This is a genomic window from Salinibacterium xinjiangense (assembly GCF_014645015.1).
GTDB classification, from domain to species: Bacteria; Actinomycetota; Actinomycetes; order Actinomycetales; family Microbacteriaceae; genus Rhodoglobus; species Rhodoglobus xinjiangensis.
The window spans coordinates 230,687-288,357 of sequence record NZ_BMLC01000002.1 but is presented as its reverse complement, the minus strand read 5'-3'; the positions used below and the strand labels follow the sequence as shown (position 1 = coordinate 288,357).

The window sequence follows — 57,671 nt, the reverse complement described above, 5'->3', positions numbered from 1 at the left end:
GATACGGGTGTCGCGGTTTCGTGACGATTGTGAAGATCTCACCCGGTCTACCGCCCTGCGGTGAGCCATCGTGAGAATCCAGGTTGCTGCTGCTCCTTTATTCGGATCAAACCGCGTTGCGGTTTGCCAGATTTCCAGGAAAACCTCCTGGGTCACCTCTTCCGACTGGGAGTGGTCGCGCAGGAGCCGTTTGATGAGGCCGAAGACTCGAGGCGAGATGTGGTCGTACAGTTCGCTGAACGCCAACTGGTCACCGTTCGCGACTCGCTCGAGAAGATCCTGCTGGCTGGCAGCAGCGGCACGCCCTGCGTTGGGTCCGGCCGAAACATCATTCTCCTGAGACATGGTCTCCAGCATGACACTTAACCTCCCCTGCTGCATCGGATCACAGGGTATTCGTGGCCGTTGCTGAAGCAGTTTGGTCTCAACCGGGGCGAGAGAGAGGTAAGTCGCCTGACGAGGTTGGTGCCGAGCCGCAGAACACCTCTCGGCGCGAGGCCGCTCGAAGCGGCTATTAGTGGAGCCCGGGGTTACCGCGGCCCGGCTCCGTCACTTTAGCAACGTTCGCTGAGTGCCGCCCGCAGTGGCGAAGGCCCCTACTCCAGGTTCCCGGCGCGATACAAGCGCGCACATCCTGCGAACTCATCCGCCGTCTGCGCGAGACGGTCGGCCCGGGTCGTCAGCTCGGTAGCCCGCTCGGGGTTGGTCGGATCCGCGTCATCCGCAGCGCTGGTGCACCCTGCGGCCAGAATGCGGCTGAACGAGGCCGCGCGGTCGAGAGCGATGGCGAAGTCCCCCCGGAAGAGACCGCGCAGGATCTGGTCGGCGAGTGCCGTGATCTCGTCGGGACCCGTGGGCATCGGCGCTCCGGCAACGAGCGCGTCGATGGTCGGCAGCATGTCGAGGCCGCGCTGGAACAGGAAACTGGTGCCCGTGGCATCCTGTCGGATGAGCACCCGGATGAGGTAGATGCGCCACAGCGCGCCGGGCAGGCTGCGCGGGCTGGAGCGTGCCCAGAGTTCGGCGAGCGCATCGATTCCGTTGGCGTCGGTGTAAGCCACGAGTCGTTCGATGACCTCGGCGTCGTCGGTCGCCCTGGCGCGGCTGAGCAGCGCATTCGCCGTGTCGTGCGCCACCCGCATGATCTGTGCAGGATCTTCCCCACCCTCGAACGTGTCGAACTTATCGCCCGAGTATTGGGTGGGCTTGTGGAAATCGTCGGCCATAACTCCACGGTACGCTGGTCGGGTAGGGCCTGTAGCTCAGTTGGTAGAGCATCGGACTTTTAATCCGTTGGTCGTGGGTTCGAGCCCCACCGGGCCCACACTGAGCTGACCGGGCTGAGCAGACCGGGCCATCGTCGAACCTTGGGCTTTGCCGAGACCCATCCGCGACGTGCCGCATTCCACCGCGACGGTGCAGGATGGAGTTATGCAGAAACCTTCAGTTCTCATCGTCGGCGCCGGCATTGCCGGTATCGCCTGCGCCCAGGCGCTGCACCGCGCGGGAGTCTCGGCACGCGTGATCGATCGCGGCCACAAGCCCGGCGGGCGGATGGCGAGCCGCACGGTCAACGGTCGCACGGTCGACCTCGGTGCGGCATACTTCACCGCCGAGCCCGGCTCCGGATTCGCCGACGTCGTGGCGGGGTGGGTCGGGCACGAGCTCGCGCGCCCGTGGACTGACACCATCGCGGTGGCCGGGCCCGACGGCATCCAGCGTTCCAGCACCGGCCCGATGCGGTATGCCGCGCCGGGCGGACTGCGGGGGCTCGTCGTAGACCTCGCTCGCGGCATCGACGTCGAGCAGGGCGTCACAGTCGAGCAGGTTGCCGCTGGCGAAGTCGACGGCCAGCGCTATGACACCGTCGTGCTTGCGATGCCAGACCCGCAGGCACGTCGGCTGCTCGACGCGGCATCCACGCTGCGGGAGAAGCTGGATGACGGCTCCGGCTGGGGCCCCAGCATCGCGATCGTACTGGAGTGGGCAAGCCGGGAGTGGGCGCCGTTCCATGCGGCGTTCGTCAACGACTCGCCCGATCTGTCGTCGCTGGCCGACGACGGGGACCGGCGTGGCGATGCGGCCCCCGTCCTCGTCGCCCACACGTCTGCCGCCCTCGCCCTCAAGCACCTCGACGACCCGGATGGCGCGATCGTGCCGGTGGTCGACGCGGTCAGGCGCCTGCTTTCCCTCAAGGATGCACCGGTGCAGTCATTCGCGTACCGGTGGACGTTCGCGCGGCCGACGGCGCAGCATGCTGAACCGTTCCTTCTCGACGACGGAATCGCGGTGTGCGGAGACGCCTGGGGTGAACGTTCGTCGGTGGCGACGGCGTGGGCCTCCGGGGACGCGCTAGGCCAGGCGATCGCGGCTCGATAGCCATAATTCGACGGTGACAGCGGCTTCTCTGGCAGAATGATCTGGTAGTTAGTTAGGACTCCTGACAAACTACGAGGTGGCCACGCAGATTGGACCGACATGACGACAGTCATCCCCGCTCCCGTAAGCCGGATCGACGGCTGCGGGTCGTTCACTCTCACGAGCGCAGCGACGGTAGGCGGCGAAACCGTCGTCGCGGGTTACGCCGCCGACGTGCTGGGGCTCGCGATCTCGAACGATCCAACGATCGAGTTCGCCCTGGGGGCCTCGCCCGCGCCCGGCGGCTACTCGCTCGAGATCACGAGCAGCGGCATCCGGGCCGAAGCCGAATCTGCCACCGGGCTCTTCCTCGCCGTGCAGTCGTTGCGGCAGCTGCTGGCGGCCGACCAGGCCTCCGGCATCACGAACGCCGAGCTGCCGATCACCCGCATCGACGACCATCCGCGTTTCGACTACCGCGGTGCCATGCTCGACGTGGCCCGCCATTTCTTCTCCGTGAATGACGTCAAGAAGTACATCGACGACATCGCTCTGCTAAAACTCAATCACCTGCACCTGCACCTCACGGATGACCAGGGCTGGCGCATCCAGATCGACTCGTGGCCCGAGCTCACGAAAGCCGGAGCGACCACCGAGATCGGCGGGCGGGGCGGAGGCTTCTATACGAAGGACGAGTATCGCGAGATCGTGCGGTACGCGGCATCCAGGTTCATCACGATCGTGCCGGAGGTCGACCTGCCCGGCCACACCAATGCCGCGAGCGTGGCCTACCCCGAGCTCAGTGACATCCCGGTAGAGCCGTACGAGGGAATCGAGGTGGGATTTAGCTCGCTCGCGATCCGCAGCGAAGAAACGTACCGGTTCGTCGACGATGTGGTTCGCGAGATCGCCGACCTCACACCGGGCCCGTACCTGCACCTCGGGGGCGACGAGTCGTTGTCGACGACAGACGACGACTTCCTCCACTTCATCCAGCGGGCGACCGCGATCGCGGCACGCCACGGCAAGAAGCTCATCGGCTGGCACGAGATGGGCAAGAGCGAGGCACTGCCGGCCGGCACGATCGGACAGTACTGGGGCTTCATCACCCCGCAGGAGGGCGCAGCCGAGCACACGCTCTCGTTCGTGAAACAGGGCGGCTCGATCATCATGTCGCCAGCCGACGTGGCCTACCTCGACATCAAGTACGACGCCGGGACGGAGTTGGGGCTCATCTGGGCGAACGGGCCGACCTCGATCGCCGAGTCGTACGATTGGGATCCCGCCACCATCATCCCGGGCATCGGTGACGAGCAGTTGCTCGGGATAGAAGCGCCGCTGTGGAGCGAGACGACGGCGACGATCCGCGACGTCGAGTACCTCGCCTTCCCGCGACTCGCCTCGATTGCAGAGATCGCGTGGTCACCGGCAGCAACGCGCGATGGCGGCGATTTCCGCCATCGCCTCGAACGATTCGTCACATTGCTCGATGCCCTCGGCATCGACCATGGCGAAGTAGCCTGAGCACCATGGCCGTCCTCTTCCACTCCGCGCGCAAACTCGACGCGCACGGGCAGGTCGACGACTTCTGGATGCTCGTCGACGGCGACACCATCTCGTCGACCGGGAGCGGACCCGAGCATCCCGACGCTGCCGAAACCGTCGACGTGGACGGGCACTGGCTCGTTCCGGGGTTCCTCGACATGCACGGCCATGGCGGCGGCGGCTTCAGCTACGACAATGGAGCGGATGCCCTCGCCTCCGCCCTCGCCATGCACCGTTCCCACGGCACCACCCGTTCGGTCATCAGCCTCGTCGCGAGCCCGCTCGACGAACTCCTCGCGAACCTCGAGTTGATCGCTGCTGTCGCGGCGCGTGAACCACTCGTGCTCGGCTCCCACCTCGAGGGCCCGTTCCTCGCACCGGGCAATCGCGGCGCCCACGGCCTCGAGCACCTGCTCGAACCCTCGCCAGCGATCATCGACCAGTTGCTCAACGCCGCTCACAGCACCTTGCGGCAGCTGACGATCGCTCCCGAGCTCCCCCACGCATTCGAGGCGATCGACGTGTTGGTCGAGGCTGGTGTCGCGGTCGCGGTCGGGCACACCCTGGCCGACGACGCACTCGCGCACCGGGCCTTCGACGCCGGTGCGCGCATCCTCACCCATGCGTTCAACGCGATGCCGGGCATCCACCACCGGGCTCCCGGGCCAGTGGTTGCCGCGTTCGACGACGAGCGGGTGACCCTCGAGCTGATCGCCGACGGGATGCACGTGCATCCGAGCATCACGCGCCTCGCTTTCGGTTCAGCGCCGGGCCGCATCGCCCTGGTGACCGATGCGATGGCCGCGGCCGGCTCGGTCGATGGGGACTACATACTCGGGTCGCTCGACGTCTCGGTCTGCGACGGGCTCGCGACGATCCGCGGCACGACAACGATCGCGGGATCGACCCTCACGCAGGATGCAGCGCTCAGGAACGCGATAGCGGATGCCCGCATCCCCCCGGTCGACGCGGTTACTGCGCTGACCCTCACCCCGGCACGAGCACTCGGACTCGACCACCGCCACGGACTGCTCGCCCCTGGATTTGCGGCAGACGCCGTCATGCTCAACCACACGTGGCACGTGACCGGTGTCTGGGCGGACGGCGCGCGCATCTGATCACGCCGATGATCGACCCCGCAGCAGCGTACCGACTACTGCGTGATGCAGTGCATCGACTCGACGATGGCCATCTCCGCCCTTAGACGGTCTCTGCCGTCACCCCATCCCCGCCATCAGGCCACGCCCACCAGCGCGGCACCGACGGCCGCCGCCGGGAAGTCGACGGGAACGATCGCGATGCGGTCGCTGAGTCGGGTGGAGGCGAGGAAGCCCGACGCCGCCTCCCATGAGGCGAGCACGGCTCGAACCTCGTCGAGGAGGATCGGCCCCAGCGACGACAGCCCGCCCCCGATCACGACGCTGTCGACGTCGACAGTCAGCACGAGGATGCGGACCGCGGCCGCGACGTTCTCGACGAATCGGGACTTGACCTCCATGGCCAGCGGGTCGCCCTCGGCGGCGGCAGCGAACAGGGCCCGCGCGGGCTTGGGATCGTCAGTCGGCCACTGCCTCGCGATAGCGGACCCCGACGCGAGCATCTCGAGGCAGCCGCGCTGGCCGCACGGGCATTGCGGGCCCCGAGGGTCGACCGGGATGTGACCGATCTCCCCCGCGGTGCCACGTGAACCCCGCCACACCCGGCCATCGATGACGATTCCGGCGGCGAGACCCGTGCCGAGGTTGAGGTATGCCATCGAGAAGCTCTCGTGCTTTTCGAGCAGGTGGAACGCGCCGAGCGCAGCGGCGTTCACGTCGTTGTCGATGCGCACGGGACGACCGAGCCTGCGGGTGAGTTCCACCCCGAACTCGAGCCCCTCGAGGCCGAGGTTGACGGCATGGGTAACCCGGCCCGTGCCATTGTCGACGGCGCCGGGGATCCCGACACCGATGGAGGCGAAGCTGGTGATCCCGGTCTGCGCGAGTTCCGCGAGCTGGGTGACGGCAGCGACCGCGGTCTCGAGCACGGCATCCGGTCCGAAGCCGGTGGCAAGCCTGAGTCGCTGCACGATCGTCCCGGTCGAGTCGATGACGACAGCATCGGTCTTGGTGCCGCCGATGTCGATTCCGACGCGCAGCGTGCTGCTGGCGGCGAGCGCCGGATCGGCGTGTAGTCGGGTGTCGGTCATCCCTTCACCGCCCCACTGACGAGACCCGACGTGAGTCGACCCTGCACGATGAGGAAGAAGATGATGACGGGCACGGCAACCAGTGTCGACGCCGCCATGACCTGGCCCCAGTCGGTCTCCCGGGTCGCGGAGGCCTGCACGAAACCGCGCAGCCAGAGCGGCAGGGTCTGCGCAGCCTCAGAGGGAAGCAGCACCAGGGCCACGGTGAACTCATTCCAGGCCTGAAGGAACGCATAGACACCTGATGCCACGAGCCCGGGAGCGAGCAACGGGAATGTGATCCGCATGAAGGCTCCGAACCGGCTGAGCCCGTCGACCATCGCAGCCTCCTCGAGATCGACGGGGACGCCCGCGACGAAACCTCGCAGCATCCAGATTGTGAAGGGCACGACGGCAGCGATGTAGATCACGCTGACGCCGATGACACTGTCAAGCAGGTGCACACTCGAGACCATCTTGTACTGGGCGATGAAGAGCCCTTCCGCCGGAAGCATCTGCACGATGAGTACGGCGATAACGAAGCTGCGGCGACCGCGGAACCGGAACCGGCTGATCGCCACCGCGGCGAGGAACGCGAAGATTATGCAGAACAGCACGACCGTGAGCGTGATGGCAACACTCATACCGAGGGCGCTGAAGAACGAGCCGTCGGCGATCGCCCCGGCGTAGTTGCTCACGGTTCCGTTGACGGGGAAGAAGGTCGGGATGAACGACTGCAGGATCGCGGTGGGGATGAACGACGAGCTCACCATCCAATAAACCGGAAACGCCCAGAACAGTGCGATGACGATGGCGAGGGCGCTCAGGAGCCCCTTCGCAAGACGGCGGTTCACGCTGCGTCCTCCTTCAGCAGGCTGCGGATGTAGAACCAGCTCATCGCGATCGTGATCCCGAGCACGAGAATCGATACGGCCGACGCCATCCCGAAGTCCTGCGCGCTCGTGCCGAGCTTGTAGATATAGGTGCCGAGCAGGTCGTAGTCGCCCGACTTGGAGCCGGCATCCTGCAGCAGCTTGATCTGTGTGAACACCCGCAGGTCCCAGATGAGTTGCAGCAGCAGCACGATCGAGATGACCGGGCGGATCATCGGGAGGATGATCCCCCAGAACCGCTGCGAGCCCGTCGCGCCATCGAGCTGCGCCGCTTCCAGGATCTCGTCCGAGACCTGGGTGAGACCGGCGTAGACGGAGAAGGAGACGAAGGGCACGCTCATCCAGACCACGATGATCGACGCGACGAGCAGGAAAGTCAACGGTGTGGACAGCCAATCGAACCGGTTCATCTCGATGCCGGGGACCATGTCGAGCAGATAGTTGATGGCGCCCCTGCGGCGGTCGAAAAGCCAGATCCACACGGTCATGGCGGAGACGACGGGCATCGACCAGGCGAGCAGGAGGGCGACCTGCAGCACGAGCCGCGCAGTCTTCGTCACCGTGGACATGAGCAGGGCGAGCAGCGTTCCGATGCCGAGCGTGACGAAGGCGGTGATGAGGCAGAAGGCGAGGGATTTACCCACGACGACCCACAACTGCGGATCGGTGGCGAGGGCGATGTAGTTGTCGAGCCCGACGAAGGGCGCTGCCTGGCCGAACTGCTGCTTCAGGCCGTACTGCTGGAACGACGTGACGATCTGCCAGATAACCGGGTATCCCATGCCGAGCACGAGGATCGCTATCGATGGGATGAGCAGCAGGAGCGGTGCGCGTATGCCGCGGCGGTTGTTCGAGCGCGTGAGAGTGTCGGCAGACATGGCTGGTCCTCCTTTCGGCAGGGTAAAGCAGTCGGGCTTTCGGCAGGGCAGGGCAGGGCGTTCGGGCTTTCAGCAGGGCAGTCGAGGGTGCAGGCTGGGCGACGCTGGCACGTCGCCCAGCCGGAGTGCGGATCGTCAGCCGTTGATCAGCTCGTCGATCTTGGCGTCGTACTCCTTGGCGAGCGCCGGGATGTCGCCGCCGCCGTTGACCTTGCCGAAGAACTCCTCGAGAAGGCCGGATCCCTCGACCGCTGCCCAGCCAGGAGCGGCGGGGGTGAGCTTCGAGTTGGCCGCGGATTCCGAGAGGGCGGTGGCGAACTGGTCGTCACCGAGCGATGACACGTAGTCCAGGTTGGCCGGGCCGAGCCCGTTGGCGCCCAGCAGGTTCTGGTACTCCTCCGAGAAGATGATCTTCATCAGCTCGCGGGAGCCCGCCTGGTTCTTGCTGGCGGCCGAGACCGCGATATTGGAGCCACCAGCGAACACCGGGGCAGCGCCGCCGTCCACACCCGGAAGCACGAAGTTGCCGAAGATCGCGTCGTTCCACGTCGCGACAGTCTTCGTGTCGTCCTTCGGGTCGGGGGTGAGGTCACCGATCGACCAATGCGCCCATCCTGGAGCAATGATGGTCGCTGCCTCAGGCGCTCCGGTCGCCGCATTATTGTTCAAATTGACCCACGGGGTGCTGTCTGCTTCGGTGACCGGGGCGAGTGAAGACTCCGTGTACAGCGTCTGCAGCTGGGTGAGGCCCTCGACTGTCCTGGGGTCTGACAGCGTCGAGGTCCAGGTGTCGCCGTCTTTCTTCGCGAGCTCCCCGCCGTTCGCGAAGACCCACGAGATGCCGTTGCGCCAGTCTTCTCCTCCGATGTAGAAACCTGACTGCGTATCGGTCTTCAGCTTTGCGGCACCCTCATTGAACTGCGCGAGGGTAGTCGGAACCTCGAGGCCAGCCGCGGCCCAGACGTCTTTGCGCATGAAGATATAGCGCGAACCGAAGTAGTAGGGCAGGGCGTAATTCGCACCGTCGACCGCACCGACCTCGACGAACGAGGGAAGCAGTTTGTCGCCGCCGACCTCGTCGTACATGTCGCTGATGTCGCTGAATGCGCCAACCGTCGTGAATGTCGGCGACCAAGTGTTGCCGATCTCCGTCACGTCGGGCGTATTCTCGGTATCGGGCAGCGCTGTCGTCAGCTTCGAAAGGGCGTCCGACCAGTCCTGTTGCTCAATAGTGAGGGTGCCCCCGGTTGCGTCTGCGTACTCTGTCTTAAGGAAGTCACGCAGCGTATCCGGGGTGTCACCCCCCATGAGCCAGAGGGTGATGTTCTGGCCGTCGGCCGATTCGTCGGCGGGGGCCGGAGTGGAGCACCCGGCAAGAACGACGACTGCGGCCGTCGCTGCTGCGAGCAATCCGATTTTTCGCTTCATTGTGTCTTCCTTTTGTGGATGGGGTGGTGCGGGCGGTGGTGCGAAGGGTCAGGAGACCCCGAGCTGCGCGGAGAGGACCATGACGGCTGCGCCGCGCATGACGATGTCTTCTCCGAGCGTTGTCATCCGCAGCGTCAGGTCGCCGTGGAATTCGGCCATCGTTCTGCTGCGGAGGGTCTCGATGGTCGCCAGGGCAAGCGGACCATCAAGCAGTTCCGTCGGACCGCTCAACACGACCTCGGCGAGGTTGAGCGCTCCGACGACGGGGGCAAGTGCGATGCCGAGGCGCTGCCCCGCCTCCGTAAGAATCTCAGTTCTCGACTCCGGCGTGGCCGCGATGGCCTTCTCCAGTCGAGGGGTGGCGAGCCAGGTCTCGAGGCAGCCGTGCTTGCCGCACACGCACTCGAGGCCGCCATCCGTCCCCACGACGACGTGGCCTATCTCCCCGGCGGCGAACCGGCTGCCGAAAAGAGGGGTTCCGTCGAGGAGGAGACCCGCTCCGACACCGTGGCCGACCTTGACGAGCATCATGTCGCTGTCGGCATCGCCGAAACTGTGCTCGGCGAGCGCTGCGGCATTCGCGTCGTTCGCCACCACGACCGGCAGCCCGAACCGCGTGGACAGGATGCCCTGCAGATCTTCCCCCAGCCAGCCCAGATTGGGCGCGGAGAGCACGACTCCGGCAAGATCGACGACACCGGGGGATCCGACGCCGAGCCCGAGGATCGGCAGGGTGGCTTGCGCGACGAGCGACTCTGCCAGCCGAATCACCAAGGCCGTGGCATCCGCTCCGGTGGCACGACCGAGGGGGACTTCTGCGCGGTGCACGATGTGGCCGTCGAGGTCGAGCACGGCCCCGCGAAAGATCGCGTATTCGCTGAGGTCGATACCGATGATCTGGAACGCTGTGCGGTCTAGCTCGAGAAGTGTTGCGGGCTTGCCTGGTCGAGCATCCTCGCGCTGGCCGGTCTCGATGACGAGCCCCTCGGCTATGAGTTCGGCGACGAGGTCTGACACCGTCACCCGGGTCAGACCGGTCTCTCGGGCGATGTCTGCCCGGCTCTGCTGGCCGACGCGATAGACGGTCTGCAGCACGAGAGAGCGGTTGTGCCCGCGAGTGTGCTCGGGAAGCAGTTTTGTGGTGGGTCGCAGTGCTCGCCCGGTGCCAAACCTCGTCGTCATGTTTGTTAGTAAACCTTACGAACTAATTATTCGCAAGAGGCAGTTGCCGTAGGTGAAGCCAAACGAGCACGATCTGCGACGCCCCCCTTACTGGGCGGTGCCCTTCGGGCCAAACCCTGTAAATATTGAGGCGAACTCCGAGACCGACGAGGTGCGCTGCAATGACCACTGTCGACCCGCGCACGTTGTTAGCCGAGTCGTTCAGCGAACTCGACTCCCGCGTGCTCAGCGACGTGCTCAGCTACGTGTTCGTCGGTCGCGACGTCAAATTCCCGTCCCGGCTGCGCGAGAAGCACAGGCTGGCCATTGCTGCGATCAGGCCACAGACACGCGCCTCGTTCTACCTGCACCTCGATTCCATTGATCGCGCAGATGACCAGGTGATCGTGCGGCTCGGTCGACTTCTGGTCGCCACTAAGCCGTCGTGGTACCCGTGGCCTCAACATGTGCCCGCATCCATCTGGGCAGTGCTCCATGACGCACAAGATTCCGCATTCGGCCCGGCGAACGACAGCCCCACTTTCACGTCGATCACTATCGACAGGATCACGGCACTCCTCGCGCTCGAGGGGGTGCTACCGGACGCAATCCCTGCCCTGCTGGTGCAACTGCTCGTGGGCACATCACAACGATCGGCCGATTATAAGGTGAGGGGCCTGCAGACGATACCGGGAATCGTCGAGTTCGTGGCCGCGCATCCGGAAGCCTTGAGGTCACAGGCCGAAAGATTCAACGAGGATGCCCTCCTGGAGGTCGCGAGGCTGGCGTCCATCGAACCATCGATTGCCGCAGCGCAAGCCGACGTGCTCGCCTATTGCGCCATTAGGTTCGACACGCCTTTAGGAAGGGCTGCGCTGGCAGTTGTCGGTTCGCTTCCGATCGACACCCAGGTTGCGGTGCTGGAACCTTTGATTGCGGCGACGACGGAGCCCCACCGCGGCAGGGTCATCACTGCCATCGAAAGGATCCCCGACCGGGCAGCCGCGATCGGCATCCTCGAGCGTGCGCTCTCGCGTGGCGGCCTCGGGTCAGTTGCGATCGACCGGGCCATCCAGCGACTTGCGATCTATGAGCTGTCTGGCACCCCCGAGGTCGCTACTGCATCGACGATGGTGCCCTGGGAGGAACATTCATTGGACGCCGCATCCGTCGACTCGATGCGCGTTGCCCTGGTCTCCTTCCGGGAGACGCAGGAGCGGGTGCTCGCGAGCATGAAGAGCGCTACGGACGAATCGATCACTCACTTTCCAGGCTCGTACTCCAACAGTGTGATCAACGTGCATGGACGGTGGATCACGGATATCGACGCCACGCTTGCGGCCATGCCCACGATTGTGGACTACCTCTCGGGGAAAGCTCCCCACCCGGGCAGCAACCTTCTGGAGCCACTCAGCCGCCAGGGCGTGCGAGAGCGAATCATCGGACTGCAGCCCATCAATCGCGTGCGAATATCGGCAAGGCCCGACCGAGTCGCAGTCTTGCACGGGGCGTGGGTCGAACGGGGAACGTCGGATGTGCGCCCGGCCGCTGACGCTCTTGTGCGGTCTGGCCACACTGAGGAGGAGGCCCACGATGTCATTGTCCGACTCGCGCTGACCAATTGCTGGGGTGCGCCAGCGCTCGCGCCGGTTCAGTTCGTCGACTACATGGCCCAATACCCCGACGTGTTCGATGTGATCCTCGGGTTGAAGCTGGGCATGCGACCGGTATCATGGGCCGATCTGCGAGACGATGTGCTCGCGATTCTCGAAGAATCGCCGGTGTTGGCGACGCGATACCTGCCGGTTGTCACCGAGCTCGCGATCGGGCACAAGAAAACCCACCGGGCTCGCGCACAACGTGTGCTCGAGAAGCACGGCCTTGCCGAACGGATAGCGGAGGAGTCGCTGCGAGCGACGAGCACGGCCGCTCGAATCGCCGCTGCGCTGTGGGTGGAGCAGCTCGGGGGCGCCGGGGCGGTCGAGGCGTTGTCTCGCCAGTTCGACAGGGAACGCACACCCGCAGTTAGCGCGACGCTACTGGGGGCGCTCGAGCGACTGGGCCAGAACATCGGTGCGTATCTGCAACCGGCGACACTGGAAGCCGAAGCCATTGCCGGGCTTGCCAGGGCCACGCCGAAGGGGCTCATGTGGTTCCCTTTCGACGAGCTGCCGAGCGCTCGATACCTCGACGGTGCACCGGTGCCTGCATCATTGCTCCGCTGGTGGGTCATTCTGGGGTTCACTCTCAAGGATCCGGCGGGAGCCGGATTACTTCCCCTTTACGTGCGCGCGCTCGATACTGCGAGCGCCGTGTCACTCGGAAGGTTCGTGCTGGCAACCTGGCTCGCCCGCGATGCGACCCACGACGACGAGACACTGATGAATCGCGCGCTTTCGGCCATGACCCGCCTGGCACACGCGCTGTCGATGTCGGGGAGGGGTCACGCTGAGGCGGGCAAGCATGCCGAGGGTCTCTTTGATCTGTTCGAGGAGAACCGCGAGCGATTGTCTGAGTCGACCCCGAGTGCGATCTCGGACAAGGGCATTCTCGCGCTCGCCTGCCTCGTGCCGGGAGAGGAGCTCGCCACGATCGCCCGGGAGTTCATGCGACGGCAGCATCTGAAGCGCGCCCAGATAGAGGCGCTCCTTATCGTGCTGTCACTCTCTGATGAGCCGGCGCCTGTGCAATTGCTCGTCGCGACAGGTCGCCGATACCGCACGGCCTTCCTCCAGAATGCCGCCCGAATGCTCGTCGATGTCGTCGCCGCCCGTCGCGGTTGGACCCCGGATGAACTCGCTGACCGCATGATTCCCACCGCAGGCATCGACGGTTCTCGCACAGTGGAGCTCGACTACGGCCCACGCACGTTTGTCGCGCGACTCGGAACCAATCTGAAGCTGAGCCTCGAGACCGTCGACGGCAAACTCCTCCGCACGCTTCCATCCCCTCGACAGGATGACGAGGGTGCACCTGCCGCCAAAGTGCAGTTAGCTGCCAGCAGGAAGGAACTCACCTCCGTGGTAGCCGCCCAGCGCCGACGACTATACGACGCGATGTGCTTTCGGCGGGAATGGAACGGCGCGCAGTGGTGCGAACTGCTGCTCGGGCATCCCATCGTGGGGGTTCTTACGACTGGTCTCGTCTGGCACATCGACGGGATCGCCGGGCGACCCGACCTCTCGGGTGTCGTGCGCACAATCGCAGGACAGGCTCTCGACATCGCTCAGGATGCACGGATCAGCGTCGCACATTCGACCACCCTTTCGGCCGCAGCGGTCGCCGCTTGGCGCGAGACCCACACACTGGTAGCGCTCGGCTTCGACCAGTTCGGCGCATCCGCCGTCGACGTCGATGGAACCGAGTCACACCGTTTCGACTTCGAAGGAACGCCGAGTGAGTCGTTCCGCCTGAGGTCGCGGGCGAGGGCACGCGAATGGGACCGCGGAGAGACAGGCGATGGCGCCAGTTTTGACGAGTACATCAAGCGATTCGATCAAGCCGGCCTGGAAGGTGTGGTCGGGTTTTCCGGCAGTGCACTGCCGGAGACCAACATCCCCATCGAGCTGGGTGCCTTTTCCGTTCGCCGGATCCGCAAGGGCCAAGGCGAGCAGGTGCGGTTCTCAGAGATACCGCCAGCGCTGCTCGCGGAACTCTTCGCCGACTATCTGGCGTTCGGCGCAGACTGACGCGTTCCAGCCTCGCTCGCCACGACGCTGTGCCCGCTGAACGCGACCTGAAACGCTATCTGGGAGCCGAGCACTGTCACACTGTGTATTCCGGCCATAACCCCATCATCCACCGGGGCTGACACGCGAAGCAGGGGCAAACGTCCCGTCACGAGAACCCACCGCCTGATGTCTTCCGGCTCGAAGGCTGTTCAGGATCGTCACCACATCGACCACCTCCTGTAACGCAGCGCCGATGATGGCCGGAAGCACGCCCACGGAGGCGACCAGCATGAGCACGACGCTGAGACTGATACCGAATCCGATGCTCTGGTAGGCGATCCTGACGGTTCTCTGGGCGATCGACACGACCTCGGGCACCCGGCCGAGGTCGTCGATGAGCACCACGACATCGGCGGATTCGCTAGCGGCTGTTGCCCCGCGAGCACCCATGGCCACCCCCACGTCGGCGACCGCCAACACGGGTGCATCATTGACCCCGTCTCCGACCATCATCGCCGGACGGGGTTGTATGGAACGCATGGCTTCGACCTTGTCGATCGGCATGAGCCCGCCGCGCACGTCGTCGATCCCGACGCCCTTCGCGACCTTGCCCGCGGTGTCCTGCGCATCGCCGCTGAGCATGAGGGTGCGCACCACTCCCAGGTGGTGCAGCCGCGCCATCGCCTCAGCCGCCTCTGGTCGCACCTGGTCGGTGAGCACCACACGGCCGACCAGCGCGTTGTCTCGCGATACGTAGACGGCCGTCTCTCCGGCCGCGAGCGCCCCCCAGGGCTGCGGCGCGTCGAGTGCGACGAAAGCCAGCTTCCCGACGGCCACCTCGGTGCCGTCCACGAGCCCGCGCAGGCCCATGGCAACCACCTCCGTGACCTCCGTCGCGGCTGGCAGGTCGAGGCTGCGACCGTCCGCGCCATCCACTATCGCCTGCGCGAGCACGTGTGCCGAGTGTGTCTCGAGGGCTGCCGCCAGTGCGAGCACCTGCGCGTCGTCGCCCCCGAGGGAATCGATCCGGTCGACACGAGGAATGCCCTGGGTGATGGTGCCGGTCTTGTCGAACGCAGCCGTGCGAACCCGTGACAACTGTTCCAGGGCGCCGCCTCCCTTCACGATGACGCCACGCGCAGCGGCACGGCTCATTCCCGCGATGAACGCGACCGGGGTGGCGATCAGCAGCGGACAGGGGGTTGCGACCACGAGCACCTCGGCCAGCCGCACCGGGTCGCCCGAGATGATCCAGGCGACGATTCCGAGGGTGAAGGCGCCGATGGTGAATGGGATCGCCACCCGGTCTGCGAGCCGCACAAAGGGTGCCCTGCTGTCGGCAGCACCACGCACGAGGTCGACGATGGTCTGGTACTGGCTGAGCTGCGCCGTCGTCGTCGCGCGGATCCTGATGACGTCATCGGTGTTGATGGCGCCACTCAGCAGTTGTGCGCCGGCTCCCGTCCAGACGGGCAGGCTCTCGCCATTGATCGATGACTGGTCGACGTACGCGCCGTCGGAGAGCAGCGTGGAGTCGACCGGCACCGCCTCCCCAGGCTTCACCTCGAGAACGTCCCCCGCCACCACGACATCCACAGGAACGTCATCGACCGCATCGCCGGATTCCCGATGCGCGATCCTCGGCGCCCGGCTCATGAGCGCCGTCAGTTCACTGCGTGCCCGGTGGGCGGCGAAGTCTTCCAGTGCTTCACCGCTCATCAGCATGAGTACCACGACGAGTGATGCCCAATAGTCGCCGATCGCCACCGTCGAGACGATCGCGGCGACCGCGAGGATGTCGATACCCCAGGTGCCGGTTCGCAGCGACGTCACCATCGACCAGCCGCTGCGAACTGCGATCAGGATCGCATAGCCGCTCGCCACCCATTGCGCGACGCCCGCCCACGGCGTCAGGAGCAGGATCCCAGCCACCGCGGCGACGAGCAGGGTCGCCGAGATGAACCTGTAGCGCAGCATCACCCGAGCAGCGACTTCATGTTTTTAGCGAGGAATGCGGTAGCGCGCTGGGGCGCGAGCCGCGAAAACCGATCCATGAACGTCACGTCGCTGCCGATGCGAACCCGGTATTTGCCGTTCCGCAGCGCCCCGATCACCTGGCGACCGGCCTCGGCAGGGCTTGTCATCTTCGGCAGCCTGGCCGAAGGGTCCTTCAGCTGTGGAACGTCCACCCCGGAGTTCACGGCGATGCCTGTGCCCACGGCTCCAGGAAACACTACGGTCACCGAAAGAGTGGTCCCAAGAGTCTCGGCATAGAGCGCCTCAGTGAACAGCTTCACCGCGGCCTTGCTCGCGCCATACGCTCCCTGGCCGGGAACCGGCAGGAATCCAGCCATGCTCGACACGTTCAGGATGCTCGCCGCAGGCCGCGCGAGAAGGTGCGGCAGGAAGGCCTTCGTGGTGTTCACCACCCCCCAGAAATTGACGTTCATCACGTGCTCGATGTCAGCAAAGTCGAGCTTGTCGATCTGCACGAAGGGCTGGATGATGCCGGCGACGTTGAGCAGGCCATCCACCTGCCCATGAGCCCGGATGACGGCCTCCGGCAGGGCCAGCACGGCCGCGCGATCGCTGACATCGAGACGGTGGACGCTGAGCCCGGATGCCGGCCCGGCAAGAATTCCGGTCACCGAAAGGCCGGCCCCGCTGCTATCGACGGCCGCCACCCGCGCTCCCCGGTCGAGAAGCCCTAGGACGACTTCACGACCGATGCCATCGCCGGCACCCGTCACCACGAAAACTCGATCAGCGAGCTCCATGAGGTGATTCCTCCCGCGGGATCACCGCGACGACAGCAGGCATGTTCATCAGCACGTCATGGCTGACCGAGCCGAGAATGAGACTCGCGATGGCTCCGCGACCCCGCGAACCGATCACCACGAGTGAGGCTCCGGCTGCGGCCCTGATGATGGCGACAGAGGCCGAACCGGAATGCAACGAGTGCGAAACCTCCAGTTCAGGAAACTCCCGGGAGATCCGCTGAGCGGCGTCAGCCACGAGTTCGCGATTGGTCGTGACGATCTCCTGCACGATCGACGCCGGTGTCGACGGGACCATGGATCCCGACGGTGGCGCGCTCCAGGCATGTACGACTGTCAGTTCCACCTGTCGCCTGACCGCCTCTCGTGCCGCGAATTGCAGGGCCCGGTCGCTCGTACCGTCATCGGTCCAGCCCACGACGACGCGACCGGTGGATGCCGTCCATCCCGCGGGGACGACGATGGTGGTGCATCCGGCCCATCCTGCGACCCTGAGGGGAAGCGTCCCGTTGATCATGCCGGCGAGCGCCGACGGCCTGTTCGAGCCGATCACGAGCAGGTCGGAACGGCGGGACGCGGCCACGATCTCATCGTGAACGATCCCATGGCGGAGGTTCGTCATCACGTGCAGCCGGGGATGAGCGCTGCTGATCTCGGCCCTTGCCGTTCCCAGCGCGTGCTCGTACGGGGTGCGGGACCCGGCAGCCCGGCCCTGTGGCAGCTCCACGTTCAGGGCGATGACGGCGGTGAGCTCCACGGACAGGTCCACATGCTTCGCGCGGTCGATCAGCCACGCGACCGCCGCATCACTCGCCGCTTCGCCGTCCACAGCGACGGTTACCTTCTCGATCATGAGTCGCTTCCTCTCATCCATTACCCATGGTGACGTTCACCCGCGCACGCTGACAGGGCCGAAAGTCCCGGCTGGCTGCCGCCCAACATGAGAAACCCACAGGACCTTCGGCACTAACCGCGAGAGTGGCCGCACGTCACAGTGAGCCCATCACCGCCGGTCGTCGAACGCGATCGGCCCCAACGATTGGAACGTCATGACCACCATCGCCTCCCCCGCGGCACGCGTCACTGCTGCCGCTCCACCCGTCGCGAGCACAGCAGCGCTCGACCGACCGGTGGCGCAGCGCGCTCTCGCCATCCTGCGCCTGGCCATCGGATTCATCTTCCTGTGGGCCTTTCTCGACAAGACGTTCGGGCTCGGATTCTCTACCCCCGTCGAGCGAGCCTGGGTCAACGGGGGCACGCCCAGCCAGGGCTTCCTCGGCAGTGACGCCGTGACAGGCCCGCTGCAGCCCTTCTTCGCCGGGATCGCCAGCCCCGCCACCGACGTGCTCTTCATGCTCGGGATGCTCGGGATCGGCCTCGCAGTCATGCTCGGGATCGGGCTGCGCATCAGTGCGGTCGCCGGCACCGTGATCATGGTGCTGATGTACCTCGCCGAGTGGCCTTTCACCGCAGGTACGGCATCCACCAATCCTGCCGTCGATTACCACATCATCTACGCGCTGGCGTTGATCGTGGTTGCTGCCACAGCGGCTGGCGACACCTGGGGTTTCGGTGCGGCGTGGCGCAGGCTCCCGTTCGTGCGCAACCAGCACTGGCTGTTCTAGGGTCCGGCTGTCCTAGGCTCCGGCTGTTTCAAGCGAACCGGGAAGGGCGGCATCCCCAGGGGTGCTGCCCTTCTTGTCGGCGAAGACGATCAGGATCTCGGTGTCGAAGTCATGCCTGGCGGGCGCTGCGGGTCATGATGGCCTCTCGGGTTGGCGCCCGAGCACTATCACCGGGCTCGAGATGTTGGCGAAAACGTCATGGTTGATCGCTGTGATCGGGTCATCCGGGTCGGCACCCGGTCTCGCCAGCACGAGCACGCTCGCGGTGGCTGCTGCGGAAACGAGCGCCTCAGACACCGTGCTGGTCGAGAGGCGCGGTCGAACCGTCACTCGGGAATCGATGCTTCGAGCAGTGGATGTCGCGGCCTCAAGCCGCGCAGCCCTGCCGTCTTCCCCCCGCCCTGCGACCGATGCCGCGCCCCAGGCCGAGACGATGAGCAGGTCCTGTCCGAGCCGCACGGCTTCGCGAGTGGCGGATTCGAGGGGCTCCCCGTCCGTATCCGCCTCCGCCGCTACAACGACGCCACGACGGGAACGTGCGTGGAACTCCGGGATGATCGCGACGGCACAGCGCGCCCGCATAGCGATGCCCAGGAAGCTCGACTCGAACGATTGGCCGTAAGTGAAACCGGTCTTGTGGGTTCCGATCACCAAAAGGTCGGCACCGGCCGAGGCATCCAGCAGTGCCCTGGGTGGTAGTCCGGTCAGCACCCTGCCCCGCACCGGCGGCCCACCCGGGCCCGCAGCCACGCGGGAGAGCTCGGCATCGAGCGCCACCGCAGCGTCGTCGCGCACCATGGCGTCGCGAACGTCGTCGAGCCCCAGCCAGCGTTCGTCGATGACGTGGACGAGTTCAACCGACAGCCCCAGTGCCTGCGCACGCTCGATCACCCAGTCGATTGCGGCGCGACTGGGCCCGGAGTCGTTGGCGCCGACAACTATCGTTCCGACGACTATGGTTTCGCCCATCCTTTACCGCCACCTTTCCCATCGAGCTTCTACCCGGGCAGTATCGCGACATAGGGCCATTGGTCCCCCACCGTCCCTGCGCGTAAGCTCGGGGCACGGAGGCCTGGAACAGGATGACCCTCCTCATCGCACGGCCGGGGTGTGACGTGGATCGACTTCAGGATCTGGCCACGCAGGGGCGACTGCGCGCGCTGCTCCGCGCGAACGAGGCGATCATCGGTCACCTCGACCTCCCAGTGGTGCTGGAACGTATCGTGGGTGTTGCCGTCAACCTCGTGGGTGCGCAGTACGGCGCCCTGGGCGTGCTGTCACCAGACGGCGGGCTCGAACAATTCATCAACGTCGGGATGACGCCGCAACAGGTGAAACATATCGGCAATCTGCCACAGGGGCACGGGCTGCTGGGGGCGCTGATAGATGATCCACACCCCATCCGCCTGCCCAGGCTCGCCGAGGATCCACGATCAGTCGGTTTCCCGGCCCACCACCCGCCCATGGCGAGCTTCCTGGGCGTGCCGATTCGGGTTCGCGACGAGGTGTACGGAAACCTCTACCTGAGCAACCAGTCGTCCGGGGAGTTCAGCGAAGACGACGAGCAGCTCGTCGTCGCTCTTGCCGCCACCGCCGGCATCGCCATCGAGAACGCCCGGCTCTTCGCCGAGACGCTCCGACGCCAGGCGTGGGCCGCGGCATCCGCCGAGATCACCGCAGCGCTCGTGTCGACCGACGAGGGCAACAGCCTGAACATCCTGACGGCGCGGATGCTCACTCTCGCCGATGCCGACGTCGTCTGGGTGCTGCAGCCCACGAACGATCCGGGCCAGATGATCGTGACGACGGCCCGGGGCATCGACGAGGAGCGCATCGAGGGAATAACCATGGATGCCGGCGGCTCGATCATCGGAAGCGTCATCGAGGCCGGGCAACCGCGTCAGGTCGATGACGGAGCCGGATTGCGGTCGTTGCCCGGCAACCGCCAGCAGCTGGGCGCCGTCATGGCTGTGCCGCTCGCCGCACCGGGCCGGGGAGTGCTGCTCGTCGCCCGGCTCGCCGGTCGTCCCAGATTCGCGCGGGGTGACCTGGAGATGGCCGCCAACTTCGCCGGGCAGGCGAGCGTCGCCATGGAGATCTCAGCCGCCCGCGCCGCCCGCCAAAAGGTTGCGCTGCTGGAGGATCGCGGAAGGATCGCTCGAGACCTGCACGACCACGTCATCCAGCAACTCTTCGCCACCGGGCTCGAGCTGCAGAACATCGCGGGTCAAACCCAGGGCGATATCGCCGAACGGATCTCCGCATCCGTCACCAACCTCGACGGCAGCATCTCCCAGATTCGCACCGTCATCTTCGCACTCTCGACGTCGACCCGCGAGGGGACTCCGGCGGTGCGCCACGCGGTCATCGATCTCGCCAATGAATTCGCGGCCAGCCTCTCAAAAACACCCACCGTGAGCTTCTCCGGGCCCGTCGACCTCATGATCACCAACGATCTCGCCGATGACGTGCTGGCGGTCACTCGCGAGGCGCTCGCCAACGTCGTCAAGCACGCCCAGGCCCAGCACGCCTCCATCGACCTGACGGTGCAGTACGGCTGGGCGACGCTGGCGATAACGGATGACGGCCACGGCATCGAAGGCTCCACCCGCAGGAGCGGGGTGGTGAACCTCGAGAACAGGGCACTCGATCGCGGCGGTAGTTTCACGATCGACTCCGACCACCACGGCACCCGCCTGCGATGGTCGGTCCCTATCGAGGTGACCCGGTGATCCGGGTGTTCCTGCTCGACGACCACGAGCTGGTGCGCCGGGGAATCAGCGCGCTGCTGGGCGCGGAGGTCGATATCGAGGTGGTCGGTGAGGCATCCACCGCCGCGCAGGCGATCGGTCGCATCCGGGCAACGACTCCGGATGTGGCGGTGCTCGATGTGCGCCTGCCGGATGGAAGCGGCATCGACGTGTGCCGTGACATCCGGTCATCCCTGCCGGGCACTCGCTGCCTGATGCTGACCGGGTACGACGACGACGAGGCGATCTATGCCGCTGTGCTCGCCGGCGCATCGGGCTACGTGATCAAGGACATCAGGGGAAGCGGTCTCGTTGATTCAGTGCGAGCTGTCGCCGCAGGGCGCTCCCTTCTCGACCCGGCACTGAACCGGCGAGTCGTTGAGCGGATCAACGAGAACCACGAGGCCGACCCGCGACTGCAGTCACTCACGATCCGCGAACGGCAGATCCTGCCACTCATCGCGGAGGGGCTGACCAACCGGGAGATCGGGGAGCGGCTGAACCTCGCCGAGAAGACCGTCAAGAACTACATCTCCGGCCTGCTCAGCAAACTCGGACTGCAACGCCGCACGCAGGCTGCCGTGCTGCATCTCGAGTCGAAACAGCCGTAGTCCTCCACAACAGCCACCGCGCAGGGACCTTTGGCCCTAGGGTCGCCAGCGTCCCGGTCCTACCGTCGAGGTATGACGATGCCAGCCACCCCCCACGATCTCGCTCTCACCACCGAGGCCCCGCTGCATGCCGTGGATGCGTGGTGGCGCGCCGCCAACTACCTCACGGTCGGCCAGATCTACCTGCGCGGAAACGCGCTGCTGCGCGAGCCGCTGGCACCGTCGGATATCAAACCTCGTCTGCTCGGCCACTGGGGTACGTCACCCGCGCTCAACCTGATCTACGCCCATCTGAATCGGCTGGTCGTGCAGCGCTCGCTCAATGTGCTGTACATCGCCGGGCCAGGACACGGGGGGCCGGCAATGGTGGCCAACACCTGGCTCGACCACACCTACTCCGAGCTGTTTCCCCATGTCACACAGGACGGCGCGGGAATGCTCGAACTGTTCCGGCAGTTCTCAGCACCCGGCGGAATCCCTTCGCACGCCTCCCCCGGCACGCCCGGATCAATCAACGAAGGCGGCGAACTGGGCTACTCGCTCGTGCACGCCTTCGGCGCCGCGCTCGACAACCCGGACCTGATCGTGGCCTGCGTGGTCGGTGACGGCGAAGCCGAGACGGGTACGCTCGCCGCCAGCTGGCATCTCAATAAGTTTCTCAACCCGGACACCGACGGTGCGGTGCTCCCGATCATCAACCTCAACGGGTACAAGATCGCGAACCCTTCGGTGCTCGCGCGCATCCCCGAGTCTGAGCTGTTCGAGCTGTTCCGGGGCTATGGCTACGAGCCGATTCTGGTCTCCGGCGGTGTCAACGGCGAAGACCCCATGCTCGTGCATTCCGCCATGGCTGACGCCCTCGAGTATGCGGCAGACCGCATCGCCGAGATCCGCCGGGCGGCACGGAGCCCCCAGCCCGCACCGCGCCCGAACTGGCCGATGATCATCCTGCGCACCCCCAAAGGCTGGACAGGACCGAAAGAGGTGGATGGGCTGCCGGTCGAGGGCACCTGGCGGGCGCACCAGGTCCCGCTCGCGAACGTGGCGGAGAACGCCGAGCACCTCGCAATGCTCGAGGAGTGGATGCGCAGCTACCGACCAGAGGAACTGTTCGCCGCAGACGGATCCCCCGTGCCGATGCTGTCATCGATCCAACCGCGCGGCGATCGCAGGATGAGCGCGCTCCCCGCCTCGAATGGCGGGTTGCTGCTCACCGACCTCGTACTGCCTCCCCTCGAGAAGCAGGCGGTGGATGTCTCGGTCGGCCGTGGCGTGACAGCAGAGGCGACGCGTGCACTCGGCAGCTGGCTCGCCGATGTCACAAGACTCAATCCGCACACGTTCCGGGTGTTCGGTCCGGATGAGACCGCATCCAACCGACTCGATGCTGTCTACGACGTGACCGACAAGCAGTGGATGGGAAGCACCGAACCCACCGATGAGCACCTGGCCCGCCAGGGCCGCGTGATCGAGATCCTCAGCGAGAACCTCATCGAGGGGTTACTCGAGGGCTACCTGCTGACCGGGCGCCATGGCCTGATGAACTCATACGAGGCCTTCATCCACGTCGTCGACTCGATGTTCAACCAGCATGCAAAGTGGCTCGAATCCGCCCGTGAGATCCCGTGGCGGCGACCCGTCGCATCCCTGACCTACCTGCTGAGTTCGCACGTGTGGCGCCAGGATCACAACGGCTTCTCGCATCAGGATCCAGGATTCCTCAACCACGTCGTGAACAAGAGCCCGGACATCGTCAGGGTCTACCTCCCACCGGATGCCAACACCCTCCTGGTGACCGCCGAGCACTGCTTCACGACCCGCGACCACATCAACGTCATCGTCGCCGGCAAGCAGCCCGCGCCCACGTTCCTCAGCCTCACAGAGGCACGAACCCATGGGGCGCGCGGCATCAGCATCTGGGACTGGGCCGGCACCGAGCAGCCGGGCGCGGCTCCCGACGCCGTGATCGCTTCGGCCGGTGACGTGCCGACGCTCGAGGCCATGGCCGCGGTGACGCTGCTCCGCGATGCGATCCCCGGCATCTCGCTGCGGTTCGTCAACGTCATCGACCTCATGAGGCTGCAGACGAGCGCACAGCACCCCCACGGGATGTCGTCGGGCGACTTCGATTCGATCTTTACCACGAGCAAGCCGGTCATTTTCGCATTTCACGGCTACCCGACGCTCATCCACCAGCTCGCGTACAAGCACACGAACCATGTCAACTTTCATGTGCTCGGCTTCCGCGAGAAGGGCACGACGACCACGCCGTTCGACATGCTCATGATGAACGATCTCGACCGATACCGGATCGCGATCGACGTGGTTCGCCGTGTCCCCGGGCTCCAGGATCGCTACAGCAGCCTCATCGAATTCTTCGAGGATGAGCGCTCTCGCCTGCGCGCCTATGCCTACGAGAACGGCGAGGACAGCCCGGATGTCACGGGCTGGGAGTGGATGGCCACGAGAGAGGGCCACTGATGGCAACCCGACCCTGGTTGACACCGGAAGAGACACCGCAGGCCGAGAAGCTCGGCCCGAACGAGAGCTGGGCGCTGCTCGAACGCACGCGCATCGGCCGGCTCGCGGTGCGAGCGGGCGACGGCGTCGACATCTTTCCCGTCAACTTCATCGTGAAGGATCACGCTGTGTACCTGCGCAGCGCTCCCGGCTCCAAGCTGGTCGACATCGCGCAGACGCCATCCGTCGCCTTCGAAATCGACGGCAGCCGGTGGCGAACCCACTGGAGCGTCGTGCTGCACGGGGTGGCTGAGCGAATGTCGTATGACACGGACATCGTCGACTCCGGGGTTCTCGACCTCCCGACGATGACCTCGTCGTCGAAGTGGAACTATATCCGGATCACGCCGACATCAGTCACGGGGCGGCGTTTCGTCTCGCGTCCACGATGAGTTCGCGACAAAAAGGAGAAAACCGTGATTGAGAGAGTGACCGTCGCCGTCGACGGAGGGCCGGCCAGCGACGCTGCCGTCGAGTGGGTGATCCATCGCACACGGTCGACGAAGCTGGCGCTCGACATCGTTGCTGCGGTCGGCCTGGATTCGGAGCTCCCGACCGGCGCTGAGTCCCACTTCCGCACCCCGTTCGAGGACGCGCTCGAGCGAGCGAAAACCCGAGTCCGCGCTGCGGTCCCCGGTCTCGCCGTGACCACCACGATTCTGCGCGGCCTTCCCCACGACGCGCTCATCACTGCGGGGCTGAGGTCAGACCTGCTCGTCATCGGGACGAACAAGACTTCTCCCATTGCCGGGATCCTGCACGGCACGCTCGCCCTGAAAGTAGCAGGCCAGTCGTCGTGCATCACCGTCGTGATCCCCGTGAACTGGGCTCCGGGCACCGGTCAGGTGGTGGCCGGATGGACCAACGACCCGACCTCCGAGCAGGCTCTCGACTTCGCCGCCGCCGAGGCGTCAGGCAGCAAAGTCGGTGTGATGATCGTGCACACCTGGACGGCGGCTCCGACCTCCGCCGGAACCCCGGCGGCCATCGTCGACGAGATCATGACCACCAATGACCTTCTGCTGGCCTCCGCCGCGTACCGGGTAGAGACGGCATATCCGAATCTCTCCGTTACGCAGGCACTGCACCCCGGCTCAGCGGCCGTGGCAATCGTCCGCGCGGCGCGGGGCGCCTCCCTCGTCGTCGTGGGTTCACGTGGCCGCGGCGCCATCGCGGGATTCTTCCTCGGATCAGTCAGCCACGATGTGCTGCTCAATATGCCGGCGCCTGTGGCAGTGGTGCCGAAGTGGGATGCTCCCGTCGACGTGTACCCCGAGATCCTCGACGAGGACTTCTAAACCCTGCGCTACGGCATCGTGCAGGGTTCGATTGACCGCGATGGCGTGTTCACCACCGTCGACGCGATCACGTCGACCCGATCACGTCGTTGCGGCCCGCCTGACGGACCCCGACTCAGACGCCGACTGCCACCCCGGTCCGGTTTGCGCCCAGCGCTCTGCAACCGCGACAATTTTCTCCGCCGGCGTTCCGGGCTCATGACTCAACGCGCTCGCGTTTTGCCACACGGAAACCCACATCGCCTTCATGGCGATGTCTGCGTCAGCCTGGTCGGGCAGGTATCGGCGAAGGACCGTATACGTCGCAACACTCAGGATGTCGTAGAGCCGCGAGAACGCGACGCTGTCTCCCGCTGCGACGGCACGCATCAATTTGCCCTGCACGCGCGCGGCCGGTGACCTGTTCACCGGGTGAACGAGTGGATCTGCTTGCTTGCGGCCTTGCGGGCGTTTTCGCGAGCCTTCCTGGTTTTCTTGCGTGCCTTCTTCATTTGGGGGTCGTTCCAGTAGTAGGTTGCGGCCTTTTTGATCTCGTTATAGCGGCTCTCGCCTGCCTTGGCTCCGAGAACGTACGCGGCGATTGCTATGACGGCAATGATGAGGAACTGGGGGCGCATGTGAGGCTCCTTCTAACTATCTGGATCAGATGTGCATGAGCGCGCCGTTGCGGTCATCGTAGAACCTACAGGCGTCTCCTGTTTTTATCGTGGCCCCTGTACGGCAAGGGAGTCGAGCAGGTATAATGCCGCTCGCGCGTAGGCGTTGGCCGCGTCATCCGCCCCGAAAACATGTGACTGGCCTTCGGTTTCGATCTCTACGACGAAGCCATCCTGAGCCGTCAGCGACCGGAAAGTGGCGGCCAGGAACTGCCGCAGCTGGTGCTCATGGGGCAACCACAGCGTGTCGTCGAGCGCGACGGAATCGAGCGCCCACTCCGTCGTACCGTTAAAGCCCAGCACCGTGCCGGTTCCGTAATCGTGCGCTTCCACCGTCATGTCACTGAGGATGTAGACCTCCTGGTCGGCCTCCACCCCATCGATGCGAAACGCGTCTCCGGCCGTCGGGCGCCACCTCAGTCCGGAATCGCGGAGCGCGCGAGCGAGAGCGGTAGAGATCATCCTTCGATTATGCGCGAGACTAGCCGGCGCTCACACCGAACAGCAGTCCCAGGAGGTAGGTCACACCGGCGGCACCGAATCCGATGGCCAGCTGGCGCAGGGCGCGCTTGAGGGGGGATGCCCCGGCCAGCAGCCCGACGATGGCACCGGTGCCGAGCAGGGCAAGCCCGACCAGCACCGCGGAGATGACGACGGCGGCCAGCCCCTGGGCACCGAACAGGTACGGGAGCACCGGGATGATGGCGCCGGAGGCGAAGAAGCAGAAGCTCGACACGGCGGCCCCCAGCGCAGAGCCCACGGCCTCGTGATCCTGCGGCCGAAGGGCGGGAGCGATTGATCGGCCGCCGATCACCTCTGCGGCGTGGGCGGTCGCCTCGGTGACCGTCATGCCCCTGGCGCGGTAAACGAGAGCCAGTTCGTTCGCGTCGACATCGAGGAACGGCACGGAATCCCCCGTCACCGGGCTCGGCGTCGTTGCATCCAGCAACTCACGTTGCGAGCGCACAGAGACGTATTCGCCGGCCCCCATCGACAGCGCGCCGGCAAGAAGTCCGGCGATTCCGGTGAGCAGCACGATGCGGTTGTCGACCCCGGCGGCGGAGATGCCGAGCACCAGCGCGAGGTTGGAGACGAGCCCGTCGTTCGCGCCGAACACGGCGGCCCTGAACGTGCCGGAGAGCCGCTGCCGGCCTCGGGCGGCGAGTGCCCTGACGACCTCCTCGTGGATGCGCTCATCCGCTGCCATCGCGTCCGTCGCGTCATTGTCTGCCTCGTACGGCGAACGCGATTCGGCCCGCTGCGCGAGCGCGAGCACGAAGACCGAGCCGAAGCGGCGGGCAAGCAATCCGAGAAACCGTGTGCGCAGGTCACCCGTTCTCGGGTGGCCCACATCGTTTCCGAGCAGATTAATCCAGTGCTGCTCGTGGCGGCCTTCGGCATCGGCCAGCGCGAGCAGGATGTCGCGTTCCTCCCCGCTTCGGCGTGACGCGAGGTCGCGGTAGACGGCGGCCTCCGCGCGTTCGGCCGCGAGGTATTTGCGCCACCGACGGACGTCGGACTGGCTCGGTGCTGCGTTTGGCATAGTCAGCCAGAATACCGGATGCCCCAGCCGAGCGTCCATGTCTCGCCGGGATCCACCCACCGCAGCCCCTGTCCGGAGTTGAACGCGTTCGGCGGAGCCGTCATCGGCTCGATCGCGACAGCGCAGCCGAGCCCACCATCCTTCGGAAATATCGGGGTCGTGAAGACCTGTACAAAACCGTGAGCGTCATCCTGCAGCAGTCGCACCTCGCGACCGTCCGGTGCGCGCAGCACGGCGCTGACGCCATCCACGGTGTCGACCGCGCCGAACGCGGTGTCGAGCTCGAGTTCCCCGACGAGCTTCGGTTTGCGCAGGTCGAAACCCGTGCCGTCGACCGGGCGCTCGGCGATCGGGTTCAGCCGGGCATCCACCTCGAAATAGCTGGATGCGTGTACGGTCAGCTCGAGCTGCTCGGTCGGCACGTCGCCGATCTTCAGGAACGGATGGGTTCCTACGGCCACCGGTGCTTTCGCCGCTGACAGGTTCTCGATGGTGTGGGTGACGTCGAGCCCGCCGTCGACGAGCTCGTACGTGACGGTCGTCGCGAGGTGGAAGGGATATCCGTGCTGCGGGAACACCGTCGCGCCGAGGGTGACGGATCCCTCGGTGCGCTCGAGCTGCCGGTATGCGGTGTTGCGCAGCAGCCCGTGAATCGCGTTGTGCTTGTCAGCTTCGGTGAGGTCGAGCTGCATGGCCTTGCCGTCGAGCGACCACACTCCATCTTCGATGCGGTTGGGCCACGGCACCAGCACGATCCCGTCGGCGAATGGCGGCGTCGCATCTTCCGGATACGACTCGGTGATGTCAGTGCCGTCGATCGAGAGATGTCGAAGCGACGCGGCGACTTCGGCGATGATCGCTTTCGCTCCGTCGCGGGTGATCTCGAACTGTTCGCCGGTCGGGGCAGTGGGTAGCTGATTCACGCGGTCAGCTTATCGGCGACCAACACCGTCATTCCCGCCTCACGCAGTTCGTCCACGGCGGTGCCGTTGACGATGCCCGCGGTGACGAGGGTGTCGAAGTCACCCGGGCCACCGATCGCTGCCAGCGCCGTGTGGCCCAGCTTCGTGGCATCCGCCAGCAGGATGCCGCGGCGCGACCGGGCGCGCACTCTCGACTTGATCTCCGCCTCCGCCAGGTTGATGTTCGTGGCTCCCACGACAGGATGCACGCCGTTGCATCCGATGAACGCGACGTCGAGGGTGAGGGTGTCGAGCATCGATGCGGCGAACGGGTTGACCAGCGAGTGTTGGAGAGGCCGGAGGGTGCCGCCGGTGACGAGCACCGTGAACCGCGGAATCGCGGGTTCCAGGGCGAGCGCGATGGTCAGCCCGCTTGTGACGATCACCACGTCGTGCAGGTCGTGGCGGTCGACCAGGGCCTGCGCGAAGGCCATCGAGGTGCTCCCGGCGTCGACGTAGATGCTGTCGCCGTTTCCCACCAGCTGTGCCGCGGCACGACCGATTGCGACCTTCGCCGCCGCATCTCGATCCAGCGCGGTCTCCAGGGAGGGCTCGGCCGCACCGGCGGGCATCGCACCGCCGTGCACCCTGGTCACCCGTCCGCGGCGCTCGAGTGTGCTGAGGTCGGCGCGGACGGTCACCTCGCTGACACCGAGCTCCACACTCGCGTCGATCACGCGCACGAAGCCGCGCTGGGTGATCATTCGGTCGAGTTCCTGCTGTCGCGCGTTTGCCGGGAGCACCACTTACGAATTCCTCCGATATCGAAAGGTCAACTTTCGATATCGTAATACCATGCTGATGGCAGGAATCACGAAACACTCGACCACGCTCGCCGACGGTCGCGAACTCATCTACTTCGACGACGCGCACTCCACCCTCCCCCCAGAGCGCGCCATCGACTCGCGTGTGCTCGACCCGCGCCCCGCGACCGCGAGCATGCGCCAGGATCCGCTCACCGACGAATGGGTCTCGATCGCAGCTGCCCGCCAGAACCGGGTCTTCCTACCACCCGCCGACCAGGATCCGCTCGCGCCGGCGAGCCCCGCCAATCCGTCCGAGGTGCCAAGCAACTATGACGTCGCGGTCTTCGAGAATCGGTCGCCGTCGTTCGGACCCTCCCACGACGCCTTCGATCCAGCACTGCTCGACGAGATCGGGCTCGGTCGCTCGCTTCCCTCGGTCGGCCGCTGTGAGGTGGTCTGCTTCAGCCCGGAACACGAAGGATCGTTCGGCACCCTGACCGAATCCCGCGCCCGAACCGTCATCGAGGCCTGGGCCGACCGCACCGAAGCTCTCAGTGCGATCCCGGGAGTGCAGCAGGTATTTCCTTTCGAGAACCGGGGTGAGGAGATCGGCGTGACTCTGCGCCATCCGCACGGCCAGATCTACTCGTACCCCTACATCACGCCGCGCACGCAGCGCGTGGTCGCCTCGATCGAGAAATTTGGCCCCGGCTTGTTCCAGTCGATTCTCGACTTCGAGGGCGCGTCCGACCGGGTGGTGTTGCGCGGCGAACACTGGACGGCCTTCGTGCCGTTCGCGGCCCGCTGGCCCATCGAGGTGCACATGCTGCCGCACCGCCACATCCCCGACTTTGCCGCGACCAATGATGCAGAGCGCACAGAACTCGCCGGCATGTACCTCAGGGTCCTCCGTGGCATCGACGCGTTGTACACCACCCCCACGCCCTACATCGCAGCCTGGCACCAGGCGCCGGTGACGGTCGCTCGCGACGACATCCGGCTCATGCTGCAGGTGACCAGCCCCCGACGGGCGGAAACTAAACTGAAATACCTCGCGGGCTCTGAGGCGGCGATGGGCGCGTGGATCGGTGACATTCTTCCCGAGCAGACGGCCGCATTCATCAGGGAAGGCATCGATCGCGCATGAGCGACATCAGGGACGACGTCACAGAAGGCTTCGAGCATGTTCACGGATATGCTCCGCTGGGCATCTGGTCCGCACCCGGCCGGGTGAACCTCATCGGTGAGCACACCGACTACAACGAGGGCTTCGTGCTGCCATTCGCGATCAACCGACGCACCGTCGTCGCGCTCGGCGTCCGGGACGACTCCCGGATGAACGTGGCGAGCGAATTCGCGGATGAGATGGCGGGCATCCCGCTGGCCGAACTGGCGCCGTCACGGCTGGAAGGCTGGTCCGCGTATCCGCTCGGGGTGGCCTGGGCACTGGGCGAGGCCGGGGCCGACCTGGCCGCTGTGCCCGGGGTGGACCTGTACATCGAGTCGACGGTGCCCGTGGGCGCGGGGCTCTCGTCATCCGCCGCCATCGAAAGCGCCGTCGCCGTCGCCCTCGATGAGGTCTGGCAGCTCGGCCTGGACCGGCCGGCCCTCGCCAGGGCCGGACAGCTCGCCGAGAACAAGGCGGTCGGTGCCCCTACCGGCATCATGGACCAGTCGGCATCCTTACTCGGCCAGGACGACCACGCCGTCTTCCTCGACTGCCGCAGCCTCCAGTCAGAGCTTGTGCCGCTGGGCTTCGCCGAGGCCGGGCTCGAGCTGCTGATCATCGATACCGGTGTGTCGCACGACCACTCGACGGGCGGTTACGCAGATCGGCGAGCGTCCTGCGAGGCGGGAGCGGCCGGCATGGGGGTGTCGTCGCTGCGCGACCTGAGCGCCGACGACCTGCCGCGAGCCAGGGAGACGCTCGACGATGAGACCTTCCGACGCGTGCGGCATGTCGTGACCGAGAACCAGCGCGTGCTCGACACCGTCAGGGTGCTCCGATCTGAGGGACCCACCGCCATCGGTGACCTGCTGGATGCCTCGCACCTCTCCATGCGCGACGACTTCGAGATCTCGGTGCCCGAACTCGACCTCGCGGTGGAGACGGCACAGGCGAACGGTGCGATCGGCGCGCGGATGACCGGCGGCGGTTTCGGGGGCGCCGCCATTGCCCTGGTGCCGGCGTCCGGAATCTCGCGGATCCAGGTCGCCATCGATGGCGCGTTCGCCGAGCACGGATTCAGCCAGCCGACCATGTTCACGGTGACGGCCTCGAACGGTGCCCAGCGCGATCGCTGAGCCACCGGCGCCACCGGGCGACGTCCCAAAAGTCAATGTCAGTTCAGACTGACATCAGTCGCAACTGACACCACCGAAAAAACACCCACCTTCCGAAATGACGGAATCCGGAGCCGCAAGCCCCGTGATTCCGGCGACCCACCCGGCCCAGGCAACGAGTTCTCCGTCATTTCGGAAGGGTGGCGCGAGTGGGACAGGGTTCGCGGGAGCAGGCTGCAGGCTAGAAGACCTCGAGGTACTTCAGGGTGAAGCTGACGATACCGACGATGCCCACGAAAACTCCGACGGTGAGCCAGAATCGACCCCAGGGAAAACGCTTCACGACAAGCTCCTTTCGGCTGCATCAACAACGTTTCTCAGCAGCATGGCACGGGTCATCGGGCCGACCCCGCCGGGCACTGGCGACAGGTAGCCCGCGACATCCACCGCTGAAGGATCGACGTCGCCGACCAGTCGCGCCGTGCCGGTCTCCGGATTGACCACTCGCGTGATTCCGACATCGAGCACCGCGGCGCCCGGCTTCAGCCATTCGGGCTTGATGAGCCCGGCGACTCCCACCGCGGCAACGAGGATGTCAGCCTGGCGCACATAGCTCTCGAGGTCGACGGTGCGCGAGTGCGTCAGTGTCACCGTGGCATCCAGTCCCTTGCGCGTCAGCAGGAGGCCGAGCGGGCGCCCGACGGTCAGCCCGCGGCCGACCACGACGACATGACGCCCCGAGATCGGAACGCCGTAACGCTGCAGCATCTCCACGATTCCGGCCGGCGTGCACGGCAACGGCGAAGTGATCTCACCACCGACACCGAGCACGAGCCGGCCCAGGTTCGTCGGGTGCAGTCCGTCGGCATCCTTGTCCGGATCCATCAGCTCGAGCATCGCATTCTCGTCGAGACCCGCTGGCAGCGGAAGCTGGATGATGTAGCCCGTCACCGCAGGGTTCGCGTTGAGGCCAGCGATCGCCGCGCGAACCTCATCGGCCGTCGCCGTCCCCGGAAGGTCGACACGGATCGACTCGATGCCCACCTCGGCGCAATCGCGGTGCTTGCCCGCAACATACGACAGCGAACCAGGGTCGCTTCCGACCAGCAGCGTGCCGAGGCCGGGAGTGACGCCCCTGGCGGTGAGCGCGGTGATGCGCTCGGCGAGTTCGGCCTTGACCGCTTTCGCGGTGGCGACTCCGTCGAGCTTCACAGCGACCATCAGTGCCAGGACCCCGGGCTCTCAAGGCCCGGGTAGAGGGGATAGCCGTCGGTCAGCTTCAGTACGCGCGCGCGGAGGGCCGCAACATCCGGTGCCGGCTTGAGCGCCTCGGCGATGATGTCTGCCACCTCGGTGAACTCCACGTCGCCGAAGCCACGCGTCGCGAGGGCCGGGGTGCCGATACGGAGCCCGGATGGGGTCATCGGCGGGCGCGGGTCGAACGGCACGGCGTTGCGGTTCACGGTGATTCCGACCTCGTGCAGGATGTCTTCTGCCTCCTGGCCGTGGATCGGCGCGTTCCGCAGGTCGACGAGCACGAGGTGCACGTCGGTTCCTCCGGTGAGTACGTCGATTCCCGCAGCCACGGCGTCGGGCGCAGTGAGGCGCTCGGCGAGGATCTGGGCGCCACGGATGGTGCGCGCCTGGCGGTCGATGAACTCCGGCTCGGCCGCGAGCTTGAACGCGGTGGCCTTGGCCGCGATGACGTGCATGAGCGGCCCGCCCTGCTGGCCGGGGAACACGTTCGAGTTGATCTTCTTCTGCAGCTCGAGGTCGTTGGTCATGATGAATCCCGCACGCGGGCCACCCAGGGTCTTGTGCACGGTCGACGAGACCACGTCAGCGTATGGCACGGGCGATGGATGCAGCTTGGCCGCAACCAGTCCGGAGATGTGAGCCATGTCCACCCAGAGTTTCGCACCGACCTCGTCGGCGATCTCGCGATAAGCGGCGAAGTCGAGCTGGCGGGAGTAAGCGGACCACCCGGCGATGAGCACGTGCGGTTTGACCTCGCGGGCCTTCTCGCGCACCGCATCCATGTCGATCAGGTAGCTCTGCGGGTCGACGCCGTAAGCGTGCGCCTCATAGAGCTTGCCGGAGAAGTTCAGGCGCATGCCGTGCGTGAGGTGGCCACCGTGGGCGAGTTCGAGGCCCAGGATGCGGTCGCCAGGCTGGGCGATCGCGGCGAGCACCGCCGCATTCGCCGTGGCACCCGAGTGCGGCTGGACGTTGGCGTACGCCGCACCGAACAGGCTCTTGGCGCGCGAGATCGCGAGGCTCTCGGCGACGTCCACGAATTCGCAACCGCCGTAGTACCGGCGGCCGGGGTATCCCTCCGCGTACTTGTTCGTCAACACCGAGCCTTGGGCCTCGAGCACGGCGCGGGGCACGAAGTTCTCGCTCGCGATCATCTCGAGCGTGCCACGCTGGCGGCCGAGTTCTTGCTCGAGAACCTGCGCGATCTCGGGATCGACGTCGGCCAGCGGTGAATCGAACCGGGACAACGGTGAGGTGATGGGGTCAGACATGGGCGCTCCTAAAGACACTCGAACGGATAGAACAGAGGTATCCGTTGAGCCCAGGCGTACGGCCCAATCGTGCTGCTTCCGCTGAGACGATCACAGTCTGCACGATCACAGTCTCGACAATCACGGCTGTCACTCCCCGATGGTTGCCCATCTCAACGCCAGTTGCGACAGGTACAGCCTACGTGACGACGGGTCTGGCTGCTGCCGCAGCGGCCTTCGCCACTATCCCGTTCTCGCCTGGCTGGCGAGCCAGGCCGCGAGATGCACGGCCGTGGCGCCTTCTCCCTGCGAGACCTGGTTCGGCGTGCCCGCCGCGACCACCGAGCCACCAGCATCGCCCCCGCCCGGCCCCAGGTCGATGACCCAGTCGGCGTCGGCGATGGCGGCAAGGTCGTGCTCCACCAGTGCCACGGTGTTGCCGGCATCCACGAGTCGTTGCAGCTGGTCGAGCAGCAACCGGGTGTCTGCCGGATGAAGGCCAGAGGTCGGCTCGTCGAGCAGGTAGAGCGCATGACCACGATGTGCCCTCTGCAACTCGGTAGCCAGTTTGATGCGCTGCGCCTCGCCTCCGCTGAGCTCGGTGGCCGGCTGCCCGAGCCGGAGATACCCGAGCCCCACCTCGCGGAGGGTCTCCAGGCTGCGCGAGGCGGCAGGAACATCGGCGAAGAACTCCGCCGCAGTGTCGACGGTCATCGTGAGCACATCGGCGATGGATTCGCCGCGGTACTTCACCTCGAGCGTCTCGGCGTTGTATCGGGCACCATGACAGGTGGTGCATGGCGCGTAGGTGCCCGGGAGGAACATCAACTCCACCGAGATGAAGCCTTCGCCCTTGCAGGTCTCACAACGACCACCGACGACGTTGAACGAGAAGCGCCCGGCACCGTAGGAGCGCGAGCGCGCTTCGTCGGTAGCGGCGAAGATCTTCCTCACCACATCGAACATGCCGGTATAGGTGGCGAGGTTCGAGCGCGGCGTGCGGCCGATCGGCCGCTGGTCGACGACGACCAGCCGATCGAGCGCCTCCAGCCCCGTGACGCCCGACACGTCGACCTCGAGTGAATCTTCTTCCACCTCATCGGAGCCCGCGCCAAGGCGATCACGCACCACCTGCGCGAGCACCTGGGTCACGAGAGTCGACTTTCCCGAGCCGGAGACGCCCGTCACCGCCGTCATCACCCCGAGCGGGAACTCGGCAGATACATCGACGAGGTTATGACGGCTCACACCGTGAAGTTTCAACCACCCGGTAGGCGTTCGGAGCGTGCGCTCGACCCTCGCGTCCTTCGGGAACAGGTAGGCGGCGGTGACGGATTCTTCGACGCCTTCCAGCCCATCGACGGGCCCGGAGTAGATCACGTGCCCGCCACCCTCACCGGCCCCCGGGCCGATGTCAACCACCCAGTCGGCCCGCCGAACCACATCGAGGTCGTGTTCGACCACGAACAGGGAATTACCGGATTCCTTGAGCCGCTGGAGCACGTCGAGAAGTGGCGCAGCGTCGGCGGGATGAAGCCCGGCGGACGGTTCATCCAGCACATAGACCACGCCGAACAGCCCTGAACGCAACTGCGTCGCTATGCGCAGCCGCTGGGATTCCCCGGTCGAGAGCGTGGTCGAATTCCGGCCGAGACTCAGGTATCCGAGCCCGAGGGCGAGCAGCTCATCGACCCGGCCGATCATATCGGTGACGATCCGGGTCGCCGCCTCACGACTCTCCCCGCGAAAGTCGGTGTCGATGCCCTCTTTCAGCGCCGCTGCGAGCCCGGCGAACGGCAGCGCATTCATCTCACCGATGGCGAGACCGGCGAAGGTGACCGCACGCGCTTCCTGGCGCAGCCCGCTTCCGCCGCAGACCGGGCACGGGATGCTCCGCACGAATCGCAGTGCGCGCTCCCGCATCCTCTCGCTCTGCGATTGCGAGAGCACATGCATCACGTGGCTTCTGGCACTCCAGAACTTGCCGTAGTAGCCGTGGTCGACGCGGCCCGGCTCCGGTTCGATCATCACCGACGGTTGTTCTTCCGTGTACAGCAACCACTCCTGGTCGGCGCGGGACAACGACTGCCAGGGCTTGTCGATATCGATTCCGAGGCCATTGACGATGCTGCGGAGGTTCGCGCCCTGCCATGCTCCGGGCCAGGCGGCGATGGCGCCCTCACGGATGCTCAGCGTCGCATCCGGAACAAGCAGTTGCTCGGTGACATCGTGGACCATCCCGAGACCGTGGCATCGCGGGCATGCTCCGGATGCGGTGTTCGGGGAGAACGCCTCGGCGGCCAGGTGTGCGGCGCCCGAGGGGTAGGTTCCCGCCCGCGAGTAGAGCATCCGGAGAAGGTTGGACATCGTGGTGATCGTGCCGACGGTCGAGCGGGAACTCGGGGCGCCACGTCGTTGTTGCAGTGCAACGGCCGGCGGAAGCCCGGTGATCTCCTCCACGTCCGGCGCACCGACCTGGTTCAACAGGCGGCGGGCGTACGGCGCAACCGACTCGAAGTAACGGCGCTGGGCTTCTGCGTACAGCGTGCCGAACGCGAGGGATGATTTCCCCGATCCTGAGACACCGGTGAAGACCACCAGCGAGTCGCGGGGAATATCGATATCGATGTCTTTGAGGTTGTGCTCACGCGCCCCGCGAACCTTCACCCACCCCACGTCAGACCGCCACCTCAGGTGCTGACACCTCGGCGCCGAAGATGGTGACGAGCAGGTCTGTCGTCCAGGCGATGAGTTGCGTGTCTGTCGGCTCTGGCGGTAACGGCACCAGCACGGCTGCGGCTGCGGCGTGGTAGCGAGCCCCCGGGTACATGCGCTGCAGTCGCACCTGGATCGAGTCAGCGAGGTTCGCTGGCGCGACACGCAGCTTGTCTCCCATGACGACCACCTCGCTGAGCCCGGATTTCTGCGCCATGCGGCGCAGTCGCGACACGGCGATGAGGTTGGCGACCTGTTCCGGCGGCTCGCCGTAGCGGTCGGTGAGCTCCTCCATCACCCTGTCGATGCTGTCGATCGTCGCTGCCGGAGCAGACGCCGTGGACAGCTTCTGGTAGGCCTCAAGCCTGAGCCGCTCACTCTCGACGTAGTCCTCGGGGATGTGCGCGTCGACGGGCAGCTCGAGCCGGAGTTCCGTCTGCCCTTCCGCGACGTCACCACGGAAGGCCGAGACGGCCTCGCCGATCATGCGCAGGTACAGGTCGAAGCCCACCCCTGCGATATGCCCGGACTGCTCGCCGCCGAGCAGGTTTCCGGCACCGCGGATCTCGAGGTCCTTCAGCGCAATCTGCATGCCGGCGCCGAGCTCGTTGTTGGCCGCGATGGTGTTCAGCCGCTCGTGGCCGGTTTCGGTGAGCGGCTTCAGGTCGTCGTAGAGGAAGTAGGCATACGCACGCTCCCGGCCACGACCCACCCGACCCCGCAACTGGTGCAGCTGCGACAGGCCGTACTTATCTGCCCGGTCGATGATGAGGGTGTTGGCGTTGGCGATATCCAGCCCGGTCTCGATGATCGTCGTCGACACCAGCACGTCGAACTTGCGCTCCCAGAAGTCGACCATGACCTGCTCGAGCACGTGCTCGGGCAGCTGGCCGTGTGCGACGGCGATCCGCGCCTCCGGCACCAGCTCGGCCAGCTGGTTGGCGACGCGATTGATGCTCGCCACCCGGTTGTGCACGTAGAACACCTGGCCCTCACGCAGCAACTCGCGCTTGATCGCGGCACCCACCTGTCGCTCAGAGTACGGGCCGACGAAGGAGAGGATCGGGTGGCGATCCTCCGGCGGGGTAGCAAGCGTCGACATCTCCCGGATGCCGGTGACCGCCATCTCGAGGGTTCGCGGAATCGGGGTGGCCGTCATCGCGAGGATGTCGACGTTGGTCTTCAGCTTCTTCAGCGCATCCTTGTGCTCTACGCCGAAGCGCTGCTCCTCGTCGATGATGACGAGTCCGAGGTCTTTGAAGGCGATGTTCTTGCTGAGCAGGCGATGTGTGCCGATGACGACGTCGACCGTGCCATCCTGCATGCCCGCCATGGTCTCCTTCGATTCCTTGTCGGTCTGGAACCTCGAGAGCGCGCGAAGGTGCACGGGGAAGCCTGCGAACCGCTCGGCAAACGTCTCCATGTGCTGGCGCACGAGCAGCGTCGTCGGAACGATCATCGCGACCTGCTTGCCATCCTGAACGGCCTTGAACGCGGCGCGCACGGCGACCTCCGTTTTGCCGTAACCGACGTCGCCGCTCAGCAGGCGATCCATCGGTATCGGCCTCTCCATGTCGGCCTTGACCTCGTCGATGGTGGTGAGCTGGTCGGGCGTCTCCACGAACGCGAAAGCCTCCTCGAGCTCGCGCTGCCACGGGGTATCCGGCCCGAAGGCGTGCCCCTTGGAGGCCATGCGCGCGCTGTAGAGCTTCACCAGTTCGACGGCGATGTCTCGAACAGCCTTGCGCGCCTTACCCTTGGCCGCGGCCCAGTCGCTGCCGCCCATCTTGCTCAACGCCGGAGCCTCGCCACCGACATACCGGCTCAGCAGGTCGAGCTGGTCGGTGGGAACGTAGAGCTTGTCCCCGGGGTATCCGCGCTTATTGGGCGCGTACTCGACAACCAGGAACTCCCGTTGCGTCCTGATCGCGTTTCGTCCACCCGTCGACACCTCGCGTTGCACGAGTTCGACGAACCTGCCGATTCCGTGGGTGTTGTGCACCACGAAGTCGCCGGCCTTGAGCTGCAGCGGATCGACGACGTTTTTGCGGCGGCTCGCGAGCTTCTTGACCTGGCGGGTGTCGTAGCCGGCCGTGCGACCGTAAAACTCGCTCTCGCTGAACAGCGCGAGCTTGATCTCGGCGAGCTCGAAACCCTGGTCGACGGATGCCTGCACCAGGTAGGCGACACCGGGCTCGGCCTTCGCGGGAAACGCGTCTACTGCCCGCCCGGCGAGCTCATGCTCGGCGAGCACATTGGCTGTGCGCTCCACGAGTCCCGCTCCCTCGGAGACGACCGCAACAGTCCAGCCGTCCCGCAGGAGTTCGCCGACGTGGCCCAGGGCCCCGTCTGGCTGGCCCGCGAAGTTCGGCACCGTACGTGCCTCGATGCGCACGTACGACTCGAGTGCCGTCGCCTCGAGTTCTTCGGGAACGCCAGAGTCGAACGCAGAGAGCGTCCACCACCGACGGTCACCGGCAGCCTCGCGCAGCCTCGCGAGGGTGACGAAGTCGCCAGCATCCAGGTCGATCGGAGCCTCCGCTCCGGCGGTTGCCGCGTTCCACGCAGCACTGAGGAATTCGCGATTCGTCTCCGCGAGATTGACCGCGCGCGTCGCAACCTTCTCGGGCGAGAGCACAGCGATCGCGGCATCCTGCGGCAGATAGTGGGTGAGGGGCACGAGCCGGTCGACGAGCGCCGGCGCGAGCGACTCCATTCCGTCGACGGGAATTCCCTCGCCGATCTTCGCGAGCATCGTCGACAGGCTCGGAAACTCGTGCTGCATCTCGCGTGCACGCTGGCGCACGCTGTCGCTCAGCAGCATCTCCCGGCTCGGCGGCAGCTCTGCCCCAGTGATCTCCGTTGGCAGCGAGCGCTGGTCGGCGACCGAGAATTCGCGAACCTGCTCGAGCTCATCACCGAAGAATTCGAGGCGGAGTGGATGCTCGTCGGTCGGCGCGAACACGTCGACGATACCGCCGCGCACCGCGAACTCACCCCGTCGGGTCACCATGTCGACGCGGGCATACGCGAGGTCGACGAGCCGGCGGCTGAGGTGCGCGAGGTCGTATCCACGACCACCCTTCACCAGCGTGATGGGCTCGATGGTGGTCAGGTTGTCGGCGAGAGGCTGGAGTGCAGCACGCACGCTGGCGACCATGACGAACGCGGTCTGTTGGTCGCCGGCCGCCCAGTTCCGGATGGTGCGGAGGGCAGCTATGCGCTTGCCCACCGTCTCCGAGCTGGGGCTGAGCCGCTCGTGCGGCAGGGTCTCCCATGCCGGGAACTCGACGATCGTGGCGCCCGGTAGGTAGCTGGCCAGTGATCGACGCAAGGCTTCGGATTCCCGGCCCGTCGCCACGATTGCGAGCAGCGCGCGCGGGCCGCCCTTTCGCGTGAGTAGCCCGGCCAGCAATGGAGCACGGAGGCCGTCGACGAGCGAGAAGTCAGCGCTTCTGGCGCCGAGAGAAAGTGCTTTCTCGAACGTCCGGGCGCGCGAAAGGGCCGGGATAAAACCATCGAGTATCACTGGACGAGTGTATGCCGCGCCGCTGACAGCGGGCTGCGTGGGTGCCGCACCCCACCGCACGAGAGTGCCCGGCCGCGTCATCCACTGCGAAATGAGGGAGATCTCAGCACATGAAGGCCATTTCACCAAATGAAGGAGATTTCGGCAGAAACACCCTCCACGCCATGCGTCGCGTGCCCAGGCACGTAAATATCCTTCATTTGGTGAAGTGGGGGCTAAACGGTAAGGGGAGGAGCGGGGCTGAGGACGGCAGGGGCAGGCGCGGCACCGGGGTGCCGGCGAACTACGGCCGCGCGGTGTGGAACTTCAACTGTGCTGCGGTGAGCCCGTCCGTGGCGATGAGCTGCGTGGCATCCGCCGCCTCGTCGAGCAGGTTGGGCAGCGTCGCACGCTCTTGCCCGCTGAAGTCGCGCAGCACGAAGTCGGCGGCGGGCTGCCGCCCGGGCGGCCTGCCGATTCCGATACGCACGCGGGTGAAGTCACCGGTGCCGGTCGCAGCGATGATGTCGCGGATGCCGTTATGACCACCGTGACCGCCTCCGAACTTGAGCCGCACCGAGTCGAACGGGATGTCGAGCTCGTCATGCAGCACGATCAGCCGCGACGGCTCGATCTTGTAGAAGCGCAGTAGTGCGGAAACCGGCCCGCCCGACACGTTCATGAACGTACTGGGCTTGGCCAGCACCAGCCTCGGGCCGGCCTGCAAGCTGCGACCCTCGGCCACTGCGGCATTGGCCTTGTGATTCTTGAACCTCGCCGAAAGACGGTCGGCCAACTGCGCCAGCACCATCTGGCCTACATTGTGGCGATTTCCGGCGTAGTCGGACCCGGGGTTGCCGAGCCCGACTACTAGCCACAGTTCATCCACGGGCTGCGCCTTACGTGAGAACCAGATCGGCCGGAACCTTCGGACTACTCGGATTCCTCGGCGGCAACAGCGTCTTCGTCGTCGCCCTCAGCGGCGTCGTCGCCTTCAGCAGCCTCGTCGGTCTCGGCCTCGTCGCCGAGGTCCTGCTCGACCTCGCCTGTGATGCCGACGATGAGGGTCTCCTCATCGGTGACGAGCGTCGCGCCGGTCGGCAGCGTGAGGTCCTTCGCCAGGATCTGCGCGCCCTCCTTGAGGCCCTCGACAGAGACAACGATGTTCTCGGGGATGTGAGTTGCCTCGACTTCGAGCGACACCGTGTTGGAGTCCTGGTTGATGGTGGTGCCGGGAACCGGCTCACCCTCGACGTGCACGGGGATGTCGACGATGACCTTCTCACCCTTGCGGATGACAATGAGGTCGATGTGCTCGATGATCTGGCGCACAGGATCCTTCTGGACGTCCTTGACCAGTGCAAGCTGGATCGTGCCCTGGATGTCGAGCTCGAGGATCTGGTTCGACTTGCGCAGGATCAGAGCGGTCTCGTGTCCTGGGAGGGTGACGTGCTGCGGCTCGGTGCCGTGACCGTAGATGACCGCAGGGATCTTGTTCTGGGCGCGGATCTTGCGTGCAACGCCCTTGCCGAACGTGTCGCGCACCTCGGTGAGGAGGTAGTTGCTGTCTTTGGATTGTGCGGCTTTCTTAGCCATGATGTTCTCCGTAACGGGCAGGTGCCCAGATCGTATTCAACTCGAACGCATGATTGCCAGCGTGAGGAAAAGCCCAATGCACTTAAGATCAGTGACTCACCCGCCGCGTCGATAACGGAGCCCGCAGGTTCCCTCGCCGAAGTTCAGTGCCCGATCTTACACGAATTCGGAAGTGAACCCTTAGCCGGTCAGCGCCGACGACGGGAGCGAAGCACGGTGCCGAGCGCGGCCGCGAGCAGCAGCATCCCCAGCAGGGCGAGGTTGCCGTTGGGTGCCGCGAACTGCACGGTGACGCTCAACTCTCGAGACACACGTTCGGCGATGGATGCCAGTTGCCCCGGTCCCACGAGGCCGAAGAAGCCGATCGCCGCTATCGCCGACCCCAGCACCATCAGCCCCACTGACGACCAGCGGAGCGTGAGCACCGCAAGGCCGAGGAGAACGGTGCCGACCAGGAGCAGCACCGCTCCGGTTGGATTGAACCCTCCGGTTGCGAGCACGATCAGGTCTGTGTAGACGAGGCCGCCGCCCATGAATGCCAGGAGCACGCCCATCGGTCCAGCAACGATCGCTACGATCACGCTCGCCACACGCGCGACGGCGCCGGGTCTCTGAGAGCGACGGGTCAGGGCTGCAAGCCCTGTCACGAGGAAGACGACGCCCGCAAGCATGCCGATACCGGTGGATACGGAGTAGAGCACTCCGTCGCCAATGGTCGAGCCCTCACCGAACGACTGCGCGATGAGCCTGATGAAGGTAAGCGACGGATCCAGCACCGCGACCAGGCCGGATAACAGGTGAACCACACCCACCGTGATCACGCCGACCGACGACATCGCCACACTCAGCATCGCCACGACGAGGAGCACCAGGCCACCGACGACGAACGGCAGCGCCGTGGGATCGGTGGTCCGGTCGAATTGCACGGCTTCCCGCATCAGCACGAAGCCGCCCTGCCAGAGAGCCGCATATCCCAACACGCTCGCGACCAGCGCGATCACGACACTGAGGGCGATCCTGAGCATACTCAGAGACTAACGAGCGGGCCACGTCGCGCAAGGCTGACGCGGGATTAGTCGAACAGCTCGCGCATGATTCGATCGACGATCGCCGCGGGCTCCGGCGCGATATCGACTGTCACGCCCGGCTCATCGGTCTCGAGCGGCTCGAGGGTGGCCAGTTGGGAGGCGAGCAACGACATCGGCATGAAGTGGCCCTCCCGCTGCCCGATGCGCTGGAAGAGCAACTCGCGAGATCCATGGAGATGCACGAATTTCGTGCCGGGTGCCTGCGCGAGGATTGCCTCACGGTAGCTGCGCTTGAGCGTCGAGCACGCCACGATGATTCCCGGAACCGCGGCGGTGGCGAGCGCGTCCCCCACCGCTTCGAGCCACGGCCAGCGATCATCATCGGTGAGTGGATGCCCCTCGGCCATCCTGGCGACGTTTGCTGACGGATGGAGGGAGTCGGCATCCACAAAGCTGCTGCCGAGACGCTGGGCGAGCAGTCCACCGATCGTGGACTTACCGGAGCCGCTGACGCCCATGACGACGATTTGAGGCCCCTTCACCATCTCAGGCTAGCCGGGTTCGTCGAGCCACCCGCAGAGCCTCCCAGCGAAACGGTCTAGCCTAGAAGACGGCTTCCTCATCATCTGGCACTTCTCAGGATCATCCGGCACTTCTCAAGGAGACACCGTGGCACAGGCAAATATCGGCGTAATTGGACTCGCAGTGATGGGCAGCAACCTCGCCCGGAACCTCGCCAGCCGCGAGGGCAACTCGGTCGCTATCTTCAACCGCTCCTATCAAAAGACGGAGACGCTGCTGGCTGAGCACCCCGAGGCCGAATTCGTTGCCTCGAAGACCTACGCAGAGTTCGCCGCGTCGCTTTCTACTCCGCGCACCGCACTGATCATGGTGCAGGCGGGCAAGGGCACCGACGCCGTCATCGACGAACTGCTGGGCGTATTCGAGCCCGGCGACATCATCGTCGACGGCGGCAACGCGCTGTTCACCGACACCATCCGCCGTGAGAAAGCCGTGCGCGAGACCGGCATCAACTTCGTCGGCGCCGGCATCTCCGGTGGCGAAGAGGGCGCACTGCTCGGCCCGTCGATCATGCCGGGGGGTTCCGACGAGTCGTGGGTCACGCTCGGCCCGATCCTGAAGTCCATCGCCGCGGTGGCTGAGGGCGAGCCCTGCGTTACGCACGTCGGCCACGACGGTGCAGGCCACTTCGTGAAAATGATCCACAACGGCATCGAGTACGCCGACATGCAGCTCATCGCCGAGGCCTACGACCTCATCCGCCGCGGCACCGGCAAGACCCCCACCGAGATCTCCGACATCTTCACCGAGTGGAACAAGGGTGAGCTCGAGAGCTATCTCATCGAGATCACCGCCGAGGTGCTCAGGCAGATGGATGCCTCAACCGGGCGCCCGCTCGTCGATGTGATCCTCGACCAGGCCGGCTCCAAGGGGACCGGAGTCTGGACCGTGCAGACCGCCCTCGATCTCGGCATCCCGGTCTCCGGCATCGCGGAGGCGGTGTTCGCTCGCTCACTATCGTCCAAGCCCGCCCAGCGCGAAGCGGCAGCCTCGCTGCCCGGCCCGTCATCACAGGTCGCCGGTGACGACGAGTCATTCATCGAAGATGTGCGGCTCGCGCTCTACGCCTCCAAGGTCATCGCGTACTCGCAGGGGTTCGATGCGATCGTCGCCGGGGCCGAGCAATACGGCTGGAACATCGAGAAGGGCGAGATCGCGAAGATTTGGCGCGGCGGCTGCATCATCCGCGCCCGCTTCCTCAACCGCATCACCGAGGCCTACGCCGAGAACCCCGGCCTTGTCGCCCTCGTCACCGCGCCGTTCTTCGTCGACGTGATGACGAAGACACAGGATGCCTGGCGCCGTGTGGTCTCGGGGGCCGCCCAGTCCGGCATCCCGACCCCCGCATTCTCGTCGTCGCTCGCCTATTACGACGGACTGCGCGCCGACCGCCTTCCCGCCGCTCTCGTGCAGGGCCAGCGCGACTTCTTCGGAGCGCACACCTACAAGCGCATCGACAAAGAGGGCACCTTCCACACGCTGTGGAGTGGAGACCGAACCGAGATCGAGAGCGTAGGCAGCTCGCACTAGTTCACGCCCCGCCGGATCACCGGCGCCAGTGACACAATGGAATGGTCATGGCTTCTCCCTCAGATAACTCCCACGAGTACGACGACGAACCAGAGCTCGCCGGGTACGAGCCGCACGGCGACAGGCCGCTGCGCAGCCCCCACCTGCTCACCGTGATGCGGGTGGTCGTGGTGGTCGGGCTCATCGGGCTGGTGCTGCCGGGCATCCTGATCGGGGTCTCGACCGCCAACAACACGGCGCAGCGATCATGCGAGATCTACACGTCATATCTCTCGCCGGAGGCCGTGGGTTTCTCGGCCAGGTTCGAACTCGCCAGCGAGTCGGGGATCGGCTGGAACTGCTACGCGGTCGGCTTCGGCGGCTCCGAGACGCTGCTCGCCACCATGGGGCTCATCCCCGGTGGTGCGCGACTGCCGGCGACACCACTGGCTCCGACAAGCGAAACCTAGTCGGCAGCCTCGGCCGTCAGCTTCTCTCGCACCTCGCGACGCAGCACCTTGCCGATGAGCGAGCGGGGTAGTTCATCGAGCTGGTAGACCCGCCGCGGAACCTTGTAGGCCGCGAGGTTTGACCTCGCGAAATCGCGGATCGCTTCCTCATCGAGCTTGCTGCCATCGACAAGCACGACTGCCGCAACGACATCCTCTCCACTGTGCGCGCTCGGCAGGCCCACCACGGCGACATCCGAGACATCCGGATGCGCCCGCAGCGTATCTTCCACCTCGCTCGGCGCGACATTGAAGCCGCCCGTGATGATGATCTCCTTGATGCGGTCGACGATGCGCACGAAACCGGCCTCATCGACCGTGACGATGTCACCCGTACGGAACCAGTCGGCCCCGTCATCCGAGGTCGGGACGAAGACGGCGGCGGTTTCCTCCGGCTTCTTCCAGTATCCGGAGAACACCTGCGGGCCGCGCACGATCAGTTCACCTTCGTCGCCCGGCGCGCGATCGACCGTCGGATTCTCGGGATCGACGACACGGATCTCCGTGTTGGGCAGGGGAAGGCCCACGGTGCCGGCGACCCGAGTGGGGCCGACGGGGTTGGCCATCAGCACGGGGCTGGTCTCGCTGAGCCCATAGCCCTCGACGAGGTATCCGCCAGTCTCCTTCTCCCACGGCTCGACCACGGAGGCCGACAGCGGCATCGCCCCCGAGATGGAGATCTGGATGCCCTGCAGCGAGACACCCTTCTCGTTGGCGGCGGCCTGGAGCCGCTGGTAGATCGGAGGCACGGCCGGGAGGAAGGTCGCGGGGCGCTTCCTGGCGACGGCGAGCACGAGGTCAGGATCGAACTTCGGGAAGAGCACGAGCCGGGCACCCATGCTCATCGCGAAGGTGAGACACAGCGTGAGTCCATAGGCGTGGAACATGGGAAGCACCGCATAGACCACGCAGCCTTCGCCGCGCGTGACGGTCGGCACCCAGGCGCGGGCCTGCGCCGCGTTGGTGGTGAGGTTGAGGTGGGTGAGGATGGCGCCCTTGGGGCTGCCGGTGGTGCCGCTGGTGTACTGGATGAGCGCAACGTCCGACGCGTCCGGGCGCACGATCTCGGGTTTGATCGGCGCAGACTTGAGCAGCTCCTCCCACACGACGGTGCCGCGAACGTTGGCGGTCAGCGCTTTTCGCGAGTCGCGGGCCTTGCTTATCGGCAGCCGGAGCAGCGCTCTCGTGGCGAACGGCATCGCGCGCGTGACATCCACCGAGATGATCGTGTCGACCGCGACATCGGCCGGAAAGGCCTGGATCGTGCCGACGACGTTGTTCCACGCGATGACGACCTTCGCCGCGTGGTCTTCGAACTGGTGGCGAAGCTCACGCGGGGTGTACAGCGGGTTGTGCTCGACGACTATCGCGCCGATCCGAAGCACGGCGTAGAAGGCGACGATGTGCTGCGGGCAGTTCGGCAGCACGAGCGCGACGGTGTCACCCTTCTGCACGCCCAGCAGGCGAAGACCCTCGGCAGCCCGCCCGATCTGCAGGCCCATCTCGGCGTAGGTGGTCTCGCGACCGAAGAACTCGAGCGCTGCGTTGTCAGGGAATTCGGCGATGGATGCCTCGACCAGGTCGTATAGCGAACCCCTGGGCAGTTCCAGCTCGACCGGAACCCCGTCGGCGTATGAGGCGAGCCAGGGGCGAGGGGTGGAGATGGTCACGCGGCGCCGTCGAACATGCTGGTCACGGATCCGTCATCGAAGACCTCGTGGATCGCACGTGCGAGCAGTGGCGCGATGGGCAGGACGGTGAGCGTGGGAAAGCGCTTGTGCTCGGGGATCGGCAACGTATCTGTGACGACGACGGAGTCGATGGATGCGTGCTGCAGCAGGTCAGGCGCGGGGGAAGAGAAGATCGCGTGCGTTGCCGCGACGACGACCTTCGTGGCCCCGGCGGCTTTGAGCGCCTCGGCGGCCTTCACGATGGTGCCCCCGGTGTCGATCATGTCGTCGACCAGGAGGCAGACACGCCCGTTGACGTCACCGACGATCTCGTGCACCGTCACCTTGTTCGGGATGAGCGGGTCGCGACGCTTGTGGATGATCGCGAGCGGCGCACCGAGCTTGTCGCTCCAGATGTCGGCCACGCGCACGCGGCCCATGTCGGGCGAGACGACGGTGAGGGTGGATGGGTCGAGGATCTTCTGGAAATGCGCGAGCAGCACCGGCATGGCGAAGAGGTGATCGACGGGCCCGTCGAAGAATCCCTGGATCTGGGCTGCGTGCAGGTCGACACTCATGATCCGGTCTGCGCCGGCCGCCTTGTAGAGGTCGGCGATCAGTCGGGCGCTGATCGGCTCGCGACCGCGGCCCTTCTTGTCCTGGCGGGCGTACGGGTAGAACGGCGAGACGACGGTGATGCGTTTCGCCGAAGCGCGCTTGAGGGCGTCGACCATGATCAGCTGCTCCATGAGCCACTCATTGATGGGATCTGTGTGGGACTGGATCACGAATGCATCGCAACCGCGAACACTCTCGTCGTAGCGGGCGTAGATCTCACCGTTGGCAAAAGTGCGGGCATCCGTGGGTACGACATCGGTTTCGAGCTCGGCTGCGATGTCGATGGCGAGCTGCGGGTGAGCCCTGCCGCTCACGATCACGAGCCTCTTCTGTCCGGTGATCTTGATCTCGGACACAGTCCCCGCTCTCTGCCGACACTTCGTCGGCGTTTGTCTCCGGCAATCTTATCCGCGCAGAACTGTCGCTAAACCTCGTGGGCGCCGGATGACTCGACCGCCGCCCGCGCCGCAGCTGTGCCTGCGCGGTTGGCCTCGACCCATCCGCTCATGTTGCGCTGCGGGGCGACCGTGATCGCCAGCGATCCCGCTGGCACATCTTTACGAACCACCGTGCCTGCCCCCGTATATGCACCGTCCCCGATGCTGACCGGAGCCACAAACACGTTGTGCGAGCCGGTACGCACGTGCGAGCCCACGACCGTCGCGCTCTTGTTCACACCGTCGTAGTTGGCCGTGATGGTGCCCGCGCCGATGTTGGACTGCTCCCCCACGGTGGTATCTCCGATGTAGCTGAGGTGCGGCACTTTGCTTCCCGCGCCGATCGTGGAGTTCTTCGTCTCCACGAAGGCGCCGATCTTGCCGTCGGCACCGAGATACGTGCCGGGCCGCAGGTAGGCGAAGGGGCCGACACTCGCACCGGCGCCGATGACGGCGAGCGTGGCATCCGTGCGCTTCACGACGGCGTTTTCGCCGACCTCGCAGTCGACCAGGGTCGTGTCTGGTCCGACCGTCGCCCCGCGCTGGATGAGGGTCGCGCCTTTCAGCTGCGTTCCCGGCAGCAGCTCGACGTCTTCGGCGAGGGTCACATCGGCGTCGATCCAGGTGGTGGCAGGGTCCTGCACGGTCACACCGGCGACCTGCCAGCGGCGCACGATCAGGGAATTCATGCGACGGGATGCCTCGGCCAGCTGAACGCGGTCATTGACTCCGCTGACCATCCAGCCGTCGCTCACAGGCACGGCTGACACGGCTGAGCCGCTCGCGCGCAACAGGCCGATCACGTCGGTGAGGTACTTCTCTCCGGCCAGGTTTTGGGTTCCGACGAGCGGCAGCTGCACCCGCAGCGCATCCACGCTGAACACGTAGGTGCCCGAGTTGATCTCGGTGACAGCCCGCTCGGCCAGGGTCGCGTCTTTCTGTTCCACGATGCGGTCGAGCGCTCCCTCCGCGTCACGGATGATGCGCCCGTAGCCGGTCGCGTCGTCCAGCACGGCAGACAGCAGTGTCGCGGCGGCGCTCGCGGCGCGGTGCTCGGTGATGAGCGCGGCGAGGGTGGCGGCATCCAGCAGCGGAACATCGCCGCTGACCACGATCACGTCGCCCTCGAAGCCTGCCGGCAGCGCAGTGAGCGCGACCTCCACGGCCCGACCGGTGCCGGGAATGTCATCCTGGTCGACGAAAATCACATCGGGGACGAACTCGGAGATGGAGGCGACCACGGTGTCGCGCTCGTGGCGCACCACCGCGATGACGACGCTGGGTTCGAGTTCACGCGCCGTGGCGAGCACGTGCCCGATGAGCGAGCGGCCCGCGATGGAGTGCAGCACCTTCGGGCGCGACGACTTCATGCGGGTACCCTGGCCTGCGGCGAGAACAATGACGGCAAGATTCTGGTCAGTCATGCTGCCATTGTCCCGCACTGCGGGCAGCCCGGCACAGCGCCCGAGAAATCGTGGCCTCGAGCGAGTGTTCCGATCCTGTCGACCCACTCGCCGTTGCGGAGGCAGATGCGGAACACTCGGAGCCCCGCGCGGCAGGTGGGCGGGACCAGCGGCGCGCTACGTCCGATCGAGGGCTACGAGCCGTTCCGCACCGGTATTTCCCCAGTAGCAGGTCTGCAGGATCACCGAGCCACCGAGCCCCTCTGTGGCGACCTTCGCGTAGTCGCCGGCCTGCGCGTCACGGGTCGCGGCGACCGTGTACGTGCCGTCGAGGCCGACCCCGGCCAACGTCACCGTGTCGCCGATGGCCATACCCAGCACTATGTCGCCGCCGCAGTAGTTGTGCTTGCCGACAACGGGCGCGTGCACGCCCAGGTCCATCCGCACCCACAGGCACTGGTCGATCTCGGCCTGATACCCCGTGGTGTCGATCGAAATGGACCACTCCGCCTCACCGGTCGCAGCCAGCGTCGGCAGTGCGGGCGCCCTTGGCGGGGGCGCCTCGCCCGGCGCGCCGGCAGGCGCACCGGGCTGCGGCAGCTGGGCTGCGGGGATCGGTGGCGGAGCGGCGTCCGGCGGCGGACCGACAGCCTGAGCTGGGGAATCCTGTTCCACCGCTGCCGGAGGGGCGGCGGGGGCGGCGCCAGCGACATACCCGAGCCCGCCGCCGATGGCGAGCGCGGCGATCACGGCCGGAATGACCCGCGCCAGGGTCATCCGGCGACCGGCACGGTGATAGGCGGCGAAGGGATCGGGCGTCGCGTCGCTCATAATGATCGCGCGATACGCGGTCGTGCCGCCGGGGTCATCCGAATCGGCCGTTGACGTAGTCGAGGGTGCGCGGGTCTGTCGGGTCGGAGAACATCACCGCGGTGTCGCCCTGCTCGACGATCGCGCCGGGGGTGCCGAGCGAGGCCAGGAAGAATGCGCAATTGTCAGACACGCGCTGGGCCTGCTGCATGTTGTGAGTCACGATCACGATCGTCACCTCTTTGGCGAGCTCGAGCATCGTCTCCTCGATGACGCGAGTGGAGGTCGGGTCGAGCGCGGAGCACGGCTCATCCATCAAAAGCACCCGCGGGCGCACCGCGAGCGAGCGAGCGATGCACAGTCGCTGCTGTTGCCCTCCGGAGAGGCCACCGCCGGGCTGGCGAAGTCGGTCGCGCACCTCCTTCCAGAGGCCGGCCTTGGTGAGGCTCGACTCGACGAGCTGGTCTTTCGTGTCGCGGCTGGCCGAGATGCCGGTGAGCTTGAGCCCCGCGATGACGTTGTCATAGATCGACATCGCCGGGAACGGGTTGGGCTTCTGGAACACCATGCCGATGTCACGGCGGGCCTGGGTGAGGCGGCGGTTGGCGTCGTAGATGTCGACCCCATCGAGCAGCACCTCGCCCGCGAGTGAGGCAGACGGGATCATCTCGTGCATCCGGTTCAGGATGCGCAGGAAGGTGGACTTGCCGCAACCCGACGGACCGATGAGCGCCGTCACCTTGCCCGCCTCCATGGTGAGGTCGACGCGGTCGAGCACCTTGCGGTCACCGAACCAGGCCGAGATGGAGTTCGCCTGCAGCACGGCGAGTGGTGCATCAGGCAGGGGCGGCGGGGTGTTGGAGGCGAGTTCTCCGCCCTTCCACTGCGTCTCGGGAAGCTCGGGGCGTTTCATGACCCCGGTGATCGTGGGCACCGCGGTCGTCATGTCGTCGACCGGTGCCGGCGGGGCTTCGACCGACACCTGCACGGCTCCAGCGGTTGCCAGCGAAGCGCGCTTCGGGGTCGTCTTACGCGCAGCTGCCGTGGCCGTGGTGGTCGCTGATGCGGTCGGCTTGCGTTGCGCTGCACCCTTCGGCCTCGGAGCTGTGGGCTTCTTCGAGGTGACGGTGCTGCGGGTGCGCGCAGATGACGCAGTGCTGATGGGTTTCGTCGGTTCGTCCATGTCGTTTCCTCGGGTCGGGCTAGAGCAGGTTGGGAAGAAGCGTCATCGCGGCATCAGCGGTCGCGGCCCCGAGGGCGAGCACGACGGGGACAGCGATCATCCACGTCTGCCACATGCCCCAGCGGCCTCGCACCCACCGCAGGGCTGTGACGGCCACCGTGAGCCACTGCAGCCAGAAAAGCAGTGGGAACCACCCCGTCGAGTCGATGCCGAGTTCGAGTTCAGACGGGTCGAGTACCTCTTTGGTGAACACCGGCGAAGGGGTTTGGTTGGCCTCGGACTCGAGGGACGCGTCGATGTGCAGGGCTCCGGATGGCGCGAGCGGAACGCCGTTCGCCGTGATCAGCTCGAGTCGCCCCTCCCCCGTTTCGAGCGGCTGCGGCAAGAGGTCGCCATCACGTCGAACGCCGAACACCGTGTAGGTCGACTTACCCTGCCCGGTCGTGACAGTGATCTTGTCGCCTGGGATCAGGGCACTCAATGAACCGAAAGGGCCACCGTAGGTAGCCTGTCTGCCCATGAGTATGCTCGTGCCCTGCTGGCCAGGCATGACCGTGTCACGACGGTGACCCGGTCCCTTGGTGAGGTCGGTCGGGGCGGTTCCCTGCACGTACACCTCGTTGATCCCCAGGCGATCGATGCTGATGAGCCCGAGCGGGGCGCCGTTGGGCACGAGGTTGCCATCGACGCCGAGCTGACCCAGCGGCGTGGTCGCAAGCGCGAGCTCGGTGCGCAGATCCTGGTACAGCACATACTGGGCACGCGAATGCTGCAGCGATCCGATGATCGTCACGTGCGTCACGAACCCCAGCAGCAGGGCTGACAGCAGCAGCCAGACGACCCCCACCCACCAGCGGATATCCCTCGGGGTCGGTGCCGGGCGGGTGTTCCGAGGGCGGTTCGGCCGCTTGCGCAGCCAGAACGGCAGTCCCTTCGGCGGCTTCTTCGCCGGCGGTGCCTTCTTCGGCGTCGGGGCCACGACGACAATGGATGCCTCGGCAGCAGCCGCGCCGTCGACCTCGGGTTCGGCTACCAGCGTCACGGGGTTCCCTTCACCGTCTCGGGCCCGCCGCGGAAGGCGTGGGCAATATTGCGCCGGAAGTAGATCGCGAAGATGATGAGCCCGACCAGCAGGGATCCGCACAGGATGATGACCCACCACAGCATCGGTATCGTGCCGGCACCGGCGACCGTCACGACGGTGAATGCACCATTCGACACCTTCTCCGACGCCCAGCCGGTTGCTTCGAGCACATGCGAGCCAGAACGGGTCTCGTCGGGGATCCTGAAGCGGGCCGTTACCGTCCCCGTGGCGTCTGCCACGTAGCTGCCGATGACCTCGGCACCGGGATAGAGCACCAATTGCACCTTCTCGTCGGCGTTGTAGCCGGTGCCGGTGGCGGCCATCCATTCGTGTACCGAAATGCGCTCGGGGTCGAGTTCGAGCTTCGAAGCGCTCCCGGATGGGGTGGCGGGCGGTATCGGCGCGACTACTTCGCCCGAGGGGCTGGCAGGAGTCGTGGGGGTGGCAGCTCCGCCGCCTGAACCCGAGCCTCCCGATCCCGACCCGCCTGGAGTCGTTCCACCCGTCGCTGGCGGGGGGGTCGTCGCACAGGCCGTCGGCGCGGGGGTTGCGACGTCACCGCCGCCCGACTGGCCGATGTCGGGGATGGTGACGCTGAGGGGCAGTGACGAACTCGTGCCGGGGCATGCCGCGGCGAAAGCCATGTTGCCGACTGCCAGCGACGGCAGAACGCTCGAGGCCAGGATCAACGTGCCGATCCCGAGGGCGATGACTCGTCTCATACCGCCTGCACCCCCGTAGTGCCCGGCCCGCCGAGCGCCTCGATGCGCGCCGCCTCTGCCGCTTCGTCGATCGCGTCGTACAGGCGGTCTCGCATGCCGGTCACGTAACGGTGGACGAGGAAGATCGCGAGGATCACGACAACGATGAGAGCGAGCAGCGTCCACGACATGGCGAGCGAGAACGCCGAGGATGACACGGGCAGGAATTCGAGCGCCTCCTCCGTCTCGACCACCGGAGCCGCAGGATCCGCCGCCGCCGGAGCTGCCACAGCAGGATCCGCCGCAGCTGGACTCGTCGGCGCGGATGAGGCGCCAGCGGTCGGGCTATCGCCGATGGCGTTCCCAGCAGTGCCGATCGCCCCGGGCACGAGAGTGACGGTCGACCATGCCATCAGCAGAGCGGCGATGGCGGGCACCTGCGAGGTCACTCGCACGGTCTGGCGGGGAAGGATGTTGGAGATCGGCTCCGGGGTGAGCTCTCCCAGTGGGATGCTGAACGGCCCGGTGATCTGCAGCTTCTGGTTCACATCCATCCGCACGTTCCCGGTGTTGCGCACATCGTAGGTGACCGACATTGTGCCGGGCGCGAAGGGGTTGAGTTCGGGGGTGAAGCCGGCGAGGAATCCGCTGGTCTCGACACCGACATCCGGGATTCCCGACACCGTCAGGTACACGCGAGCGCCGACGCGCTGTTCGAGCACGACCGCGGCGCCATCCTGGTCGCCCGTCGTCAGGACCGATGCAACGATGCCACCGACGTGATCGCCGGGGGTAGCGTCTGAGGGAACGAGGACGGTGAACGGAATGCTCGCCTCCGTGCCGGGCTGGAGCGTGATCTTGTCGATGTCGGTCGTGATCCAGGCGCCGGCGTCAATAGGCTCTTCTTCGCGCTTGAGCAGACCGAACGCCCCGGTCTCCAGCTCGTTGCGGGCGTCGGTCGCGTAGATCAGGAATTCGGCGGCGGTGGTGCCCTGGTTGGTGACGAGCACGGTGTCGTTGATCTGCGTGCCGGGGTCTGTCTTGTAGTCGAAGGTGCGGCGACCGCCCTCTGCCGTGGGAGCAGGTTCCACACTCCACGTGATGTCACCGTCCACCGCTGCCGCGGTCGGGGCCGGAGCAAATCCGAACGCCGAAACAGCCAACGGCGAGAGGGCTAAAGCCATGGCCATAAGCAAGGAGATGGGGGTGGTGATTCGGGACATCCGGGTTATCCAATCAGTGTGAAGCGAGCAGGATATGAACGGAACATTAACTACGGATTCAGGGTCTGGACGACCGGTCGCGGGGTCGCCCGTCGATTAGCGACTGAACCTAAATGAGGGTCAGGGTGAGCACTGCCGAGTAGTCACCGGCAGGAGTGTTCTTCGGAGCCTTGAGCTGCAGCAGCGCCGAAACGTTGCTGACCTCGACATTGTTCGGTGCACCAGTGGCCAGCGTGCTGACCGTCGTCAGGCCGCTGACCGAACCCGGAGCCGGCAGCACAACCGCACCAGCAACAGAGTTCGGAGCACCCGTCACCGACGGGGTCCAACCCAGGTACTTACCCGAGAGAACCTTCGTACCCGACTTGAAGTCAGCGATCTGGCCGGTGAGGCTCCACGCCGGGAAATCAAGCTGGCGTGAATCGGTGACAACAGCGTTCAGCGTTCCGGAAGCGTTCAGCGTTCCGGCGTTGAGCGTTGCCGCACCAAGAGCGACCGAAGCCGGCACACCCGTCAACGTCAACACACCGCCACCAGCACCCGCAGCAACTGACGTCGTCACGTTCGTGCCACCTCCCTGGCCGCCGACGTTCACTGACGCGTCGCCAGATGACGACCCGACATGAGTGTAAAAATTGGAGCTGTCGTAGTCAGCACGGTAGGTGTGCGGGCCGTCAGAGACGCCCGTCAGCACGAGCACGGCGTGACCGGCGACGACCTCTGCGATTCCGACGATGATCGCGGAATTCTCGATAAAGGTGACAGGGCCCGGCGCTGAAGTGTCGACCAGGCCGGTCGCCGCATCCTTGATGGACGCGTCGAGGGTCACCGTCGAGCCTGACGATGAGGCCGCGAGCGAGACGGTGGTGTCGACCGGGGGTGGCAGCACGCTCCAGGCTCCGGTGGACGCATTCCAGTCGATGGCGATCTGGAGGTACGGATCCGTGGCGGCATCAGGGCCGGTCGCCGATGCCGACCAGTAGTAGCGCAGTTCGACGATGCCGGTGGTGAGGCCCAGTTCCGGCGCATCGAGCTCGAGGTTGCTCACATAGTTATTCGCGGCGACGGTAGACCTGTCAGCGAAGCCGGGCTGGCCGTCGAGACCGAAGGTGCCATAGGTGCCGGGAGTGGATACCGTGCGCATGCTCGCGATCGGCCCGCGGCTCACATCCCCCTGAAAAATGAAGGTCGCGCCGGAGGCACGCGCTCCGGCCGGCGCGCCCACGTTCGTGGCGATGCTCGACAGGAAGGTGGAATCCGCGGTGGCGTTGCCGCTGAGCGGCGAGACGGTGAGGGATGCGACCTGGACGACGGGCCCGCCGGCGAATGCGGGCTGGGCCGCCGCCAGCGATCCGGTGAGGGATGCGGCAATGATGGCGCCAGCAAGGGCCGCGGCCCTCAACCGGAAGCAGGGGTCATGGTCGGGGGCTCCTTATCAGCGTCGGGGGGAACGATGAGGGGTGGTGAAATGGTGGTGGCGAGTTGGGCCCAGCAGTGCGCTGTGCCCAACCCGCCGGTGAAGCGACTGAACCTAGATGAGGGTCAGCGTGAGCACTGCCGAGTAGTCACCGGCAGGAGTGTTCTTCGGAGCCTTGAGCTGCAGCAGCGCCGAAACGTTGCTGACCTCGACATTGTTCGGTGCACCAGTGGCCAGCGTGCTGACCGTCGTCAGGCCGCTGACCGAACCCGGAGCCGGCAGCACAACCGCACCAGCAACAGAGTTCGGAGCACCCGTCACCGACGGGGTCCAACCCAGGTACTTACCCGAGAGAACCTTCGTACCCGACTTGAAGTCAGCGATCTGGCCGGTGAGGCTCCACGCCGGGAAATCAAGCTGGCGTGAATCGGTGACAACAGCGTTCAGCGTTCCGGAAGCGTTAAGCGTTCCGGCGTTGAGCGTTGCCGCACCAAGAGCGACCGAAGCCGGCACACCCGTCAACGTCAGAACCCCACCACCAGCACCCGCAGCGACCGACGTCGTCACGTTCGTGCTCTGAACAATCGCGCCGACGTACACCGATGCCGCGGTCGAGGTGGATGCGGTGAAGTTGGCAGCGTTCGTCGGCGTAAAGGTAGCGGTGTAGCTGTGCGGGCCATCGGTGACGGCCGGGAGGTTCGCCGTGGCGACTCCACCCGAAACGGCGACGTTGGCAGCAACAACGGTGGAACCTTCGGAGAAGGAGACCGTCCCGACAGCTGCTGCGGGTGCAACAGTTGCCTTCAGCGTCACGGCCGAGCCAGTGGCCTGGGCCGTCAGCGAGGTCGTGCTGGCCACTGCAGCAGCAGGAGCGGAGTAGACGGCCCAGGCACCTGTGGTCGAATCGAACGTCATGTTGAGCTTGACGTACGGGTCCGTCGTACGGTTCGGTGCAGTGGTCGATGCGAAGTAGTACCAGCGCAGCTCCCAATTTCCGGTCACCAGAGGGGTGACAAGCGCTGTCAGCTGCTTGTTGCTCACGAAGTTATTCGTCGGGCTGATCGAGCGGTCATGGAATGCCGCAGAACCGTTCAGACCGCTTGTCCCAGCCGTTGAGGGCACGTTGCCAGCGTTTCGCGCGTTCGCGAGCGACCCCATCTCGACGCCATTCTGATAGGCGAACGTTCCGGCTAGCACGTTGTACGGCGCGACTGCGCCGATATCCAGGGCGATGCTGTTGAACAAGTAGGTGTCTGAGACGTTACCCGAGGTGGGCGTGACCGTGAGCGTTCCGGGAAT

At 65.9% G+C, this 57,671-nt stretch carries 49 protein-coding genes, 1 tRNA gene and 1 riboswitch (2 of these 51 running past the window's edge); of the genes, 15 read left to right on the top strand and 35 right to left on the bottom strand.

Going from position 1 to position 57,671, the window contains the following annotated elements; genetic code table 11:
* Together IEW81_RS08110 and IEW81_RS08105 are read right to left on the bottom strand one after the other, a co-directional pair.
* Positions 1–381: the 5' portion of a sigma-70 family RNA polymerase sigma factor gene (locus tag IEW81_RS08110; RefSeq protein WP_373285385.1), read on the bottom strand. 252 nt of this gene lie to the left of the window's left edge; only the first 381 of its 633 coding nucleotides appear in the window; it begins with the start codon at positions 379–381; its stop codon lies off the left edge, out of view.
* A gap of 215 nt (positions 382–596) precedes the next feature.
* Positions 597–1,226 carry a DNA-directed RNA polymerase subunit beta gene (locus IEW81_RS08105; protein ID WP_097059434.1) on the bottom strand — a complete coding sequence of 210 codons (630 nt, stop codon included), beginning with the start codon at positions 1,224–1,226 and terminating at the stop codon, positions 597–599.
* A gap of 25 nt (positions 1,227–1,251) precedes the next feature.
* Here IEW81_RS08105 and IEW81_RS08100 point away from each other — a divergent pair.
* From IEW81_RS08100 to nagA, 4 genes are all read left to right on the top strand, one after another.
* Positions 1,252–1,324, top strand: a tRNA-Lys gene (locus IEW81_RS08100).
* A gap of 107 nt (positions 1,325–1,431) precedes the next feature.
* Entirely contained in the window at positions 1,432–2,379 is a 948-nt protein-coding gene (locus IEW81_RS08095) for an NAD(P)/FAD-dependent oxidoreductase (protein ID WP_097059433.1), read from the top strand.
* Positions 2,380–2,478: 99 nt separating this feature from the next.
* On the top strand, positions 2,479–3,882 hold the full coding sequence (locus tag IEW81_RS08090) for a beta-N-acetylhexosaminidase (RefSeq protein WP_097059432.1): 1,404 nt from the start codon (positions 2,479–2,481) through the stop codon (positions 3,880–3,882).
* Between the two features lie 5 nt (positions 3,883–3,887).
* Positions 3,888–5,021, top strand: a complete 1,134-nt coding sequence (nagA, locus tag IEW81_RS08085; RefSeq protein WP_097059431.1) for an N-acetylglucosamine-6-phosphate deacetylase — start codon at positions 3,888–3,890, stop codon at positions 5,019–5,021.
* Between the two features lie 116 nt (positions 5,022–5,137).
* Here nagA and IEW81_RS08080 read toward each other — a convergent pair whose 3' ends face one another.
* The 5 genes from IEW81_RS08080 to IEW81_RS08060 all read right to left on the bottom strand — a co-directional run bounded on the left by IEW81_RS08080 (position 5,138) and on the right by IEW81_RS08060 (position 10,451).
* On the bottom strand, positions 5,138–6,091 hold the full coding sequence (locus tag IEW81_RS08080) for an ROK family protein (protein ID WP_179691737.1): 954 nt from the start codon (positions 6,089–6,091) through the stop codon (positions 5,138–5,140).
* A complete protein-coding gene (locus IEW81_RS08075; protein ID WP_373285388.1) occupies positions 6,088–6,963 on the bottom strand; it encodes a carbohydrate ABC transporter permease in 876 nt (291 codons plus the stop codon). The genes IEW81_RS08080 and IEW81_RS08075 overlap by 4 nt, the downstream gene beginning before the upstream one ends.
* Positions 6,921–7,841, bottom strand: coding sequence for a carbohydrate ABC transporter permease (locus IEW81_RS08070; protein WP_097059430.1), 921 nt, complete (start codon positions 7,839–7,841; stop codon positions 6,921–6,923). The genes IEW81_RS08075 and IEW81_RS08070 overlap by 43 nt, the downstream gene beginning before the upstream one ends.
* 135 nt (positions 7,842–7,976) lie before the next feature.
* On the bottom strand, positions 7,977–9,269 hold the full coding sequence (locus IEW81_RS08065; RefSeq protein ID WP_097059429.1) for an extracellular solute-binding protein: 1,293 nt from the start codon (positions 9,267–9,269) through the stop codon (positions 7,977–7,979).
* A gap of 48 nt (positions 9,270–9,317) precedes the next feature.
* On the bottom strand, positions 9,318–10,451 hold the full coding sequence (locus IEW81_RS08060; protein ID WP_097059428.1) for an ROK family transcriptional regulator: 1,134 nt from the start codon (positions 10,449–10,451) through the stop codon (positions 9,318–9,320).
* Positions 10,452–10,612: 161 nt separating this feature from the next.
* Here IEW81_RS08060 and IEW81_RS08055 point away from each other — a divergent pair, with 161 nt between their 5' ends.
* Positions 10,613–14,119: a DUF4132 domain-containing protein gene (locus IEW81_RS08055; RefSeq protein WP_097059427.1), complete on the top strand. Its 3,507-nt coding sequence runs from the start codon at positions 10,613–10,615 to the stop codon at positions 14,117–14,119.
* 105 nt (positions 14,120–14,224) lie between these two features.
* Here the strand turns inward: IEW81_RS08055 and IEW81_RS08050 are convergent, their stop codons facing one another.
* The 3 genes from IEW81_RS08050 to IEW81_RS08040 are packed head-to-tail and all read right to left on the bottom strand — an operon-like array spanning position 14,225 to position 17,731.
* Positions 14,225–16,078, bottom strand: coding sequence for a heavy metal translocating P-type ATPase (locus IEW81_RS08050; protein ID WP_097059426.1), 1,854 nt, complete (start codon positions 16,076–16,078; stop codon positions 14,225–14,227).
* Positions 16,078–16,878, bottom strand: coding sequence for an SDR family NAD(P)-dependent oxidoreductase (locus IEW81_RS08045; protein ID WP_097059425.1), 801 nt, complete (start codon positions 16,876–16,878; stop codon positions 16,078–16,080). The genes IEW81_RS08050 and IEW81_RS08045 overlap by 1 nt, the downstream gene beginning before the upstream one ends.
* Positions 16,865–17,731 (bottom strand): universal stress protein, encoded by an 867-nt coding sequence (locus IEW81_RS08040; protein ID WP_179691736.1) that lies wholly within the window; start codon positions 17,729–17,731, stop codon positions 16,865–16,867. Before IEW81_RS08040 ends, IEW81_RS08045 begins: the two co-directional genes overlap by 14 nt.
* Before the next feature lie 196 nt (positions 17,732–17,927).
* Here IEW81_RS08040 and IEW81_RS08035 point away from each other — a divergent pair, with 196 nt between their 5' ends.
* Positions 17,928–18,503 (top strand): DoxX family protein, encoded by a 576-nt coding sequence (locus IEW81_RS08035; RefSeq protein WP_097059423.1) that lies wholly within the window; start codon positions 17,928–17,930, stop codon positions 18,501–18,503.
* A 132-nt stretch (positions 18,504–18,635) separates the two neighbouring features.
* Here IEW81_RS08035 and IEW81_RS08030 read toward each other — a convergent pair whose 3' ends face one another.
* Complete coding sequence (locus IEW81_RS08030) at positions 18,636–19,472, bottom strand: universal stress protein (RefSeq protein ID WP_097059422.1); 837 nt, start codon at positions 19,470–19,472, stop codon at positions 18,636–18,638.
* A gap of 113 nt (positions 19,473–19,585) precedes the next feature.
* Between IEW81_RS08030 and IEW81_RS08025 the strand changes: the two genes are divergently transcribed.
* The 5 genes from IEW81_RS08025 to IEW81_RS08005 all read left to right on the top strand — a co-directional run bounded on the left by IEW81_RS08025 (position 19,586) and on the right by IEW81_RS08005 (position 25,682).
* The gene (locus IEW81_RS08025) at positions 19,586–21,235 is read left to right on the top strand and encodes a GAF domain-containing sensor histidine kinase (RefSeq protein WP_097059421.1); all 1,650 of its coding nucleotides are present in this window, start codon (positions 19,586–19,588) and stop codon (positions 21,233–21,235) included.
* A complete protein-coding gene (locus IEW81_RS08020; protein WP_179691735.1) occupies positions 21,232–21,864 on the top strand; it encodes a response regulator in 633 nt (210 codons plus the stop codon). Before IEW81_RS08025 ends, IEW81_RS08020 begins: the two co-directional genes overlap by 4 nt.
* A 78-nt stretch (positions 21,865–21,942) precedes the next feature.
* Positions 21,943–24,345, top strand: a complete 2,403-nt coding sequence (locus IEW81_RS08015; RefSeq protein WP_097059800.1) for a phosphoketolase family protein — start codon at positions 21,943–21,945, stop codon at positions 24,343–24,345.
* Positions 24,345–24,776: a pyridoxamine 5'-phosphate oxidase family protein gene (locus IEW81_RS08010; RefSeq protein ID WP_097059419.1), complete on the top strand. Its 432-nt coding sequence runs from the start codon at positions 24,345–24,347 to the stop codon at positions 24,774–24,776. Before IEW81_RS08015 ends, IEW81_RS08010 begins: the two co-directional genes overlap by 1 nt.
* 24 nt (positions 24,777–24,800) lie before the next feature.
* On the top strand, positions 24,801–25,682 hold the full coding sequence (locus IEW81_RS08005) for a universal stress protein (protein ID WP_097059418.1): 882 nt from the start codon (positions 24,801–24,803) through the stop codon (positions 25,680–25,682).
* 81 nt (positions 25,683–25,763) lie between these two features.
* Here IEW81_RS08005 and IEW81_RS08000 read toward each other — a convergent pair whose 3' ends face one another.
* From IEW81_RS08000 to IEW81_RS07975, 6 genes are all read right to left on the bottom strand, one after another.
* Positions 25,764–26,090: a hypothetical protein gene (locus IEW81_RS08000; protein WP_097059417.1), complete on the bottom strand. Its 327-nt coding sequence runs from the start codon at positions 26,088–26,090 to the stop codon at positions 25,764–25,766.
* Positions 26,087–26,299 carry a hypothetical protein gene (locus IEW81_RS07995; protein WP_097059416.1) on the bottom strand — a complete coding sequence of 71 codons (213 nt, stop codon included), beginning with the start codon at positions 26,297–26,299 and terminating at the stop codon, positions 26,087–26,089. The genes IEW81_RS08000 and IEW81_RS07995 overlap by 4 nt, the downstream gene beginning before the upstream one ends.
* Positions 26,300–26,383: 84 nt before the next feature.
* Positions 26,384–26,800, bottom strand: coding sequence for a pilus assembly protein CpaE (locus IEW81_RS07990; protein ID WP_097059415.1), 417 nt, complete (start codon positions 26,798–26,800; stop codon positions 26,384–26,386).
* 19 nt (positions 26,801–26,819) lie between these two features.
* Positions 26,820–27,881 carry a VIT1/CCC1 transporter family protein gene (locus IEW81_RS07985; RefSeq protein ID WP_097059414.1) on the bottom strand — a complete coding sequence of 354 codons (1,062 nt, stop codon included), beginning with the start codon at positions 27,879–27,881 and terminating at the stop codon, positions 26,820–26,822.
* Positions 27,882–27,883: 2 nt separating this feature from the next.
* On the bottom strand, positions 27,884–28,804 hold the full coding sequence (locus tag IEW81_RS07980) for an aldose 1-epimerase family protein (RefSeq protein WP_097059413.1): 921 nt from the start codon (positions 28,802–28,804) through the stop codon (positions 27,884–27,886).
* A complete protein-coding gene (locus IEW81_RS07975) occupies positions 28,801–29,586 on the bottom strand; it encodes a DeoR/GlpR family DNA-binding transcription regulator (RefSeq protein ID WP_268236649.1) in 786 nt (261 codons plus the stop codon). The genes IEW81_RS07980 and IEW81_RS07975 overlap by 4 nt, the downstream gene beginning before the upstream one ends.
* Positions 29,587–29,644: 58 nt before the next feature.
* Here IEW81_RS07975 and galT point away from each other — a divergent pair, with 58 nt between their 5' ends.
* Positions 29,645–30,736, top strand: a complete 1,092-nt coding sequence (gene galT / locus IEW81_RS07970) for a galactose-1-phosphate uridylyltransferase (protein WP_097059798.1) — start codon at positions 29,645–29,647, stop codon at positions 30,734–30,736.
* Positions 30,733–31,893: a galactokinase gene (galK, locus tag IEW81_RS07965; RefSeq protein ID WP_097059412.1), complete on the top strand. Its 1,161-nt coding sequence runs from the start codon at positions 30,733–30,735 to the stop codon at positions 31,891–31,893. Before galT ends, galK begins: the two co-directional genes overlap by 4 nt.
* A 318-nt stretch (positions 31,894–32,211) precedes the next feature.
* Here galK and IEW81_RS07960 read toward each other — a convergent pair whose 3' ends face one another.
* The 8 genes from IEW81_RS07960 to IEW81_RS07925 all read right to left on the bottom strand — a co-directional run bounded on the left by IEW81_RS07960 (position 32,212) and on the right by IEW81_RS07925 (position 43,768).
* Positions 32,212–33,093 carry a bifunctional methylenetetrahydrofolate dehydrogenase/methenyltetrahydrofolate cyclohydrolase gene (locus IEW81_RS07960; protein ID WP_097059411.1) on the bottom strand — a complete coding sequence of 294 codons (882 nt, stop codon included), beginning with the start codon at positions 33,091–33,093 and terminating at the stop codon, positions 32,212–32,214.
* Positions 33,093–34,400 carry a serine hydroxymethyltransferase gene (gene glyA, locus IEW81_RS07955; protein WP_179691734.1) on the bottom strand — a complete coding sequence of 436 codons (1,308 nt, stop codon included), beginning with the start codon at positions 34,398–34,400 and terminating at the stop codon, positions 33,093–33,095. The genes IEW81_RS07960 and glyA overlap by 1 nt, the downstream gene beginning before the upstream one ends.
* Before the next feature lie 41 nt (positions 34,401–34,441).
* A riboswitch (ZMP/ZTP riboswitch) is annotated at positions 34,442–34,576 on the bottom strand.
* Positions 34,577–34,622: 46 nt separating this feature from the next.
* Complete coding sequence (uvrA, locus tag IEW81_RS07950; RefSeq protein WP_097059796.1) at positions 34,623–37,073, bottom strand: excinuclease ABC subunit UvrA; 2,451 nt, start codon at positions 37,071–37,073, stop codon at positions 34,623–34,625.
* Positions 37,057–40,623, bottom strand: a complete 3,567-nt coding sequence (gene mfd / locus IEW81_RS07945; RefSeq protein WP_097059795.1) for a transcription-repair coupling factor — start codon at positions 40,621–40,623, stop codon at positions 37,057–37,059. The genes uvrA and mfd overlap by 17 nt, the downstream gene beginning before the upstream one ends.
* A 283-nt stretch (positions 40,624–40,906) precedes the next feature.
* On the bottom strand, positions 40,907–41,491 hold the full coding sequence (pth, locus tag IEW81_RS07940; RefSeq protein WP_097059410.1) for an aminoacyl-tRNA hydrolase: 585 nt from the start codon (positions 41,489–41,491) through the stop codon (positions 40,907–40,909).
* Between the two features lie 44 nt (positions 41,492–41,535).
* Positions 41,536–42,198, bottom strand: a complete 663-nt coding sequence (locus IEW81_RS07935) for a 50S ribosomal protein L25/general stress protein Ctc (RefSeq protein WP_097059409.1) — start codon at positions 42,196–42,198, stop codon at positions 41,536–41,538.
* A gap of 188 nt (positions 42,199–42,386) precedes the next feature.
* Positions 42,387–43,223 (bottom strand): hypothetical protein, encoded by an 837-nt coding sequence (locus IEW81_RS07930; protein WP_097059408.1) that lies wholly within the window; start codon positions 43,221–43,223, stop codon positions 42,387–42,389.
* 47 nt (positions 43,224–43,270) lie between these two features.
* Positions 43,271–43,768, bottom strand: a complete 498-nt coding sequence (locus IEW81_RS07925) for a gluconokinase (protein WP_097059794.1) — start codon at positions 43,766–43,768, stop codon at positions 43,271–43,273.
* Positions 43,769–43,895: 127 nt separating this feature from the next.
* Here IEW81_RS07925 and gnd point away from each other — a divergent pair, with 127 nt between their 5' ends.
* On the top strand, positions 43,896–45,338 hold the full coding sequence (gnd, locus tag IEW81_RS07920; RefSeq protein WP_268236644.1) for an NADP-dependent phosphogluconate dehydrogenase: 1,443 nt from the start codon (positions 43,896–43,898) through the stop codon (positions 45,336–45,338).
* Between the two features lie 47 nt (positions 45,339–45,385).
* Positions 45,386–45,787, top strand: coding sequence for a hypothetical protein (locus tag IEW81_RS07915; protein ID WP_097059406.1), 402 nt, complete (start codon positions 45,386–45,388; stop codon positions 45,785–45,787).
* Here the strand turns inward: IEW81_RS07915 and IEW81_RS07910 are convergent.
* The 10 genes from IEW81_RS07910 to IEW81_RS07865 form a co-directional block, all read right to left on the bottom strand.
* Entirely contained in the window at positions 45,784–47,496 is a 1,713-nt protein-coding gene (locus IEW81_RS07910) for a long-chain-fatty-acid--CoA ligase (protein ID WP_102017053.1), read from the bottom strand. The genes IEW81_RS07915 and IEW81_RS07910 overlap by 4 nt on opposite strands.
* Positions 47,493–48,470, bottom strand: a complete 978-nt coding sequence (locus tag IEW81_RS07905; RefSeq protein ID WP_097059405.1) for a ribose-phosphate diphosphokinase — start codon at positions 48,468–48,470, stop codon at positions 47,493–47,495. Before IEW81_RS07905 ends, IEW81_RS07910 begins: the two co-directional genes overlap by 4 nt.
* A 68-nt stretch (positions 48,471–48,538) precedes the next feature.
* Entirely contained in the window at positions 48,539–49,975 is a 1,437-nt protein-coding gene (gene glmU, locus IEW81_RS07900) for a bifunctional UDP-N-acetylglucosamine diphosphorylase/glucosamine-1-phosphate N-acetyltransferase GlmU (protein WP_097059404.1), read from the bottom strand.
* Positions 49,976–50,131: 156 nt separating this feature from the next.
* Positions 50,132–50,785, bottom strand: coding sequence for a hypothetical protein (locus IEW81_RS07895; RefSeq protein WP_097059403.1), 654 nt, complete (start codon positions 50,783–50,785; stop codon positions 50,132–50,134).
* 34 nt (positions 50,786–50,819) lie between these two features.
* Entirely contained in the window at positions 50,820–51,587 is a 768-nt protein-coding gene (locus tag IEW81_RS07890; protein ID WP_229671348.1) for a phosphate ABC transporter ATP-binding protein, read from the bottom strand.
* A gap of 379 nt (positions 51,588–51,966) precedes the next feature.
* Entirely contained in the window at positions 51,967–52,989 is a 1,023-nt protein-coding gene (locus IEW81_RS07885; protein WP_179691732.1) for a sortase, read from the bottom strand.
* The gene (locus IEW81_RS07880; protein ID WP_179691731.1) at positions 52,986–53,753 is read right to left on the bottom strand and encodes a hypothetical protein; all 768 of its coding nucleotides are present in this window, start codon (positions 53,751–53,753) and stop codon (positions 52,986–52,988) included. Before IEW81_RS07880 ends, IEW81_RS07885 begins: the two co-directional genes overlap by 4 nt.
* Positions 53,750–54,955: a WxL protein peptidoglycan domain-containing protein gene (locus tag IEW81_RS07875; protein ID WP_097059400.1), complete on the bottom strand. Its 1,206-nt coding sequence runs from the start codon at positions 54,953–54,955 to the stop codon at positions 53,750–53,752. The genes IEW81_RS07880 and IEW81_RS07875 overlap by 4 nt, the downstream gene beginning before the upstream one ends.
* 109 nt (positions 54,956–55,064) lie before the next feature.
* On the bottom strand, positions 55,065–56,357 hold the full coding sequence (locus IEW81_RS07870; protein ID WP_097059399.1) for a hypothetical protein: 1,293 nt from the start codon (positions 56,355–56,357) through the stop codon (positions 55,065–55,067).
* A gap of 129 nt (positions 56,358–56,486) precedes the next feature.
* Positions 56,487–57,671, bottom strand: the 3' portion of a protein-coding gene (locus tag IEW81_RS07865) for an Ig-like domain-containing protein (RefSeq protein WP_097059398.1). Its footprint extends 93 nt past the window's final position; 1,185 of the gene's 1,278 nt are visible here — the last part of the coding sequence; its start codon lies off the right edge, out of view; its stop codon occupies positions 56,487–56,489.

Excerpts from the sequence above, each read along its gene's own strand:
- IEW81_RS08105 (WP_097059434.1), bottom strand. The coding sequence starts at position 1,226 with ATGGCCGACGATTTCCACAAGCCCACCCAATACTCGGGCGATAAGTTC.
- IEW81_RS08095 (WP_097059433.1), top strand. The coding sequence starts at position 1,432 with ATGCAGAAACCTTCAGTTCTCATCGTCGGCGCCGGCATTGCCGGTATC.
- IEW81_RS08090 (WP_097059432.1), top strand. The coding sequence starts at position 2,479 with ATGACGACAGTCATCCCCGCTCCCGTAAGCCGGATCGACGGCTGCGGG.
- nagA (WP_097059431.1), top strand. The coding sequence starts at position 3,888 with ATGGCCGTCCTCTTCCACTCCGCGCGCAAACTCGACGCGCACGGGCAG.
- IEW81_RS08080 (WP_179691737.1), bottom strand. The coding sequence starts at position 6,091 with ATGACCGACACCCGACTACACGCCGATCCGGCGCTCGCCGCCAGCAGC.
- IEW81_RS08070 (WP_097059430.1), bottom strand. The coding sequence starts at position 7,841 with ATGTCTGCCGACACTCTCACGCGCTCGAACAACCGCCGCGGCATACGC.
- IEW81_RS08065 (WP_097059429.1), bottom strand. The coding sequence starts at position 9,269 with ATGAAGCGAAAAATCGGATTGCTCGCAGCAGCGACGGCCGCAGTCGTC.
- IEW81_RS08060 (WP_097059428.1), bottom strand. The coding sequence starts at position 10,451 with ATGACGACGAGGTTTGGCACCGGGCGAGCACTGCGACCCACCACAAAA.
- IEW81_RS08055 (WP_097059427.1), top strand. The coding sequence starts at position 10,613 with ATGACCACTGTCGACCCGCGCACGTTGTTAGCCGAGTCGTTCAGCGAA.
- IEW81_RS08050 (WP_097059426.1), bottom strand. The coding sequence starts at position 16,078 with ATGCTGCGCTACAGGTTCATCTCGGCGACCCTGCTCGTCGCCGCGGTG.
- IEW81_RS08045 (WP_097059425.1), bottom strand. The coding sequence starts at position 16,878 with ATGGAGCTCGCTGATCGAGTTTTCGTGGTGACGGGTGCCGGCGATGGC.
- IEW81_RS08040 (WP_179691736.1), bottom strand. The coding sequence starts at position 17,731 with ATGATCGAGAAGGTAACCGTCGCTGTGGACGGCGAAGCGGCGAGTGAT.
- IEW81_RS08035 (WP_097059423.1), top strand. The coding sequence starts at position 17,928 with ATGACCACCATCGCCTCCCCCGCGGCACGCGTCACTGCTGCCGCTCCA.
- IEW81_RS08030 (WP_097059422.1), bottom strand. The coding sequence starts at position 19,472 with ATGGGCGAAACCATAGTCGTCGGAACGATAGTTGTCGGCGCCAACGAC.
- IEW81_RS08025 (WP_097059421.1), top strand. The coding sequence starts at position 19,586 with ATGACCCTCCTCATCGCACGGCCGGGGTGTGACGTGGATCGACTTCAG.
- IEW81_RS08015 (WP_097059800.1), top strand. The coding sequence starts at position 21,943 with ATGCCAGCCACCCCCCACGATCTCGCTCTCACCACCGAGGCCCCGCTG.
- IEW81_RS08010 (WP_097059419.1), top strand. The coding sequence starts at position 24,345 with ATGGCAACCCGACCCTGGTTGACACCGGAAGAGACACCGCAGGCCGAG.
- IEW81_RS07995 (WP_097059416.1), bottom strand. The coding sequence starts at position 26,299 with ATGCGCCCCCAGTTCCTCATCATTGCCGTCATAGCAATCGCCGCGTAC.
- IEW81_RS07990 (WP_097059415.1), bottom strand. The coding sequence starts at position 26,800 with ATGATCTCTACCGCTCTCGCTCGCGCGCTCCGCGATTCCGGACTGAGG.
- IEW81_RS07985 (WP_097059414.1), bottom strand. The coding sequence starts at position 27,881 with ATGCCAAACGCAGCACCGAGCCAGTCCGACGTCCGTCGGTGGCGCAAA.
- galT (WP_097059798.1), top strand. The coding sequence starts at position 29,645 with ATGGCAGGAATCACGAAACACTCGACCACGCTCGCCGACGGTCGCGAA.
- galK (WP_097059412.1), top strand. The coding sequence starts at position 30,733 with ATGAGCGACATCAGGGACGACGTCACAGAAGGCTTCGAGCATGTTCAC.
- IEW81_RS07960 (WP_097059411.1), bottom strand. The coding sequence starts at position 33,093 with ATGGTCGCTGTGAAGCTCGACGGAGTCGCCACCGCGAAAGCGGTCAAG.
- glyA (WP_179691734.1), bottom strand. The coding sequence starts at position 34,400 with ATGTCTGACCCCATCACCTCACCGTTGTCCCGGTTCGATTCACCGCTG.
- IEW81_RS07935 (WP_097059409.1), bottom strand. The coding sequence starts at position 42,198 with ATGGCTAAGAAAGCCGCACAATCCAAAGACAGCAACTACCTCCTCACC.
- IEW81_RS07930 (WP_097059408.1), bottom strand. The coding sequence starts at position 43,223 with ATGCTCAGGATCGCCCTCAGTGTCGTGATCGCGCTGGTCGCGAGCGTG.
- IEW81_RS07915 (WP_097059406.1), top strand. The coding sequence starts at position 45,386 with ATGGCTTCTCCCTCAGATAACTCCCACGAGTACGACGACGAACCAGAG.
- glmU (WP_097059404.1), bottom strand. The coding sequence starts at position 49,975 with ATGACTGACCAGAATCTTGCCGTCATTGTTCTCGCCGCAGGCCAGGGT.
- IEW81_RS07895 (WP_097059403.1), bottom strand. The coding sequence starts at position 50,785 with ATGAGCGACGCGACGCCCGATCCCTTCGCCGCCTATCACCGTGCCGGT.
- IEW81_RS07880 (WP_179691731.1), bottom strand. The coding sequence starts at position 53,753 with ATGAGACGAGTCATCGCCCTCGGGATCGGCACGTTGATCCTGGCCTCG.
- IEW81_RS07875 (WP_097059400.1), bottom strand. The coding sequence starts at position 54,955 with ATGTCCCGAATCACCACCCCCATCTCCTTGCTTATGGCCATGGCTTTA.